Origin of the sequence: Pseudomonas sp. HR96, from assembly GCF_034059295.1 — a bacterium.
In the GTDB taxonomy this organism is placed as follows: domain Bacteria; phylum Pseudomonadota; class Gammaproteobacteria; order Pseudomonadales; family Pseudomonadaceae; genus Aquipseudomonas.
Window position 1 is genome coordinate 113,329 of the sequence record NZ_CP139142.1, and the last position, 56,779, is coordinate 170,107.

56 protein-coding genes, 3 pseudogenes and 1 riboswitch (1 of these 60 cut by a window edge) are annotated in these 56,779 nt (G+C 54.5%); of the genes and pseudogenes, 18 read left to right on the forward strand and 41 right to left on the reverse strand.

Annotated features, from left to right (window positions below; all coding sequences use genetic code 11):
* Positions 1–60, reverse strand: partial view of a hypothetical protein gene (locus tag SFA35_RS25605; RefSeq protein ID WP_320579356.1) — the 5' portion only. It extends 570 nt beyond the left edge of the window; only the first 60 of its 630 coding nucleotides appear in the window; its start codon is at positions 58–60; its stop codon lies off the left edge, out of view.
* Between the two features lie 317 nt (positions 61–377).
* Between SFA35_RS25605 and SFA35_RS25610 the strand changes: the two genes are divergently transcribed.
* From SFA35_RS25610 to SFA35_RS25620, 3 genes are all read left to right on the forward strand, one after another.
* Positions 378–1,379: a DNA-binding protein gene (locus SFA35_RS25610; protein WP_320579358.1), complete on the forward strand. Its 1,002-nt coding sequence runs from the start codon at positions 378–380 to the stop codon at positions 1,377–1,379.
* A gap of 142 nt (positions 1,380–1,521) precedes the next feature.
* Positions 1,522–1,857, forward strand: a complete 336-nt coding sequence (locus SFA35_RS25615) for a hypothetical protein (RefSeq protein WP_320579360.1) — start codon at positions 1,522–1,524, stop codon at positions 1,855–1,857.
* A gap of 184 nt (positions 1,858–2,041) precedes the next feature.
* Positions 2,042–2,359: a hypothetical protein gene (locus SFA35_RS25620; protein ID WP_320579362.1), complete on the forward strand. Its 318-nt coding sequence runs from the start codon at positions 2,042–2,044 to the stop codon at positions 2,357–2,359.
* A gap of 24 nt (positions 2,360–2,383) precedes the next feature.
* On the opposite strand, the gene SFA35_RS25625 is transcribed toward SFA35_RS25620, so the two are convergent.
* Genes SFA35_RS25625 through SFA35_RS25645 form a run of 5 tightly spaced genes read right to left on the reverse strand, consistent with a single transcriptional unit; the run spans position 2,384 to position 6,699 of the window.
* Entirely contained in the window at positions 2,384–2,695 is a 312-nt protein-coding gene (locus SFA35_RS25625; protein WP_320579364.1) for a cytochrome o ubiquinol/quinol oxidase subunit IV, read from the reverse strand.
* Positions 2,692–3,288, reverse strand: coding sequence for a cytochrome c oxidase subunit 3 (locus tag SFA35_RS25630; RefSeq protein ID WP_320579366.1), 597 nt, complete (start codon positions 3,286–3,288; stop codon positions 2,692–2,694). The genes SFA35_RS25625 and SFA35_RS25630 overlap by 4 nt, the downstream gene beginning before the upstream one ends.
* Entirely contained in the window at positions 3,285–5,348 is a 2,064-nt protein-coding gene (locus tag SFA35_RS25635; protein WP_320579368.1) for a cbb3-type cytochrome c oxidase subunit I, read from the reverse strand. The genes SFA35_RS25630 and SFA35_RS25635 overlap by 4 nt, the downstream gene beginning before the upstream one ends.
* On the reverse strand, positions 5,345–6,202 hold the full coding sequence (locus SFA35_RS25640) for a ubiquinol oxidase subunit II (RefSeq protein ID WP_320579370.1): 858 nt from the start codon (positions 6,200–6,202) through the stop codon (positions 5,345–5,347). The genes SFA35_RS25635 and SFA35_RS25640 overlap by 4 nt, the downstream gene beginning before the upstream one ends.
* Positions 6,203–6,216: 14 nt before the next feature.
* Positions 6,217–6,699, reverse strand: a complete 483-nt coding sequence (locus SFA35_RS25645) for a hypothetical protein (protein ID WP_320579372.1) — start codon at positions 6,697–6,699, stop codon at positions 6,217–6,219.
* A 104-nt stretch (positions 6,700–6,803) separates the two neighbouring features.
* Here SFA35_RS25645 and SFA35_RS25650 point away from each other — a divergent pair.
* Together SFA35_RS25650 and SFA35_RS25655 are read left to right on the forward strand one after the other, a co-directional pair.
* Positions 6,804–7,202, forward strand: a pseudogene (locus tag SFA35_RS25650) (PQQ-binding-like beta-propeller repeat protein); the annotation flags it as partial.
* A 254-nt stretch (positions 7,203–7,456) separates the two neighbouring features.
* Entirely contained in the window at positions 7,457–8,794 is a 1,338-nt protein-coding gene (locus SFA35_RS25655) for a chloride channel protein (protein ID WP_320579374.1), read from the forward strand.
* Here the strand turns inward: SFA35_RS25655 and SFA35_RS25660 are convergent.
* Positions 8,768–10,045, reverse strand: a complete 1,278-nt coding sequence (locus SFA35_RS25660; RefSeq protein WP_320579376.1) for a DUF2254 domain-containing protein — start codon at positions 10,043–10,045, stop codon at positions 8,768–8,770. The two genes, SFA35_RS25655 and SFA35_RS25660, sit on opposite strands and share 27 nt — an antisense overlap.
* A gap of 184 nt (positions 10,046–10,229) precedes the next feature.
* Here SFA35_RS25660 and nhaA point away from each other — a divergent pair, with 184 nt between their 5' ends.
* Positions 10,230–11,567, forward strand: coding sequence for a Na+/H+ antiporter NhaA (gene nhaA / locus SFA35_RS25665; RefSeq protein WP_320579378.1), 1,338 nt, complete (start codon positions 10,230–10,232; stop codon positions 11,565–11,567).
* Between the two features lie 849 nt (positions 11,568–12,416).
* On the opposite strand, the gene SFA35_RS25670 is transcribed toward nhaA, so the two are convergent.
* The 7 genes and pseudogenes from SFA35_RS25670 to SFA35_RS25700 all read right to left on the reverse strand — a co-directional run bounded on the left by SFA35_RS25670 (position 12,417) and on the right by SFA35_RS25700 (position 18,713).
* Entirely contained in the window at positions 12,417–14,852 is a 2,436-nt protein-coding gene (locus SFA35_RS25670; protein ID WP_320579379.1) for a response regulator, read from the reverse strand.
* A gap of 356 nt (positions 14,853–15,208) precedes the next feature.
* Positions 15,209–16,759 carry a sensor histidine kinase gene (locus tag SFA35_RS25675; protein ID WP_320579381.1) on the reverse strand — a complete coding sequence of 517 codons (1,551 nt, stop codon included), beginning with the start codon at positions 16,757–16,759 and terminating at the stop codon, positions 15,209–15,211.
* 133 nt (positions 16,760–16,892) lie between these two features.
* The gene (locus SFA35_RS25680) at positions 16,893–17,309 is read right to left on the reverse strand and encodes a response regulator (RefSeq protein WP_320579384.1); all 417 of its coding nucleotides are present in this window, start codon (positions 17,307–17,309) and stop codon (positions 16,893–16,895) included.
* Between the two features lie 122 nt (positions 17,310–17,431).
* Positions 17,432–17,620 (reverse strand): annotated as a pseudogene (locus SFA35_RS25685) (hypothetical protein); the annotation flags it as partial.
* The gene (locus tag SFA35_RS25690) at positions 17,617–17,910 is read right to left on the reverse strand and encodes a hypothetical protein (RefSeq protein ID WP_320579386.1); all 294 of its coding nucleotides are present in this window, start codon (positions 17,908–17,910) and stop codon (positions 17,617–17,619) included. The gene SFA35_RS25690 and the pseudogene SFA35_RS25685, both read right to left, overlap by 4 nt.
* A gap of 34 nt (positions 17,911–17,944) precedes the next feature.
* On the reverse strand, positions 17,945–18,205 hold the full coding sequence (locus tag SFA35_RS25695) for a hypothetical protein (protein WP_320579388.1): 261 nt from the start codon (positions 18,203–18,205) through the stop codon (positions 17,945–17,947).
* 139 nt (positions 18,206–18,344) lie between these two features.
* Positions 18,345–18,713, reverse strand: coding sequence for a response regulator (locus SFA35_RS25700; protein WP_320579390.1), 369 nt, complete (start codon positions 18,711–18,713; stop codon positions 18,345–18,347).
* Between the two features lie 773 nt (positions 18,714–19,486).
* On the opposite strand from SFA35_RS25700, the gene SFA35_RS25705 reads away from it, so the two are divergent.
* Positions 19,487–20,053: an isochorismatase family protein gene (locus SFA35_RS25705; protein WP_320579392.1), complete on the forward strand. Its 567-nt coding sequence runs from the start codon at positions 19,487–19,489 to the stop codon at positions 20,051–20,053.
* A 2-nt stretch (positions 20,054–20,055) separates the two neighbouring features.
* Here the strand turns inward: SFA35_RS25705 and tnpC (SFA35_RS25710) are convergent, their stop codons facing one another.
* From tnpC (SFA35_RS25710) to SFA35_RS25740, 7 genes are all read right to left on the reverse strand, one after another.
* Complete coding sequence (gene tnpC, locus SFA35_RS25710; protein ID WP_320579394.1) at positions 20,056–21,591, reverse strand: IS66 family transposase; 1,536 nt, start codon at positions 21,589–21,591, stop codon at positions 20,056–20,058.
* A 61-nt stretch (positions 21,592–21,652) separates the two neighbouring features.
* Positions 21,653–21,988: an IS66 family insertion sequence element accessory protein TnpB gene (gene tnpB / locus SFA35_RS25715; protein ID WP_320579395.1), complete on the reverse strand. Its 336-nt coding sequence runs from the start codon at positions 21,986–21,988 to the stop codon at positions 21,653–21,655.
* Positions 21,985–22,317 carry an IS66-like element accessory protein TnpA gene (gene tnpA / locus SFA35_RS25720; RefSeq protein ID WP_320579397.1) on the reverse strand — a complete coding sequence of 111 codons (333 nt, stop codon included), beginning with the start codon at positions 22,315–22,317 and terminating at the stop codon, positions 21,985–21,987. The genes tnpB (SFA35_RS25715) and tnpA (SFA35_RS25720) overlap by 4 nt, the downstream gene beginning before the upstream one ends.
* Positions 22,318–22,475: 158 nt before the next feature.
* Positions 22,476–23,660, reverse strand: a complete 1,185-nt coding sequence (locus SFA35_RS25725) for a GAF domain-containing sensor histidine kinase (protein WP_320579398.1) — start codon at positions 23,658–23,660, stop codon at positions 22,476–22,478.
* A gap of 229 nt (positions 23,661–23,889) precedes the next feature.
* Positions 23,890–24,246 carry a response regulator gene (locus tag SFA35_RS25730; protein ID WP_320579399.1) on the reverse strand — a complete coding sequence of 119 codons (357 nt, stop codon included), beginning with the start codon at positions 24,244–24,246 and terminating at the stop codon, positions 23,890–23,892.
* Position 24,247: 1 nt separating this feature from the next.
* Positions 24,248–24,832 carry a sensor histidine kinase gene (locus SFA35_RS25735; protein WP_320579400.1) on the reverse strand — a complete coding sequence of 195 codons (585 nt, stop codon included), beginning with the start codon at positions 24,830–24,832 and terminating at the stop codon, positions 24,248–24,250.
* A gap of 24 nt (positions 24,833–24,856) precedes the next feature.
* Complete coding sequence (locus SFA35_RS25740; protein WP_320579401.1) at positions 24,857–25,639, reverse strand: hypothetical protein; 783 nt, start codon at positions 25,637–25,639, stop codon at positions 24,857–24,859.
* 652 nt (positions 25,640–26,291) lie between these two features.
* On the opposite strand from SFA35_RS25740, the gene SFA35_RS25745 reads away from it, so the two are divergent.
* Complete coding sequence (locus SFA35_RS25745) at positions 26,292–27,428, forward strand: sensor histidine kinase (protein ID WP_320579402.1); 1,137 nt, start codon at positions 26,292–26,294, stop codon at positions 27,426–27,428.
* A gap of 158 nt (positions 27,429–27,586) precedes the next feature.
* On the opposite strand, the gene SFA35_RS25750 is transcribed toward SFA35_RS25745, so the two are convergent.
* The 3 genes from SFA35_RS25750 to SFA35_RS25760 form a co-directional block, all read right to left on the reverse strand.
* Entirely contained in the window at positions 27,587–27,943 is a 357-nt protein-coding gene (locus tag SFA35_RS25750; RefSeq protein ID WP_320579403.1) for a response regulator, read from the reverse strand.
* A gap of 421 nt (positions 27,944–28,364) precedes the next feature.
* Complete coding sequence (locus tag SFA35_RS25755) at positions 28,365–28,844, reverse strand: response regulator (protein WP_320579404.1); 480 nt, start codon at positions 28,842–28,844, stop codon at positions 28,365–28,367.
* 123 nt (positions 28,845–28,967) lie between these two features.
* The gene (locus SFA35_RS25760; protein WP_320579405.1) at positions 28,968–30,518 is read right to left on the reverse strand and encodes a sensor histidine kinase; all 1,551 of its coding nucleotides are present in this window, start codon (positions 30,516–30,518) and stop codon (positions 28,968–28,970) included.
* Positions 30,519–31,564: 1,046 nt separating this feature from the next.
* On the opposite strand from SFA35_RS25760, the gene SFA35_RS25765 reads away from it, so the two are divergent.
* Positions 31,565–32,545, forward strand: a complete 981-nt coding sequence (locus SFA35_RS25765) for a tyrosine-type recombinase/integrase (protein ID WP_320579406.1) — start codon at positions 31,565–31,567, stop codon at positions 32,543–32,545.
* A 40-nt stretch (positions 32,546–32,585) separates the two neighbouring features.
* On the opposite strand, the gene SFA35_RS25770 is transcribed toward SFA35_RS25765, so the two are convergent.
* The 5 genes from SFA35_RS25770 to SFA35_RS25790 all read right to left on the reverse strand — a co-directional run bounded on the left by SFA35_RS25770 (position 32,586) and on the right by SFA35_RS25790 (position 38,460).
* Positions 32,586–34,865 carry a hypothetical protein gene (locus SFA35_RS25770; protein WP_320579408.1) on the reverse strand — a complete coding sequence of 760 codons (2,280 nt, stop codon included), beginning with the start codon at positions 34,863–34,865 and terminating at the stop codon, positions 32,586–32,588.
* Entirely contained in the window at positions 34,813–35,895 is a 1,083-nt protein-coding gene (locus SFA35_RS25775) for a metallophosphoesterase (RefSeq protein ID WP_320579410.1), read from the reverse strand. Before SFA35_RS25775 ends, SFA35_RS25770 begins: the two co-directional genes overlap by 53 nt.
* Positions 35,896–36,335: 440 nt before the next feature.
* Entirely contained in the window at positions 36,336–37,616 is a 1,281-nt protein-coding gene (umuC, locus tag SFA35_RS25780; RefSeq protein WP_320579412.1) for a translesion error-prone DNA polymerase V subunit UmuC, read from the reverse strand.
* Positions 37,603–38,034, reverse strand: coding sequence for a translesion error-prone DNA polymerase V autoproteolytic subunit (locus SFA35_RS25785; protein WP_320579414.1), 432 nt, complete (start codon positions 38,032–38,034; stop codon positions 37,603–37,605). The genes umuC and SFA35_RS25785 overlap by 14 nt, the downstream gene beginning before the upstream one ends.
* A gap of 177 nt (positions 38,035–38,211) precedes the next feature.
* Complete coding sequence (locus tag SFA35_RS25790) at positions 38,212–38,460, reverse strand: DUF1654 domain-containing protein (RefSeq protein ID WP_320579416.1); 249 nt, start codon at positions 38,458–38,460, stop codon at positions 38,212–38,214.
* Between the two features lie 172 nt (positions 38,461–38,632).
* On the opposite strand from SFA35_RS25790, the gene SFA35_RS25795 reads away from it, so the two are divergent.
* Entirely contained in the window at positions 38,633–40,288 is a 1,656-nt protein-coding gene (locus SFA35_RS25795; protein WP_320579418.1) for an ATP-binding protein, read from the forward strand.
* Here SFA35_RS25795 and SFA35_RS25800 read toward each other — a convergent pair whose 3' ends face one another.
* Positions 40,289–40,648 carry a response regulator gene (locus SFA35_RS25800; protein WP_320579420.1) on the reverse strand — a complete coding sequence of 120 codons (360 nt, stop codon included), beginning with the start codon at positions 40,646–40,648 and terminating at the stop codon, positions 40,289–40,291.
* A gap of 555 nt (positions 40,649–41,203) precedes the next feature.
* Here SFA35_RS25800 and SFA35_RS25805 point away from each other — a divergent pair.
* Positions 41,204–41,479 carry a hypothetical protein gene (locus SFA35_RS25805; RefSeq protein WP_320579422.1) on the forward strand — a complete coding sequence of 92 codons (276 nt, stop codon included), beginning with the start codon at positions 41,204–41,206 and terminating at the stop codon, positions 41,477–41,479.
* A gap of 222 nt (positions 41,480–41,701) precedes the next feature.
* On the opposite strand, the gene SFA35_RS25810 is transcribed toward SFA35_RS25805, so the two are convergent.
* The 9 genes from SFA35_RS25810 to SFA35_RS25850 all read right to left on the reverse strand — a co-directional run bounded on the left by SFA35_RS25810 (position 41,702) and on the right by SFA35_RS25850 (position 48,453).
* Positions 41,702–42,064: a histone-like nucleoid-structuring protein, MvaT/MvaU family gene (locus tag SFA35_RS25810; RefSeq protein WP_320579424.1), complete on the reverse strand. Its 363-nt coding sequence runs from the start codon at positions 42,062–42,064 to the stop codon at positions 41,702–41,704.
* 96 nt (positions 42,065–42,160) lie between these two features.
* The gene (locus tag SFA35_RS25815) at positions 42,161–42,583 is read right to left on the reverse strand and encodes a type II toxin-antitoxin system HicB family antitoxin (protein WP_320579426.1); all 423 of its coding nucleotides are present in this window, start codon (positions 42,581–42,583) and stop codon (positions 42,161–42,163) included.
* A gap of 32 nt (positions 42,584–42,615) precedes the next feature.
* Entirely contained in the window at positions 42,616–42,798 is a 183-nt protein-coding gene (locus tag SFA35_RS25820; protein WP_320579427.1) for a type II toxin-antitoxin system HicA family toxin, read from the reverse strand.
* Positions 42,799–42,938: 140 nt separating this feature from the next.
* Positions 42,939–43,268, reverse strand: a complete 330-nt coding sequence (locus SFA35_RS25825) for a hypothetical protein (protein ID WP_320579429.1) — start codon at positions 43,266–43,268, stop codon at positions 42,939–42,941.
* A gap of 13 nt (positions 43,269–43,281) precedes the next feature.
* Complete coding sequence (locus tag SFA35_RS25830) at positions 43,282–43,647, reverse strand: hypothetical protein (RefSeq protein WP_320579431.1); 366 nt, start codon at positions 43,645–43,647, stop codon at positions 43,282–43,284.
* A 93-nt stretch (positions 43,648–43,740) separates the two neighbouring features.
* Positions 43,741–43,965 (reverse strand): hypothetical protein, encoded by a 225-nt coding sequence (locus tag SFA35_RS25835; RefSeq protein WP_320579433.1) that lies wholly within the window; start codon positions 43,963–43,965, stop codon positions 43,741–43,743.
* A gap of 181 nt (positions 43,966–44,146) precedes the next feature.
* Entirely contained in the window at positions 44,147–44,506 is a 360-nt protein-coding gene (locus SFA35_RS25840; protein ID WP_320579435.1) for a hypothetical protein, read from the reverse strand.
* Positions 44,507–45,099: 593 nt separating this feature from the next.
* A complete protein-coding gene (locus SFA35_RS25845) occupies positions 45,100–46,221 on the reverse strand; it encodes an IS481 family transposase (RefSeq protein WP_320579437.1) in 1,122 nt (373 codons plus the stop codon).
* Between the two features lie 57 nt (positions 46,222–46,278).
* Positions 46,279–48,453, reverse strand: coding sequence for a PAS domain-containing protein (locus SFA35_RS25850; RefSeq protein ID WP_320579439.1), 2,175 nt, complete (start codon positions 48,451–48,453; stop codon positions 46,279–46,281).
* Positions 48,454–48,788: 335 nt separating this feature from the next.
* On the opposite strand from SFA35_RS25850, the gene SFA35_RS25855 reads away from it, so the two are divergent.
* On the forward strand, positions 48,789–49,013 hold the full coding sequence (locus SFA35_RS25855) for a DUF6555 family protein (protein WP_320579440.1): 225 nt from the start codon (positions 48,789–48,791) through the stop codon (positions 49,011–49,013).
* 410 nt (positions 49,014–49,423) lie between these two features.
* On the opposite strand, the gene crcB is transcribed toward SFA35_RS25855, so the two are convergent.
* On the reverse strand, positions 49,424–49,807 hold the full coding sequence (crcB, locus tag SFA35_RS25860; RefSeq protein WP_320579442.1) for a fluoride efflux transporter CrcB: 384 nt from the start codon (positions 49,805–49,807) through the stop codon (positions 49,424–49,426).
* 141 nt (positions 49,808–49,948) lie between these two features.
* A riboswitch (Fluoride riboswitch) is annotated at positions 49,949–50,010 on the reverse strand.
* 85 nt (positions 50,011–50,095) lie between these two features.
* On the opposite strand from crcB, the gene SFA35_RS25865 reads away from it, so the two are divergent.
* The gene (locus tag SFA35_RS25865; RefSeq protein WP_320579444.1) at positions 50,096–50,656 is read left to right on the forward strand and encodes a uracil-DNA glycosylase; all 561 of its coding nucleotides are present in this window, start codon (positions 50,096–50,098) and stop codon (positions 50,654–50,656) included.
* 3 nt (positions 50,657–50,659) lie between these two features.
* On the opposite strand, the gene SFA35_RS25870 is transcribed toward SFA35_RS25865, so the two are convergent.
* Positions 50,660–51,805, reverse strand: a complete 1,146-nt coding sequence (locus SFA35_RS25870; RefSeq protein WP_414058575.1) for a TDT family transporter — start codon at positions 51,803–51,805, stop codon at positions 50,660–50,662.
* Positions 51,806–51,940: 135 nt separating this feature from the next.
* Between SFA35_RS25870 and SFA35_RS25875 the strand changes: the two genes are divergently transcribed.
* From SFA35_RS25875 to tnpC (SFA35_RS25895), 5 genes and pseudogenes are all read left to right on the forward strand, one after another.
* Complete coding sequence (locus tag SFA35_RS25875) at positions 51,941–52,834, forward strand: LysR family transcriptional regulator (RefSeq protein WP_320579448.1); 894 nt, start codon at positions 51,941–51,943, stop codon at positions 52,832–52,834.
* A 179-nt stretch (positions 52,835–53,013) separates the two neighbouring features.
* Entirely contained in the window at positions 53,014–53,238 is a 225-nt protein-coding gene (locus SFA35_RS25880) for a hypothetical protein (protein ID WP_320579450.1), read from the forward strand.
* Positions 53,239–53,329: 91 nt separating this feature from the next.
* Positions 53,330–53,698 (forward strand): IS66-like element accessory protein TnpA, encoded by a 369-nt coding sequence (tnpA, locus tag SFA35_RS25885; protein WP_320579451.1) that lies wholly within the window; start codon positions 53,330–53,332, stop codon positions 53,696–53,698.
* The gene (gene tnpB / locus SFA35_RS25890; RefSeq protein WP_320579453.1) at positions 53,671–54,030 is read left to right on the forward strand and encodes an IS66 family insertion sequence element accessory protein TnpB; all 360 of its coding nucleotides are present in this window, start codon (positions 53,671–53,673) and stop codon (positions 54,028–54,030) included. The genes tnpA (SFA35_RS25885) and tnpB (SFA35_RS25890) overlap by 28 nt, the downstream gene beginning before the upstream one ends.
* Before the next feature lie 49 nt (positions 54,031–54,079).
* A pseudogene (tnpC, locus tag SFA35_RS25895) lies at positions 54,080–55,606 on the forward strand (IS66 family transposase).
* Positions 55,607–56,779: the final 1,173 nt, after the last annotated feature.

The following is a 56,779-nucleotide window of genomic DNA, read 5'->3' on the forward strand; positions in this document are numbered from 1 at the left end:
TTCCGCCGGCGTAAGGGTGGGAGGGCGAAGGAGCTTCAGGCCGATATTGACTTGATCCATGGCGCATGTTTTACCCATTCAATCGCTTGATCTCCATGATTTCATGTTCCTCGATCTTCAGCAACGCTGGGGGTGAGGTGAGGATAGAGTCGCCCAAAAAATCCAACGCAGCAAAAAAACTCGTGATAATAGGACGTAATCACGAATTTTCTGGCGTATGAATATGATACGTATCGTTTGCGGTATTTAGCATACTAATAAAGATTGGTGCAAAATAGACCTTTTTGGGCCGCCTGGCCCTGCAACCGCAGGGGTTTAAGCGGCCTTTTCGCACCGCCACCCCAGCGCTCTTCACTTCAAAAAAAGGAAAAAAGCCTGTGACCTTGACCTTGCCCTCCAGCGGCCTGCCCAAAACCCGCGACCTGGTGCGCCATTACGCCGCGCAGCTGCTCGAAGCGGGCGGGGAGGTGTCGATCAGCGCGATCCGCGGGCGGATCCTGGAAGAGCATGGGGTGAATGCCTCGCCCAATGTGGTGGGGGACGAGGTCAAACAGTTCTGGGCGCGCACCGGGCCCTTGCTCAGTGCCCGGCTCAAGCGCCCCGGCATCCCGGAGGCGGTGTGCCAGGCCCTGGACAGCGTGTGGGAGGTGGCGCTGAACGAGGCCACCGCGGCGTACGCGATCGAGCGCGCGGCGCATGTGCAGCAGGCGGATCAGGCCACGGCGCGCGCCGCGGCCGCACTGGAACGGGCGGAGCACGCCGAGGGACGGTTCGTCGATCAGGAACGGCAGATCGCGCTGCTGAGCGAGCAGGTGCAGCGGTTGAGCGCGCAGCTGGACAAGGCCCAGGCGCAGCACGAAGAAGTCCGCAGCGAGCTGCGCGAGGTGATGACGCAGCATCAGCAGCAGGCGCAGCGGCAGGCCACCGAGCTTGCGCGTCTGCAGACGTCGCACCAGGAGGAGATGGGGCGTTTTGCGCAGACCCATGCGGCGGAGCTTGCGCGCCTGCAGGCGGTGCACCAGGAGGAGAACGGCGCGCTGCGCGCCGAGGTCAGCCGCCAGGCGGACATCTTCGAGAGCACCACCAACCATCTGATGATGGAGACCAGCCGGGTGCGCGATGCGGCGAAGCTTGAGACCGAACGGCTGACCCGGGAGCTGGCGCACAGCCGCGAGCTCGTCGACCAGCTGCGCGTGCAGCGCTCGAACGCCCGCGAGGAAAGCGCCGGGCTGCGCGCCCAGGTCGAGAGTGCGGGGCTGCAGCTGCGGCAGCTGCACATCGCGTATGACAAGCTGCAAGCGCAGTGGGCGACCCGGGGGGCGAGCGGGGAGGGCGGACACGGTGAAGACGTTGCGGAAAGGGGGGAAAGTGGGGAATAGGGGCTTTTCGACGGCGTCGGGCGAGAGGATGATGAAGCCATTCCCTCTCACACCGGTTGTCACCGCGCCCCCTGCCTGCCGCCGGGCGGACGATCGACTTTTATTGAATCACTGACATCACTGACATCACCCGAGACATGGCATGACCGTTGAACTGACCGAAGAAGACATGCGCCAGGCGTTGTTTGGGGCGGCGCACGCCCCTGCGCCGCAGGTGACAATCCACGATCCCATGGCGCATATCCCCGACGTGGTGATCGTGCCGGCGGTGACGCCCCGGAAAAAGAAACCGAGCAAGGCCCTCACGCCGCGGGTGCGGGTGACCCTGCAGGTGGGCAATGAGTTTGAAGGCGCGACGCAGGTCTATGTGCACGAGGCCGACACGATCAGCAGCCTGCTGGCCGAGCAGGAAGCGGTCAAAGTGGCCAGGAAGAAATATCGGTACGTCGAGGTGGTGTCGGTTAAGGCCATCGGGTGAAAGCGGCGGGGCAGTGGCCGCTCCAATAGCCTGACGAGACACAGTCTGCGCAGACCAGTGAGGCCAAGCTCCCAAGCTTGCAGGTCGCGTACCATGAAGAGAGCAGCGCGCTGCGCGCCGCGGTCAGCCGCCAAGCAGCGTCCTGGAAAGCAAATCACCTGATGATGGAAATCAGTCATAAGTAATGACTATTCATAAACATCGAGCCAAAGCTCTCGCCCTGCTTCCAATTCTGCTGTCTGGCTGCGGCGATGACTCCAATAAAATGCACTGCCCGGAAAAGGGTGATGATTTCTTCCAGGCTTCTGTGGCGGATTATTTCAGGCGTCATCCTCCCAAAACGGGTATGGGCAGTGTTCATATTGCTAAAGGGTCGCAGTATGACGACCACACCAACTGGTGGTGGGTGCCCATTGACGTTGGACCAGACAAATACACCGCGTTGCTCAGCTGCGACGGCAAGCTGGAGCTTGAAGGGAGGCTCAACCAAGGAAGCCGCTAGTCTGGAATGAAACTGAATTCAGGGCTACATTCGGTGCATTTGGTCGTAATAGACGAGAAGTGTACCGCCCACCATCAACGCTACGATCAGCACGGAAAACAGCAGCATCGGCCATTTGTCCTGTTCCGAACGCTCAGCCCCCACCTGCAGAAAGCAGTAGAAATGCACCAGAATCTGTACCACTGCGAGCAGCAAAATGGCCGCCAATGTGGTGTCAAATGACAGGGCGGCCCATTTGACCAGTGCTGTGGGCAAAGCGGTCAGAGTGATAGCCAGTACCAGGCCGGCCCGGTAGCGCCGAAGTTGTCGCTGGTAACCCTCGAGGTCTTTAATCATACCGCCGCCTGCAAATAAACCACCGCGTAAATGGCCACCCAGATCACATCGAGAAAATGCCAGAACAAGGCCAACACGCCGAGCCGGAACCGGACCGTCTCATCAAGCCCGAATCGCTTGATCTGGAGCAGCATGACGGTTAGCCATAGGCAGCCTGCGGCTACGTGCAGACCGTGGGTGGCCACTAGGGCGTAGAACGCAGACAGATAAGCACTGCGTTGCGCAGTGGCCCCTTGGTGGACCATGCCGACGAAGTCGCTGATCTCAAGTGTGAGAAAAGTCAGGCCCAGGACCAGCGTCAACGATAGCCAGCTGACCAAATAAAGGCGCCGTTCAGGACGAAATTGCAGGTTGAGCACTGCCATGCCCACAGTAAAGCTGCTGACGAGCAGCACCAGGGTCTCGATCAGTGCAGACTTCAGTTCCAGCACCTCCTTGCCGCCGGGGCTGCCATCAGTGGCATGAAGCAGAGTGGCATAGACGGCGAACAGTAAGGCAAAGACCAGACCGTCGCTCATCATGAACAACCAGAAGCCATAGACGCGCGATGAGTTATCTGGAGCGAAGGGCGCCGTCGCACGAACGTTGGTCATGGCTGCACCTGCGCAAGGCCGAGATTCAGTCGACTGATTTCATCATCCCGGCTAACAGCAACCGACTGCTTAGCCAGGCGAGCGCCCTCTTCATATTCAAGGCGCAGCGCCTGAGCTTTGATGACGCGATGGGTCTCTCTGACGAAGCTGCGCAGGATCACTGCGGCCAAAATTCCCAACAGACCTGCAGACGCTGCCCACCCGATATGCCAGACCAACCCGAAGCAGCAGAGAAACGAAGCGGCGCCAACGATGATCGGCGTGGCACTGTTTTTCGGCAGAAGAATGTCGGTGAAGGTGTTCACGCCGGGCCAAGTCAAATGATGCTCCTTGAGCCAAGTAAAAGGGTCGCGGTCGTGTATCGCCGGTAGCACCGCATAGTTGTATTCCGGCGGTGGTGATCGGGTAGACCACTCCAGTGTGCGCCCATCCCAGGGATCGCCCAATTGCACATCCGTACTGTGACGGTCGCGAATGCTGACGTAGAGCTGCAAGTACAGGCACACCAGCCCCAGGGTCATCAACAATGCACCCAATTCCGCCGTCCACAGCAAGGGGCTGAACTCGGGATTGAACGTGGCTTGAGAACGGCGCGGCATCCCGGCAGTGCCGAGCACGTAAAGCGGCATGAATGCGAACAGAAAGCCAATACCAAGGCAGCCCGCGGCTACCCGGCCCCAGCGCTCCGCCAGACGAAAACCGAATGCCTTGGGAAACCAGTAGCTGTAGCCTGCCAACAGACCGAACAGCGTTCCCGGGATCAACATGTTGTGAAAATGCGCAACCAGGTACACGGTGTTGTGCACCTGATAATCCACCGGCGGGGCCGAAAGCGTTATGCCGGTCAGACCACCAATCACGAACAGCATCAGGAACATCACGCTGTAGAGCATCGGCACCGTCAAGCGGATGCGGCCTTGGTACAGGGTCAGCATCCAGTCGTAGATCTTCACCCCTGTGGGGATGCCGATGAGCATGGTGGCGATGCCGAAAGCCGCGTTGACGCGGGCGCTCTGGCCCATGGTGAAAAAGTGGTGCAGCCACACCGTGAATGACAGCAGTGTGATTGCCAGTGATGCCCAGACAAGAGAGCGATAGCCGTACAGACGCTTGCCGCTGAAGGTGGCAAAGACTTCCGAGAAAATGCCGAAGGACGGCAGGATCAGGATGTACACCTCGGGGTGCCCGAACAGCCAGAATAGATTGACAAAATTCATCAGGTTGCCGCCATAGCCGTTGCTGAAGAAGTGGAAATCCAGGTAACGATCCAATGCGAGCAACAGCGTCGCGACGGTCAGCGGCGGCATGGCGAAAATCATTAGGATGCTGGTGCACAGCGCCGTCCAGGAAAACAGCGGCAGCCTGAACCAAGTCATGTCGGGGCAGCGGTCGCGGTAGAGCGTTACAGCGAAGTTCAGACCGGTCAGGGTGCTGCCGATGGAGCTAAGGGTCAGGGCCCAGATCCAGTAGTCGGGCCCGACACCCGGTTGGTAAGTCACTTCGGTGTACGGTGGATAGCCGCTCCACCCTCCAGTGGAGAAGCGGCCCAACACTAACGAGGCCATCACGAGCATCGCGCCGGCGACTGTTAGCCACAGGCTGACGGCGTTGAGCATCGGAAAGCGCACATCACGTGCGCCGATTTGAAGTGGCATGGCAAAATTGATCAAGCCAGTCAAAAACGGCATGGCCATGAAAAAGATCATGATGGTGCCGTGGGTGCTGAACAGCTGACTGAAGTGCTCGGGTGGCAGAAAACCGGACGCATTGACGGCCAGAGCCTGCTGGGTGCGCATCATCAACGCTTCGATGACACCGCGCACCAGCATGACCAATGCCAGCACCACGTACATGATGCCGATGCGCTTGTGGTCCAGACTGGTAAACCACTCCTTCCATAAGTATGACCACCAGCCTTTGACTGTAATCAAGCCCAGGACAGCCACAGCGGCTAGCACGACCAGCGCTGCTGCCGCGGTTGCGACGCCGCTGTAGAACGGCAGAGCGTTGAAATCCAGCCTGCCCAGAAGGGAGTACCAGGCGTTTCCCTGATCAGTCATTGGGAGGGTCCATGGAGGTCGGAGCATGAGGGCAAGGCGTTTTTTTGCGAAGCCGCTATCACTGAGGCGAACAGTCCGGCGGGCGCGTCGCGGTACAGCGACGGGCCTTCGGTAGATTGGCGTCGAGCGAGTTCACGATAGCGGTCGCAATCGAGTGATAACGGCGAGCGGCGGGCGCTGGCGAGCCAGCCTTCAAAGGCTTGGGGTGTAAGTGATCTGACTTCGAAAGCCTGTTTCTGGAAACCGGCGCCATTAAATTGGGTGTTACGGCCAGTGAAGGTGCCCACCGCGTCAGCTTGCAGGTACTGCTGGGTGTGCATTCCGGCCATGGCGTAGATCTGCCCCGAAAGCCGGGGTATCAGCAGTGACTGCATCACGCTGGCACTGGTCAGACTCAGGTGCACCGACCGACCTTTGGGGATCGCTAATTGGTTCAGCGTGGCGACACCCTGATCGGGATAGATGAACAGCCATCTCCAGTCCATTGCGATCACCTGAATTTCAAGCGGCGGTGTGTTACCCGTGAGGGGATGATACGGGTCAAGTTGATGGGTGCGTTGCCAGGTCAGCACACCCAATACAACCACCACCAGCACGGGTACACCCCAGGTGAGGATTTCCATGGGCAGCGAGTATTCCCAGCGCGGCCGATAGGGTGCGGTGTCTTGCCCATAGCGGTAGCGCCAGAGCAGCCAGGGCGTGATGATCAGTACGGGCAGTACGACCACCAAGGCCAACCCAACGATCCAGAAGAACAGCACACGTTGGCCACTGGCAGTCGGTCCGGCCGGATCGAGAAAGCCTAGGCTGATCGGGGTGCAGCCGCCGAGGCAGGCGGCGAGCACAATGAACATCGCCCGAGAGCAGTTCATGAGCGCTGGCCACGTGGTAGCAAATAGGCCACCAGTGCTTTGGTACGGGCATTGATGGCCCGCGGTAGCATCACTTCGAAGCCATGAGTGTTTTCGGTGGGGATGGCGAGGATGGCGCTTGGGTCAGAGGTGAAGTTAATCAGCAATGCAACTTGAGCCGGCGCTCCCACAACGCCGCGAGCTGCAATCAGGGCATCAGTGACGCTGCGGGTGTAGTGACCTTTCTCATCGCCCGCCACCAGGATCGGTTCGGAACCAAAACAGGTTTGATACTCTTCGGCAATCGGTCCCACTTTTACGGCGATGGCGGTGGTCCCCGGTAACTGCCGGGCTGCAAACCGGACGCCGGCGTTATCGGTCCACATCTCGTCGCAATGTTTGACCTGTTCGGTCTGGCAGATGGCCTGGACCTTGTTTTCGTCACTGCCAGGGCCACATGCATTGAGGAGTAGGGTCAGCAGATTCGTTGAATCTTCCACGGATTCTCCAAGCGCGATGCCTTGTTTTAGCGTGATTTTCCTTGAATGGGAGGAGGTACTGCGGTAAATGTTCAGTCTTTATTCCATATCGCGCCATGTAAGCACCACCATGGGGGCAATTGGCGGCCGTCGATCTGCGCACCCGTTCGCTGGTCTGGAAGCATGATGTGGGTACCACCCGTGACATGGGCACGCTGGGCCTGCACTACAACCTGCCGCTGCCCACCGGCATCCTCAATATTGGCGGCAACATCACCACCCGCTCCGGACTGATCTTCATGGGCGCTACCGCCGATGACTATCTGCGCGCGTTTGATGCCAGCAATGGCAAGGAGATCTGGCGCACTCGGCTTCCAGCGGGTGGCCAGGCTACGCCCATGACATATTTGGGCAAAGATGGTCGTCAATATGTGGTGATAGTCGCCGGCGGTCATGGTGGTTTGCAAACGCGGTCGGGCGACTACGTCGAAGCTTTCGCTTTGCCCTCCGATCATGCTCGATGAGTGACAAAACTTCGGAGATAGAGAGGTAAGGGGGAGCATATGAATAATGCAGATGCAGTGCACAGGCCGACGAGATCGTGATGTTGTTTGCTGACTGGATGACCGGCTCATACAGGTATCGTCGCCGTACCGCAGGATTCTAATATTCACCTTCAGCGACCTGCTGTGGACCGCTTGAGGTTATCTTAAATCCTCACTGATTTGGTTAGTCTGCTTGTCTGAATCGTGTCGAACGTCATTAGGAATCGCCTTAGGTGATCAAACCGATAACATTGCTACGCCGTCGTTTAGCGTCCATGCGCTGGCGCACTCGCGTCACTCTTTGGGCCGCTGCCACTGTTGCTGGGCTGATGGTGGTGATGTTCGCCCGACTGGCCGACATCGCCTTGGCGCAATTCGCTGAACAGACCGCCGAGCGACCTTGGTTGCCATTCATCTATACCCCTCTGGTGGGGATGCTGGTGGTGTGGCTGACTACGCGCTTCTTCATCGGTGCTCAGGGCAGCGGAATTCCGCAAGTAATCGCGGCAACGCGCTTGGTTCATCAAGGTAAGCCTATCGAAAAACTGGTTTCAGTGCGTATTGCTTTCGCCAAGATCAGCCTTGGCACACTGGCGCTGACCGGCGGCTTTTCAGCAGGCCGTGAGGGGCCTTCGGTGCAGGTTGCAGCGTCCATCATGCATTACTTCCATCGCTTTCTTCCCAACGCGCGCATCGTGCGAGTCGAGGATCTGATTCTGGCCGGCGGCGCGGCCGGCATTGCCGCTGCGTTCAACACGCCGCTGGCAGGCATAGCCTTCGCGGTGGAGGAACTGGGCCGCAAACTGGAAACCCGCACCAGCGGTGTGCTGCTCAGCACCATCATTCTCTCGGGGATGGTCGCCATTGCCTTGCAGGGTAATTACAACTACTTCGGCCATTTCGATGTTCAGTACGTCAGTCTCGATATCATTGCCCCTGCTTTGGCGATCGGGATCGGCTGTGGCCTGCTGGGCGGACTATTCAGCCGAATGCTGTTATGGCCGCAGCGACATAGCCGGTTCGTTTTATGGGAATGGCGCCGCCTGCATCCAGTGTGGTTCGCAGGCATCTGCGGGTTGATCGTGGCAATCCTGGGCTGGCTCAGCGGCGGGATGTCATTCGGCAGTGGCTACGGCATTACTTCCCAAGTGATCGCCTCCGATATGGGTCTGCCGTGGCACGCGCCAATCACGCGTTTTGTAGCAACGGTCGTGACTTATTTTTCAGGCATTCCGGGCGGTATCTTCGCGCCGTCACTGGCGGTAGGGGCTGCTGTGGGCAGTAACGTTGCTGACCTTTTCCATATGGCGGCGCAGCCCATTATCGCCCTGTGCATGGTTGGTTTTCTTGCCGCGGTCACACAGTCGCCTATCACCTCGGCGATCATCGTCATGGAGATGATCGATAGTCATGGCTTGGTGATCAGCCTTATGGCCGTAGCCCTCATTGCCAAAGCCGTCAGCTCAAGAATGGGGCCAGAGCTATACCAGCAGCTGGCGCGCAGCTTTCAAGAATCTGCCCCGCAGATTTCAGATCGTCAGGCTTTACAGGGTCAGCGTCCTGACCAGTGAGGAGAGCTGGTCTCTCTCATATTGCAGTAGTAACGTGGCATTCGCACGGTTGAGTAGCAGGTCCGCGTGCTTGATGCAGACCTGTCGGAAAAGCATCGGGTTTATCTGGGAAAGACTGATAAGAGCCTTGAGAAGACGGACATTGACTTCCAGCAAGCTGGCACCGTCTCTGCTGATCGGCGAAAAAAAATCATTAAACAGATCTTCGACCGTCAAGCCTCGCAGATAGACCAAATCACATCCTGGATCGGGCTTGGATGAGGAGATCTGCGGTTTACCCCAGCAGGTCAATGTTCTGACTCCTCGTCCTATGACATCGATAGCCGTCCCCGGGTCATTGACTGCCGGGGACAAGGCGCGAGACGCAATTTCCGAAAGAACAGAGAGTCCAAACCGTGGGTCGTGCTCAAACGTCCTCCTGACATCGATAGTTAGCGCTGCCAGGATCTTATCTGCGGCCAAGATCCCTTCATCGATTCTCTCCCGGTCTAGCGCTACGATATGGGCCAAAGGCATCCCCACATGGACAAAACTCCCCGGAAGAATCTCCAGATAAAGTCGGACATGGTGCTCCTTGGCGACAAGGCCTAATGCCTTTACATCGATATGCTGAACATACCCCGTTTGCCCACTGGTTAACCTTTGTGAAGACGGGGGAAGTACAAGATCCGGCGGGTAACCTGCGCCGCCCAGATAAGGCCACTTCACTCGCTGACTGACAGCCGCCATCGTGGCTTTTTCTACTCGGTCAATGGTCTCGCCTACCCTGCCGAGTTTGGATAAGTGATCGATCCAACGCAGCAAGGTATAAACGATGAGGATTACCACCGCGATAATTACCGCGAACAGCAGCACTCGACCCTGGGTTCCGTAAGCCCCTGTGCTCAAAGCAATAATGCCCACCAGACTAAACAGAAATGAGCCGATGAACGTGGCGAGTGCATTTTGCGTAGTGGTGTCCTCCATGACCAGGGTAGTCGCACGAGGAGTCACCGCGCTGCTGGCAGCACTGTACGCGCTGACCATGGTGCTCAAAGAAAACGTGGTCACCGCGAGCATGCTCGATGCAATGATCCCAAGAATTTTGTCAACCGCGTCAGCGCCGATACGGGCCGGCAAGGATTCAGGGATGAAGTCCTTGAAGACCACCGCAAGCAATGCCGTGGCAACCCCAAGCAGCGAGAATAGGGACGCTCTGAACCACAGCCGCTTAGAGAGTTGATTCGTGACCCAACGCCAACGCGCAATCATGTGAGTACCTTAGGTGGCTACCGCAGATTGAGTGGTTGATGAGGTAGAAGTTTCCCCATGCGATGGAGATGACAGTTTGCATCTTCAATGCCAGGTGCCTATCATCGCCGCGGGTGCGCTGCTGCATTCAGCACAGGGCAGGTTAAAGCTGATACGTTGGTCGGGCCGCTAACGGAGAGCACCCGTGTCCGATAATAAAACGGCGTCCACTTCTATTCCCCGCCCTCAAATTCTCACCGAACGTGCGCTGTCGGCACTGGAGCGGTTCTCGCACATCGAAGCCGTCAGCGGCATTGTCCTACTGCTGGCCGCAATGACTGCACTGATATGGGCGAACAGCCCTGTCGCCGAATCTTACGAGCATTTTTGGAATACCCAAGTCACGCTAGGACTGGGCGATTTCACGGTTTCTCGTTCTTTGCATTTTCTGGTTAACGACGGATTGATGACCATTTTCTTCCTTGTCGTTGGTGCGGAAATACGTCAGGAAATCAAAGACGGTGCGCTAGCCAACATGAAGCTGGCCACCCTGCCGCTTGGTGCCGCACTGGGCGGCGTAATGGTACCGGCCATTATCTACACGCTGCTCAACCACGGTACTCAAGCCAGTACGGGTTGGGCTGTCCCCACCGCTACAGACATTGCATTCGCGGTCGGCGTACTCGCCTTGCTGGGTAAATCCATTCCAGCAGGCGTGCGGATTTTGCTTTTGGCGTTGGCAATCATTGATGACATTGTCGCCATCCTCATCATTGCAATGTTCTATACGGCCAGCCTGGATTACCTCGGCCTAGTCATAGCCGCAGGCGGACTTTTGCTTGTGCTGCTGTTTCAACGGATGGGCATCGGTAAGGCCTACGCCTACCTATTGCCCGGAGCAATCATCTGGTTTGGCCTGTTGAAAACGGGAGTGCACCCCACCCTGGCTGGCGTCATTCTTGGGCTAATGGCGCCGGTAAACTCCAAGCCTTCCCATGAGCGCCCACTGGACACTATCGGGCGTACTTTCCATGAACTCATGGACCGCTTTCATCAAGCGGGAGACAACCCGGAGGCTGTCACCAAACCTTTAAAGCAGCTACGTCACGCCCAACGGGAGGTATTGCCACCGGTGCAGCGTATACAAGTGGGCCTGCACCCTTGGGTGGCGTATGGTGTCATGCCGCTGTTTGCCTTGGCGAATGCAGGGGTAGGCCTTGCGGGTGCCGATCTGGATAAAGCTTTGTCGCACAGCGTCTTCGTGGGAGTAATGCTGGCGTTGGTGCTGGGTAAGCCGCTCGGAGTCATCTTGGCCAGCATGGCGTTGGTCAAGCTCAATATCTGTGAGTTACCGGATGGTGTGACCTGGAAGGGCGTGGGATTGGTGGGGCTGTTAGCAGGGATCGGGTTCACGATGTCCATATTCATCGCTTCGCTCGCGTTTTCCGACCCAGCCCTGCTGTCATCCGCTAAACTCAGTGTTCTTGCCGCCTCCTCAGTCGCAGCTGTAATTGGCTTGCTCTGGGGAAAGATTAAGTTTTGAGTCGTGATGACAGCGTACGACCATCGCTCTTTGGTAGCCGGCCTCCGCTTTTTGGATGTTGATCCCATAGCAATGGCTGATCATGTTGGACATTGCTGAAATTTGAAAGTAAAGCCTGTTCGAACTCCGTTAGGCACCACCGGATAGCGAATGAATTTCGGTATTTTGTATCGGAGTTCAATCCACGCTGAAACCATCCAAGCGACGTGCGTATTGCCTCGTAGATAATTGATCCAAACTTTGGACTGTCGATAATCTGCAAATGGAATTGCTATTACTGTTTTTCGATAAGCGCTTTGGCATTCTGTCCGAGAGGCGGCGGGCTGAACAGAAATCCTCGGACATAGGGGTAACCAAGGGGTTTTAATCGATGCAACTGCCTCTAGGTTTCCACCCCTTGGGCTACAATGGCAAGGTCCAACGCCTAGCCGAGCGAGAAAATGCTTTTCACGATCGCACCGGTTCGCTCATGACTTCGGAGCATGTTAGCCAAGAAAGCAAGTGACAAACGCTCCCCAAAGGAATCCGTGTTGAACAGGTTTTTTAGGTCAGGAGCGATTGGAAAATCTTTCCTGAATTTCTGAGTGTCGGTCACCGTCCACACCTTGTTGCCAGACGACGCCCCCATGCAGTGTACTTCGGCAAAGAGGCCGCTACGCGTAGCGGAGGGTAGTGGTATGGCGGTCGGGGCCGCCCCGGGGGGGAGCTGATTTACCATAACACCCGTTATTTGCACGTGGTTTTGCGCGCGGATGCAATTCTCCATCAGAGCAAACTGAGTGAGCAGATCCGGCGCAAGGTAACGATGAGCAGTGCTACACTTCGGCTTTGGCCATGCGCAGCACCGTATTAGCTTACGATTGGTGTTGCCATGAGCCTGCGAGCCCTGGCAATGGCATCATCGATGTCTTGTAGACTGTAGGGTTTTCGAAGCATGACGCTACGATCCAGGCCTTCTTCTTGGTCTGCGCCCGACGCAAAAACAATCGCAAGCTGCCCAAATCGACCGCGTGCCTTGTCTGCTAAAGTTTCCCCTGACATTTCTCCCAGCTTGATATCGGTCACCAAAACGTCGGTATTCGCCGTGATCAAACGTAGCGCCTCTTCAGCGCTTTCAGCCAAGACAACCTGGTGGCCTAGCCTCTGGATAAGCTGGAATGTAACTTCTGCAATGACCGGGTCGTCCTCGACAAAGACCACATTCAGCGGGCATGGGCTGACCGAAAGTTTCTCCGGCTCGCAGGCTTGCATAGGAACTGCTTCTAGAGCTGGCGCTACGTCAATTCGGCGCTGCTGTTGATTGGCTAGGACATGGCGGATTCGACGGGCCAGCGCCTCGCGTGTGTAGGGTTTTCCCAATAGCTCGACCCCCCTGTCGAGCCTTCCGCCATGCACAATGGCATTTTCGGTATAACCAGACGTATAGAGTACGGCCAAATTGGGGTGAAGCTTTTGGGCTATTTTGGCCAGCTCTGGACTTTTGAGGGGACCGGGCATGATGACGTCGGTGAAAAGCAGGTCGATGGGAAGCCCACTTTCGACAATCGGCAATGCGCTGTTCGCATCATTTGCCTTTAGCACTCGATATCCTAGTTCTTTGAGCGTATCCACCACCGTGGCTTGTACAGCGAGGTCGTCCTCAACAACCAGAATGGTTTCCGTCCCTCCGACGATGGGCTGCGGGCTGGATGGCTGAGTAGTTTCCTCGATGTCCAAGGACCGAGGTAGATAGACCTTGACCGTGGTACCGTGGCCCACCTCGCTATAAATCTTGATGTGTCCGCCTGACTGTTTGACAAACCCAAACACCATCGAAAGACCGAGCCCCGTTCCCTTGCCTACTGGTTTTGTTGTAAAAAAAGGCTCAAAAGCTTTCGTCATGATTTCCGGGGTCATTCCGCACCCGGTATCACTCACAGCAAGCATCACGTATTCGCCTGCTGTTACCTCTTGGTGGCCATCGGCATACGCCTGATCCAGAGATGTGTTGGCAACCTCAATGGTAAGTTTGCCGCTTCCGTCCATGGCGTCTCGCGCATTGATACACAGGTTGAGCAACGCATTTTCGACCTGTGCTGTATCGACAAATGTGCGCCACAGCCTTGAGCCGACGGTCACCTCAATATCGAACTCCTCCCCCAGAGTCCTCCTCAGCATGTCGTCCATGCCGATGATTGCTTTACCAATATTGACGACTCGTGGCTCAAGCGTCTGCTTACGACTGAACGCGAGCAGATAGCTTGCCAGCTTGGCTCCGCGCTCCACACCGGCCAACGCATTGGCCAACCTTTTTTCACCGCGCTCATTGCCCCTCAGATCGCTGGTCAGAAGTTGCAGGTTGCCAGCAATAACCTGAAGGAGATTGTTGAAGTCATGTGCGACACCGCCGGTTAACCGGCCTACTGCCTCCATCTTCTGAGCTTGCTGCAACGCCAATTCGGTTTTTTTGAGCTCAGCTTCGATTGCACGATCCGCTGTCATGTCGCGCCCAACCAGCAGCATGCTTCCCTCGTGCAAGCTTCCGTTCCAGGATAAGCAAACAAATTGACCATTTTTGCAAAGCGCCTGCGCTTCGATGGTAAAGCTCGAGCGGGCATCTAGGCTTGCAGACCACTTTCCCAGGAACGCCTCTTTATCCTGGGCCACTATAAAATCGCTCAACTGACGGGTGATCAGCTCGGTGTCGCTCCAACCAAGGGTCTTCCTCAGCGCCGGATTGACTGCCGAAATTCGCCCGGTTTCATCAGTGACTACCATGGATTCTACTGACAGGTTCCACATCCGGTCGCGATCGGCCGTCCGATCCTGTACCTCAGTGGCAAGCGCCTTGGCGAAGTCCTCCAGCCGTCTTTCTGTCAAAACCTTCGCAGTGGTTTCAACCACGGTATCCAACAGCCCAATGACCTTGCCCTCTCCATCGAATACCGGGCTATAGCAAAAAGTGAAGAAAGCCGTTTCCGTAAAGCCATGGCGTGAAACTTCGAGCTCGAAGTCCTCTATAAATGTAGGCACTCCAGCAAGCGCTTGGTCAGCTATAGGACCAATGCTGTCCCAGGCTTCACTCCAGACTTCGGAAAATGAACGCCCTAGCGCAGGGGGTTTGGAGCCCAGAATAGGGAGAAATGCATCGTTGAAGATCATGATCAAACCGGTACCCAAGGCCAAACAGGCCGGAAAACTGGAAGTCAAAATCATATTGACAGCTACGCACTGCGCCGGCCCCCAATCAGCGATCGGTCCAAGGCTGGATTCCGACCATGAATAGGCGCGGACCTGGTCAGCCATAGGCCCACGCGCAGCTATAAAATTTGTGAGGTTGGTAGGCATATTCGTCCCCAGGCCGCTATAGCGCCTGTACTGCTTGCACGGTGATATTCTGCCTAGAATTTCATTAAAAACGTGTGAGGGCAAATGAGAAGTGGCTCTGCCCGCGATGGTGAATCACGGGCGGGGCATGGCATCTAGTACCCCTGTCTGGGCGAAAAGCGGTGTCGGACCTGACCCAAGGACGCACAGTATCGCGCGCTAGAACCGTCTCTCGGTTCCCGCAGCCTCTGCAGCCTTAGGGGCCGGCAGATACCGCTTAGACGCCTAGAGTCATGTGCATCCACATGCCTTTCATAAGTATTTGCAGGGCGGCTTTAGAGCTTAAACTCAACTGCAATGGTGCTCGTCTTGGCCAACCGGTCCACGCTGATCGCCTTGGCTCCGTAACCGGAATAGCTCTTGATCAGTCTCAGTCCCAAACCGGTTCCGTTTGGTTCGGGATACGTGTCTGGAAAGCCATCCCCTTCGTCGCTGACGGTGATGATAGCTTTTTCGGCTATTTTACTCAGGGTGACCGAAATGGTGCCCTTTCCGTATTTCAAGGCGTTGATAACAAGCTCGGATATAACCAAACCTAGAGGCGCCATTCGTTCCTCTGGTAGAGGAAAAGGGTCGGCCTCCAGATTTATATCTCGATCGCCAAACGCGTTGCTGATGTCCTTGAGCAACGCACTCAAGTACTCTTTAGCATTCACTCCGTCGGAGTCCGCATTCTGATAGAGCCGCTCATGCACCGACGCAATCGTCATGATTCGATTGGCGGCCGTCTGCAGTTGCAACTTGACCGAATCCTCGACTGCTACATTGGCCTGAAGCAGCAAGAGGGTATTGACAAGTTGAAGGCTGTTTTTGACGCGATGGTGTATCTCCTCCAACTGGAGAACACTCTGGGACAGCTTCGTATTTTGTGAGTCAATCAGTAACGCCAGCTTGTCTTCATGGTCGTGACGCTCAGTAATGTCTCGAGAAACCGCTATGATATTTTCGAGCATGCCTTGTTTATCAAAGATCGGCGCTACGGTCACATCCCACCAGCGCGGTTCGCCTTTGACTGTTGGGCAAAATGACTCGAAGCGGACTGATTCACCCCTCGCCACCCTACCTACAGCATCTGAAATTGTCGTTTTGGAGGCTTCAGGCCACAGATCTATCCAGGGCTGCCCGGCAATCTCATCCAGCGAATCAATCTGCATCCGGCAAAGGCCAGCCTCATTGAAGAACTCGATTTCACCTGCCGGAGAGAGAATCTTGACGCAGTCTGGACTGGCATTCAAAACGATTTCGGAATACCGGTGGGGACCGTCCTGGGCTTCCTCGGCCGCGACTCGCTCCACAGCCATCGAGATCACATTGGCTAGCCCCTCGAGAAAAACCAGATCGCTTTCAATGAAATCCTCCCCGTCCTGGCTATCAACCTCCAACACACCAAAAGTGGAAGAGATACCTCTTACCGGTACATTGATGGCCCGCTTGATACCGTATTTTTTTAATAGTGAGGGAGTCCGGAATCGGTTTTCCGAGCCAAGATGATTGGAGATGACGGGGCGCTCAGTTTTGAATGCGTAACCTGCGGGACTAGCATCGTCTGCACCTACCAACGCCACGCCAATATCCGTAGGATCCCAACCTACACCATACGCAAGCAAAAATTGCTGTTCATCAGGGAGCAGTTTGAGCACCTTGGCAAACCGCGTCTGCATGCCGACAGCTGCAACGCGACAGGCATGGTTGAGCAGTTCATCCATATCGGACGCCCGAAGCGACCGCACACCAAATTCGACAACAATCTCGTGCTGCTTGCGTAGCCGAGCGTGGGAAATCTGCAAAGCTGCGCGCACAGTTTCGTCGGGCGATGTAGCTGACATAAAAGGTCCGGATGGGGTAGGTGGAAGACTGCTCGACCATTTCTTGTTTCAACTGAAAATCCGAAGCGTATGACTACGCGACGTATCAGCTTATTGGGGTAGGTGAAGAAAGTGTTAGGCGCCTTGGCGTTTTTCAACCCGCGGGCTTTCTGGACAAATGCATCATTTCTCTAGCCATCTCCGCGATCTGCTCCAGGCTCCACGGCTTTCGTAAAAATGCTACACCTCTGGGCAGATCGTTTCCCACTTCGGATCCGTAGCCTGTGGTGACGATTACGGGCACGTGAGGCCATCGCTGGTGCACCATCAGAGCCAGCTCTCGGCCGTCGAGTTGGCCTGGAAGCGTGAAATCTGTGACCAATAATGCACAGGGTGATTTGACCTGCATCATATGAATGAGCGCATCATCCGCGGAAAAAAAAGACGCACAATCGGCCCCAAGATCCGTGAAAATATCCACCATCAACCGGTGCATCAGCTCGTCGTCCTCAACGATGACAATGTTGCCGGTGAGGGGGACGTCGCTGGAAGAGAGGGTCGTGATGGGCATGCTGGCTGTCTTTAGCTCAAACCTGCAAATCATGCAAAAGGTTAGTCTCTGGCGCAAGAGATTCCAGATAGGGTGTATAGGCGCCAGGAGCGGGGCTCATTGACAGCACACCTTCTGACGATCTATCTGGCCAGCAGCTCCCGAATCCTGGCCACCATCGTATCGACGGCGAAGGGCTTGGTCATCACGGCCATCCCAGGCTCGAGATGGCCGTCCCCCAGCAAGGCATTTTCGGCATAACCGGTGATAAACAACATCTTGAGATCAGGACGCAACACTCGCGCGGCCTCCGCCATCTGCCGGCCGTTCAGAGTGTGAGCTTGGAGATGGATTCCGAAAAGCGCGTCACCTGGGCCGCAGACAAGCAGCCCAAATACCCGAAGTGCTGCAGGTGCTTGATCAACACTTCACGACTCTCCGGCTGTCCCGCCGCCACTCGTCGACACGCCTGCTCAAGGATCAACCGCGCCAATTGCGGATTGTCGGTTTTCGAGGCATCAAACGCCAAGGCCACAGCGCTGACGAGCTCGCCAAGAGCAGGGTGGCTCTGGTGCAAGGCGCGCAACGTGCTCAATTGCCGAGCGGTAAGGGGTAGGGACACGCGCGCTCCTGAAGCATCGAATCACGATGGTGGTCTACGGGAGAATATCAAGCAATTCGACCCAGGTATCCTGGAGAAAAACCTTGAGAAAGCGGCTGTAGCGTTCGTCAATCACCCGGGCGTCGTCCAGCGCCTGCACGTATCCGCAGCAGAACTGATAATGCTGTTCTGCCTGGGTTAGCTTCTTGCTTGTTCTTAGCTCATCGACACAGGCGACCCAGGTGGCGTAGACAAAGTCGGGCAATTCGACCGGCAGCCCGGTGTGATCAAAAGGTGGAGGAATTCTGGAGGGCACGATCGTGATTCTGGGTCAGGACAAGGTAAGCCGAGCTTAATCGGCCGACCTACGATACATCAGAATTACGGGAGGAAAAAAGTGCCCAAATGGGGCTGCCGCTTCCCGTCTCAGCGCTACGAGGCCAGGTCAGAGAATTTCACGAGTGGAAGCGTGAGCTGAGCAGCGGCTCGACATGCGCAAAAAGGACATCCAGCGTCCATGGCTTGGCCATGAAGACAGCGTGCTCAGGCAGGACGTCGCTTGGCAGCCGGTTGCCTGACATGACGATAATGGGCAGTTGAGGCCAGCGCTCCGCGACGATGTGCGCAAACTGGATGCCATCCAGATATCCAGGCATGCGAATGTCTGTCAGCACCAGGTTGACCGCAGCGCACCGCTCAAGCTCTAGCAATGCCAGATCTGCGTTAGGGCAGGCAATCACTCGCGCATCAAGCATCGAAAGTGCGTCGGCCACCACCTCACGCAAGGTGATGTCGTCTTCGACAAGTAGAATAGTAGAGGGCATTAGCCCGTCCTCGTTTAATGCGTCATGACTGGTGGAGCCATGAACCTGAGGTTTGTTTCATTTTCATTGAAGACTCGCCGATGAGGCGTGAATTTACTGCCGCGCCGCATATGACCTGGGCGACTACGGTCCAGCAAAATCCAATCGTACAGGGCGCAACGACGACAAATGTACAGAAGCCAGGACCTCTAAACGGTACAGGCCATGGGTCGAGAGCGTTTAAGGCTGATTGGAGTGTCATTTGCTAGAAGTTGCTGCGCCCGTCTGGTGCGGCTATTCGCCACAGTCGTTCAAAGGCTCGATTGCCTGTTCACATCCTTTCCACTCATGTCAGCGTTCTACCAAGTACTGGAGCGCAATCAGCGCTGCGGATCCTGGCAGAGGCCACCCTGCTGGTGGTTAATAGGTCGCTCATGGCAAGCCCAGCTGAACCAAGGCCTGCTTGAACAGGTGCAAATCACGCAGTGGGTACTGAGTGGTGAATGTATGGCTTGCACATCCTGGGTAGTGCATGAATGGTTGACGAATTTGCCATTCACCCAGCAACGCGCCGCATCTCTTGCAACGCAAGAACCCATTTTCGACAATCCACAGCCGTCGCCATCGTTCAAGAGTAAGCGTCTGCCGAAGTCACCTTGCATAAGCTAGAGGGTCATTACGAAGAGCTTCACGGATAGCAGTTCCCAGGCAAGTTTCGCCTGCAATCAGTTGCTGGTAGAGGCTCGTTGCAGCACACTCTGTCTACTTGCCCCACCTAAAGGAGACGAAATTATATGAAGGATCAATCCAGCCCTATTCCCCTTGTTATCCTTGACGTTCAGGATGCCATTGATCGCCCGAATTGGGATGGCAAAAATAATCCTGAGTATGTGGTGGTGATCCAACGCCTTCTCGATCACTGGCGATCAAACGGCTGGCCAGTTCTTTACGTGAAGCACGATGAACAGACTCCTACATCCAGCTATTACGTCCATGGCCCCTGGAATGGTATCAAGAAAGACGTTGCCCCGATAAAGGGAGAAACCGTCATCATCAAACAGGAAAATTGCGCCTTCATTGGCACCGAACTGGATGCCATTCTTAAAGGGATGCAGGTAAAGCGTTTGGTGCTGACGGGCGTTGTCATTCACAACAGCATGGACGCTACAGTCCGTGCGGGAAAAGCACTCGGATACAGCATCATCCTTCCCTCAGACGCCACGACAGCCGTGCCCGTCGTCGGGGCGCATGGAAAGTCCTGGGACGCCACAACCGTCCATGAACTGACCTTGGCAATACTCGGTGATGAGTATACCGATGTTATGTCATCGGACGAAGTGCTCGCACAGCTCACCCTATGAAGTTATGTAGGCACCCACTGACGCGGTAGCAAGTGACCTATTTCACTCGCCCGTTGCATCGGCAGGCGCGTGAGGACGTCCTTCAAATAAGCATACGGATCATGCCCGTTGAGCCGCGCCGACTGGATCAAACTCATGATCGCCGCCGCGCGTTTACCGCTGCGCAGTGATCCAGCAAACAACCAGTTTGAGCGTCCAAGTGCCCACGGCCGGATCTGGTTCTCGACCTGGTTGTTGTCAATGGGCACAGACCCGTCGTCCAGGTAACGCGTCAGCGCTACCCAGCGTTTAAGGCTGTAATCCAGGGCTTTGGCTGTTGCCGATCCGTTGGGCACCAGATCACGCTGGGCCAGCATCCAGTCATGCAGCGTTTTGATGATCGGGGCTGCCTTTTCCTGGCGTATTCGCCAACGATCCTCATCGCTCATGTCCCGAGCTTGACGTTCAACTTCGTACAAGCCGCCAATCGAGTACAGCGCTTGTTCAGCCAGCTGGCTTTTGTTCGCCACGTGCAGATCGAAAAACTTGCGACGGGCGTGGGCCATGCAGCCAATTTCGATGATGCCTTTCTCGAAACCGGCTTTGTAGCCAGCGAAATCGTCGCATACCAGCTTGCCGTTCCACTTCCCAAGGAAGTTGCGCGCATGCTCGCCTGCACGACTGGGACTGAAGTCATAAACCACAGCCTTGAGCGCTGAAAACGGCGTGGTGCTGTAGGCCCAGACGTAAGCGCGGTGAGTTTTCTTCTCGCCGGGCGCGAGCATCTGAACCGGAGTCTCATCGGCGTGGATCACACCCTGGGCCAACACTTGTTCAAGCAGCGCATCGACCAGAGGCTGGAGTTGTACGCCGGTCTGTCCGACCCACTGCGCCAATGTCGAGCGAGCAATCGCAAGCCCGGCCCGAGCAAAAATCTTCTCCTGCCGGTACAGCGGTAAATGGTCGGCGAACTTCGCCACCATCACATGAGCCAACAGGCCTGCGGTCGGGATGCCCTTGTCGATCACTTGGGCCGGTACAGGCGCCTGGATCAGTGTTTCGCACTGGCGGCAGGCCCATTTTCCACGTACATGCTGCTCGACGGTGAACACGCCGGGTGTGTAATCGAGCTTCTCGCTGACGTCTTCGCCAATGCGCTGAAGTTGGCAGCCGCAGACACACTGGGTGTTTTCTGGCTCGTGACGGATCACTGTACGTGGGAACTGCGGTGGCAGAGGCGCCCGTTTGGGTTTCTGACGTAGCTCGTCCGGTGCAGGTGGCGGATTGACCGCCTTCAGCTCGGCCTCGATGGCCGCGATATCAGTGTCGAGCAGGTCGTCGAGCAAGCTACCTTGGTCAGGGCTTAGCTGTTCGCTGCGCTTGGCGAACTTGTGTCGTTTGAGGATGGCGATCTCATGAGCGAGTTGCTCGTTGACCGTTTCAAGGCGGTGGATTTTCTGGCCCATCGAGTCGACCTGGGACAGCAACTGCAAGGCCTGTTCGGCCAAGGCACGGAGCTGTTCCGGTGTCATTTGATCGAGATTGAGCGAGGAAGTCATGCCGCTGATTGTGCCAGAGCCGAAAGTCAGCAGCGATAAACCGATGGGCTAATGGCAGGCGTTACAGCACTGTGATCAAGCCGCCTGCACCAACCCATTGCCATGGCAAGCCCAGTACCAAAGCCTGAAGTTGCTCGTTATCGAGTTCGACCTCCGATCCGTGCCGAATGCCGGGCCAGTAAAACTTGCCTTCATTCAATCGTCGCGCCGCCAGCCAGATACCCACGCCGTCATGCACCAGAACTTTCATCCGATTGGCGCGGCGATTGGCGAACAGATAAGCGCAGTGCGGCTTCGCCGCACCGAACACGGCAATGACCCGGGCTAACGCCGTTTCGGTGCCGGCGCGCATATCCATCGGTTCGGTGGCGAGCCAGATCGCATCGATTCGAATCACCGCAACAGGTCTCGCAGAAAGGAGGCACAGACGGCAGCGCTTTCGGTCGGCCAGTTCACTTTGACGGTGCCACGCGAGTGCTGGATTTCAACGCAGATGCTCGATGACGGAGCCTGGGAATGCCCTCCGGCGAGCTGCAAAGGTAGCGGAATGAAAGCAGGTTGCAGCTCCATGGCTTTGTTCGTTTGTACCCGAATCCATTTATGGACGAGGTTCGCGTTAAGGCTGTGGCACTGCGCGACGGTGGCAATCGACGCGCCGGGCTGAGCGCACTCTTGGACTACCTGGGCCTTGAAGGATTTGGAATAGGATCGGCGTTGTGGCTGCATGGAAAGACCCGCTTAAAAGGCTAGAAATGGTGTCCACCTAATTAGGTGGACACCATCGCCTTTGGCGTCGGTGTAAGGAAGGTGAGTTGGCCGGACGGTTGCGGTGAGCCCAGCGAAGAAGCGGCGCGGAGCTAGGCAATCAATGATCGTCTGTGGATTTATGAGATCGGGAATCTTGCCACAAAGCAGGTACCTGTCTCAGGCGTCGAAGTAACGCTGAGTGTCCCTCTATGCCCTTTTACAATCTCAGATGCGATATACAAGCCAAGGCCCAAGCCTTCCCCACGTCCGGCCTCGGACGAGCGGGTAAACGGTTCGAAAAGTAGAGGCAACAAGCTTTCCGGTATGCATGGGCCCTGGTTGGTCACCGACAGAATGAGGTGGTCCTCTTCTGTCATCGCCATTACCTGTATCGGATGATCGCGGGCTCCGTGTGTGACCGCATTACCTAACAGATTCGAGAGCAACTGCCCCATTCTGCTGCCGTCGCAAAAAACTCTAGACGAGATAGAGACAATTTGATTAATCACGATGCCGGGATGGCTTGCAGTGATCTCATTTATTACCGCTATGAAAATGCTATCCAAATCGTCATGCAAGGCCAATTTGACCGGAATGCCGCCGCCCAATTTTCCGCGAGAAAAATCAAGGACATCTTCAATCAAGGCACTCATGCGCTGCGAGCTTTTTCTGATCGCCGATGTAAGCGTACGCTCACGATGATCTGTCAGCTTGGCCTCGAGCAAGTCAGCGCTCATGCGAATCGCACTCAGGGGCGAGCGCAAATCGTGCCCTAGCACGGCTATGAATTGCTCACGAAGGCTGCCAGTCTCAATAGCATTAAGCAAAGCCATCTCCTTGCTCATGAAAGCATCCTGGACGTCGAGCTGAACGGCAATCAGTTGTGCAAAAAGCGCTAGGGTTTGTGAGACTGAAATTTCGTCAAATAGGGCTGGAACTACGTCGATAGCGCAGAGTGTGCCAAAAAAATCTTCATTTGACCTGATGATTGGAATGGACACATAGCTTTCCAAGGCATATTTTTTTGCGGTGGGGTGACGCGAATAAAACGGATGCTCACTGGCATGTGTAAAAATAACTGGCTGCCGATGCTGCCGAATTTCATGACAAATTGTCGTTTGCAGTACTAATTCCCCACCTGGTTTTAGCCCAAAATTTATCGAATCATCAACTGCACAAGCGACCCATCTAGTATCAGTGACGCGTGCGACGGCCGCAAATCTCATTCCGGTGATGTGTTTCACCATTTTGAGAATAAGGGGTACGGCATCGATATTGGCGATGGTGTTGATATCCCGCGAGAAATCGCAAGCATTAGGCATGAGTTCGCCGTCTGAATATGGAGGTGGTGGATTTGCCTAGATCGCGCAGTAGCTGAATCGGTGACTATACAGCGACATGGTTGGCTTCCTCTACCCTTAGGCCTGCACGCAGCCTGCTACGGTTGGCTACCTGTGTGCCCGCGAGCTAGGAGGTTATGAACAATACTGTCACCTTCAAACTGTGCCAAAAAGCCGGGTATCCAGTTTTTTCAATGCAGATATAGTCAGTCTAGACCCCGGATGCCGTCAGGCGCTGACGGATGACTTGGTCAAGTTGGGCCATCGAAAAAGGCTTGCTGAGGACGGGTACGGTACATAACGATTCTTCCAGACCCGCAGCGCCGTAACCGCTGGCAAACAGAAACGGAATACCGCGTTTGGCAAGCGCATGGGCAATAGGAAATGAGACCTGGCCGTTTAGGTTGATGTCCAAAATAGCTAGGTCAAAGCTGACAGACTCGGCTGCTGCAAGCCCTACCTCAAGTCGCGCGCCAATCCCCACAACTTCATGCCCTAGCTCGGTGACCATGTCCTCAAGCAGCATAGCTACCAACGCCTCGTCCTCAACGATGTAGACGCGACTCATGCTAACTTGCCATTGTCAGCGGTGCATTGATGACACATCTGACTCCTTCGCTTGCAAAAAACAATGAAGCCTCTCCTTCAAGTTCTGCTGGAAGCCCGCGCTGAATCAATCGACTCCCGAAGCCGCTACGGATTGGCGCAACGACTTGCGGACCACCTCTTTCCCACCATGAAAGCTCCATCCACATAGGTGCTTCACCATAGACGCGCCAGCTTATGTTGATAGACCCCGATGACGTCGATAATGCTCCATATTTGATAGCATTGGAGAGCAGCTCATGGGTCCCCATCGCGATCGATAACGCCTGCTTAGGGTCCAAGCGGAGCTCTGGCCCGTCAAGATGGATTCTATCAACCATATCCAGCGCCTGCGCTTGAATCGCTTGCAATAGGACTCCATTCAATGAAGCACCAGCCCACTTCTCTCCGTTGAGAAGATCATGCGCCTCGGCCAGTGCCACCAGCCGCCCCGTGAATGCCTCTCGGACAGATACCGGTACATCGGCGCCACGCAGCGTCTGATAAGCTAGTGATTGCACGATCGATAGCGTGTTTTTTACGCGATGATTCAACTCGTTGATCAACATTTGCTGGTGGCGGCGGGCTGTTTCCTAGCCTGCCAAAGCCTCGCGCAATAATTGCCGGTCGTCATGCTCCTGGCGTAGCAAAAGCAATTCACGATGCAGTTGAGTCGGTAACTGCGCGTGGGCAGCATCGGAGACGTCAAGCAGAAGTTTCGCCAAATGCTCATGCGCAACGAGCATGGCTGCCATATCCGCCTCGAAGGTCAGTTCCTGGTGGGTCAACGTCCAATAGTGCGCAGTGCGAATGAACGCTAGGAAGGCGGTCAAAATTTCAAAATTCGTCCCTCCGATTGCCGTACGAACTGCTTTTGCCGCTTGCTGGGAGCAACCGGGCTGCACAAACATCACACTGGCAGCCGCAAAAATATCCTTTTCTTCTCGGGTTTCCATGGCAGGCATCTGGGTGAACCTGGTGAGGTTCAATCGTGCATAAACCTCGTCCAGCTCCTCAGCCGGAAGCATCGCTGGCTGGTTCAACAACCTGACGGCTTGCTCGATGGTGTGTGGTATCGCGGCAGGGTCTCCAGCAGGGTTGCCTTGGCCAATCAAGAACCCTACATGCCGCACTATGCAGTACCGAACCTCACAAAATCGCGACAGGTGTACGAACAGGCGTTCTTTGAACACGGACGGCAGAGGGTTATCCAGGTAGCCAGACCTTGCGAAGCTCCATAGCTCCTGGATCAACCCTGGCGCATCCTTGGCTGTCTGAAAGAAATTGGGCAGTAGTCCGAATCGACTCACCACTTCCGCTTTGAAGGATTCATCATTCAACTGTGGGGGAGATGTGACAGCCGTAACCTCAGACATTAACTGTTCTCACCGTTGCTCAAAGGCCAGAGCATGGCACGCGACCGAAGTGATAGCGCTCAGAGAATTTACCGAGTGAGTAGATAGAGATCAATCCAATGCATAGCAATATGCGTATACGCCTTGCAAGGAGGTGTCGATAGGGCGGCTCACTGCGCATGATCCATGCTTTCAACGGTTACCCTATCTGAAAGCACGCATAACGTGAAACACGAAAAATTCAATGAGCAGGAAACTCGAGCTCATCGCCTAACCTCAGCTAGCCACGAAGGACATAACGAGAGCTATTGCGGGGATTGGGCCGCTACGACACCGTGGGCCAGGCAGGCGTTCTGGATGCCGAACTGCAAGCCCAAGCGGCCCTTCGCAAGCGCGTCCTTTATGAAGTGGTTGTGCCATCAGGAATGTGTGAAACAAGCAGATCGCTCTCAGCGCAGTGACCAACGCCTTGCATCAGCAAGGGCTGGTCGAGCATAGGGTGCATTTTAGTCATGGTCTGAATGATCGATTTTCTGATTGAGGTGAGGATACCGATCAATTAACAGTATCTACCCCGAAGACATTCATGATTTCCCAACTCCATTTTTAATGTTTTACTGGGAGATCAACGTGCCAGTCTGGGTGCTTGGCCTAATTTTCCAGGAGAGCAGCCATGCGCTTGTCTCGTTTCTTGATCGAAAATATCGAAGCCATTGTTCATGAATGGGAAGATTTCGCACGAACCATGCCCACCCTCGGAACACCTCTCGATGCTGAAGCACTGCGTGATCACGCAGCCACAATGATCCGAACGATCGCCACCGATCTGAGCACAGAGCAATCTGCTCAACAGCAAATCGAAAAGTCACACGGACACCGTCCTTCTCTCTTTGAAACGCCGGCTAAATCCCACGCCGTCAGTCGCTTGATGATGGGATTTTCGATTAACCAGGTTGTAGCTGAATTCAGAGCCTTGCGTGCAAGTGTATTGCGTCACTGGATGAAACAGGTCAAGCATGATGAACCGTCTGAGGTAAACGACCTCGTCCGTTTCAACGAAGCGATCGATCAGGCTCTAGTTGAATCCGTTGCTAGCTACAGCGAAGCGGTCAAAGCCTCCCATGACATTTTCCTAGGGGTGCTGGGCCACGACTTGCGGACCCCCTTGAGTGCAATTATGTTGAGCGCCGACGGATTGTTGCGAACCGATGCGTTGGGCGCAAAGGTCGCTAAAGCGGCTGAGCGCATCTGTACGAGCGTAGAACGTGCCTCTGCTATTGTTGGCGACCTTCTGGACTTCACGCGTGCACAGCTGGGCCCGGGAATACCCGTACATCGAACATTGATCAACATCGCGCCAGTGTGTGAACGGATCGTCGACGAATGTCGAGCGGTGCACCCTGGTGCGCATTTGATATTGAACTCAGTTGAGAATGTTGAAGGAAAATTTGATGGAGCACGGCTTGAGCAGATATTTTCGAATTTGATAGGCAACGCACTGCAGCATGGTAAAGCAAAATCACCTGTAACGATCACGCTCCGGGGCATAAATGATGTCCTAGAGTTTCGTGTTCATAACAGTGGTGACCCTATTCCTAGCGGGCGCATCTTAGGTCTCTTCAACCCAATGGGGCAATATCATCCGCAAGTTCCCCTTAACCATGGCCCACAAGCAAGCATAGGGCTAGGCTTATACATCGCGGCTCAGATCGTGGCAGCCCATGATGGCATCATCAATGTGACTTCAGACGAAGATCACGGAACCGAGTTCGTTGTGAAGATTCCTCTGGCTGGGAATGACCCTGCCTGATCCAATTTAAATAAGTTTATGACTAGCATCTGGTTTTCTTTTTATTCAGTTAAGCAGCTGACTGCTTTATACAGATTTAAACTTGCCATCATAGAGGAGAACCCGAGAATGTAAAAGATATAACGTCATAGAACCTCCTTAATCCAAAGTGCAAAAAATTATGGCAAACGCTTTGTCACAGTTTCAAACAGGATGTCCAAACTCCATGGTTTGGCTATAAAGGTTGAACAACTGGGAAGTTGCTCAGACTTTAATACACAATGTCCTGAGGTTAAAATTACAGGCAAATCGGGCCATCGTGCCCAGATCAGATTTGCCAGTTCCAACCCATCTAAGTGACCGGGCATCCGAATGTCAGTCAAAACCAGATTTATCAAACTGGTCCCCTCTAATACAATCAAGGCATCGTCGGCACAATCGCATTCAACCACCTTGACCGGAATCATTGACAACGCGTCAGCAATCAGCATTCTCAGCGTAGCGTCGTCTTCGACTAAAAGCAAAGTAGAGCTCACAGCCCTTACCTCAGTATTAATTCATATACTGCTATGAAATAATACTCATAGAAACGTTCAAAAACGTCTGTAAAAAGCCGATGTATGGTAAAAAAACTAACTTAGCCGCAGCTCCATGGTTAGAGAAATGACTACCATAGTCCAAATTTTTAGCACCACGCATATTTTTTTGAAACACTGGATTATGACTGAAAAATATAAATATTCCACAAGGATTTGTTTGAACTGGATATTACTAAATTCATTATATGCCAAGTCAACAGGCCTGAAAAAATGAAAATGCAAACTGTATTGACGTCAGAAATAGTAGGCGTTTATTTAAAATAATACCTATGAAGTCAATCCCACACGACTGATTGGCCAACCACCAGAAAATTACCAGCTTTGAAAAGCTCCTCCAAACCGAAAGCAACACGACAAGTCATATACATATTATATTTTTATAGATCGTCAACGTTATTTTTTCCATCACTGAAGCTCGCAGGAAATTCGTTATTAATTGCCCAAAAAAACCAAGCACACGAATTGCGCGCACAAAATCGCCAAACGACATCGGCTTCACCACGTATGCATTCACACCCAGTTGATAGGCATTTCTTACGTCTGGTTCCTCGGTCGAAGTGGTCAGCATCACAGTGGGGATATATTTAAGGTTATCCGATTTCTGCATCTGTTCGAGGACCTCAAGCCCATTGACCTTGGGCAATTGTAAGTCCAGTACGACTACGGCAGGATTGCCTGGGAGTCGAGAAGCGAAAATGCCACGGCGGTGCAGGTAATCCAACGCCTCGGCACCATCTCTCACAATGATCACCTGGTTGGCTAACTGGCAGCGCTCCAGCGCAATCATCATAAACTCGAGATCCCGATGATCATCTTCTACCAGTAAAATCGGCTTCATCCCAGGAAGCTCCGACACAATCCTCTAACCTCCGAAAATTTTCACAGCCTAAACGCAAACGCCCTGATTAAACAGTAAAAACAAGCAGGGCGAATACCATCCCCACGAACTAGATTCAAGGCTTTAGAGCTTGAACCGAACGCGAATGGTGCTGGTCTTGGCGGTACGATCCACCATGATCCCCTGAGCTCCGTACCCGGAATAGCTTTTGATCAGCCTCATCCCCAGCCCGCTACCGTTCGGCTCGGGATAGCTTTCCGGAAAGCCGCTGCCCTCATCAGTGACAGTGATAACAGCTTGCTCACCTTCTTTTCGGAGGCTGACACCTATCGTACCCTTGCCATACTTTAAAGCATTCACTACAAGCTCGGAAATGACGAGGCCTATAGGAGCTATCCGCTCCTCGGGCAGAGGAAAAGGGTCGGCGTCCAATTCAATCTTGCGGTCGCCAAATGCTGCGCCCATATCCAGAAGCAAGGCATGGAGGTAATCCTTCGCGAGTACGCCATCCTTATCCGCATTTTGATACAGCCGCTCATGAACGGCCGCAATGGTCAGGATGCGGTTCGCCGCCGTCTGCAGCTGCAATTTGACCGATTCTTCTACCGCTACGTTGGCTTGAAGCAGCAGCAGAGTGTTGACCAGTTGCAGGCTATTTTTTACACGATGATGAATTTCTTCGAGATGCAGCTCACTTTGAGAGAGCTTCGTGTTCTGCACGTCAATCAATGAAGCCAGTCGAGCCTCATGCTCATGACGCTCAGTGATGTCCCGAGAGACGGCAATGATGTTCTCAAGCTGACCCTGCTTGTCCAGAATTGGCGATACGGTGACATCCCACCAACGGGGTTCACCTTTAGCTGTGGGGCAGAACGACTCGAAGCGCACGGACTCCCGATTGCCTGCACGGTGTATGGCATCGGCAATCGTCGGCTTTGAATCTTCGGGCCAGAGTTCTATCCAGGGCTGTCCTGCAATCTCATCCAAGGAGTCGATTTGCATCCGGCAGAGACCTGCCTCATTGAAAAATTCGACTTTTCCCGCCGAAGAGAGAATTTTGACGCAATCGGGACTGGCGTTTAAGACGCTTTCAGAATAGCGATTCGTCTCGGTTTTCTCGCGATTTACCGCAACGCGCTCAACTGCCATGGATATGACGTTGGCCAGTCCCTCGAGAAAGACCAGGTCGCTTTCGATGAAATCCTCTCCGTCCTGGCTGTCCACTTCCAAAACGCCGTAAGGGGCGGACATGCCGCGTACCGGAACATTAATAGCACGCTTAATGCCATATTTCTCCAGCAGTGAAGGCGTACGAAAGCGATGCTCTTGGCCCAAGTGGTTGGAGATGACTGGACGATCAGTCTTGAATGCATAACCTGCCGGGCTGGCGTCATCTGCACCGACCAAAGCCGTCCCTATATCACCCGCATCCCACCCTACCCCATAAGCGAGCAGGAAATGGTCTTGCTCAGGTACCAGCCTGAGCAGCTTCGCGAATCGGCTGTTCATACCGGATGCCGCGGCCTGACACGCTTGGGTGAGCAGCCCATCCAAATCGGGCATGCGAAGTGACTTGACCCCAAAATCGACCACAATCTCGTGTTGCTTACGAAGGCGGGCGTGAGAAATCTGCAGAGCTGCGCGAACGGTATCTTCGGGCGAGGTGACTGACATACGGAGTCCGAGTGGGCTGACCAAGATAACTGCTGGTGCATAGCGAGCACAGGCTGATGCAATTCATAGATTCATGCCTTAGCGAAACCTATGTGCGTCAGCGAATGTGATGCAAAAGCAGGGTGGGTTGTTCTACTATTTTTTGGACGTTGTGAAGCTTCTGCTCGCGACTCCTGTTCTGGCCGTGGGCAGGGCTCAATGCCAGGGCAATTCAGGCAGACAAACGCTGCACATTCGGCCTCTGGCTGGCGAGAAACCTCGACCATCGTGCGGACAGGCGACCATCATCCTCGACCATCAAAACGGACAAGGGGGTCCTTCTGCGCGGTAAACAAATGATTAGGATCGGTACGTTTGGAGCTTCGAACCCAAATCCGCAGATGATGCGAAAACTCAAGCCTGGGCACAAGTCGTTCCAGACGAATCGGACGCGCGGACGGCTCGGGCACTCCTTTGGCCGAGCCGACCGGACCGCCCTGATTCTAATCTGGAAGACGTATCAACGGTGCGTGCGAACCTTTGCTGCGTAACTCGTTGACCGCATACAGGACGATAAGCCTAAATTGCACAGAATTGTCCAGCTCGTGTTGAGAGAGGTTTCGCTCAACCTCCGCTGGTACCGACACATCTATAAGGCGCAGTGAAAATTTTCCCTCGTTGTCGTGAAGTTCATATTTGATCGGGGGGTCCAGACTTTCAAGGACATGCTCAATGGAACTCATCACTCGCCTCTCACGCTGTAGTTTTTGTACACAGTGAGAATAGCCAACGTCTGGCGTGACCTGGTTTGCCGCGACACGTGGCAGTTTGCTGGCTTGGTCTCAACACACGCTGATTACTCCAAATGCACGTGCATCTTGCTGTTGAGAGCTGCAGCGGCTGAGCTAATTCGTAGTGATTTAGATATCCATCAGTCATAGAAAAACTGAAAGACGAGGGGCCTGTGGGTCCACTGAATTACTGGAGATAAAAACCGCTATCACCAGTAACTCGCGAGTCAGGTTTTGTGGCAGGCTGGACGGACATTTGGCGCAGGGGAGGGGAGCATGACGGAGGAAACGAACGCTCAAGCGGTGAGCATGGTCTTGGAGGGTGACGCGCGTCGGTTGACGGCCATCGAGTTTCAGCAGCTGGCCCGCGTGCCGGCGGCGACCGAGTGGTTTGCCAACATCGACAACCCGCGCACCCGGCGCGCCTACCAGAATGACCTGACCGATTTCTCTTCCTTTATAGGGCTCACGCAGGCAAACGAGTTTCGCGGGGTCAACCGGGCGCACGTGCTCGCCTGGCGCGCCGATCTGGAACGCCGGGGCCTGGCCGGGGCCACCATCCGCCGCAAGCTCGCCGCCCTGGCCAGTCTCTTTGATCACCTGCTCGAATCCAACGCCATGGCCGGCGGCAACCCCGTGCACGGGGTCAAGCGTCCGCGCATCGAATCGGGCGAAGGCAAGACCCCGGCGCTGGGCGATCACCAGGCGAAAAGGCTGCTCGATGCGCCCGACCCAACGACCCTCAAAGGCCTGCGCGATCGGGCGATTCTGGCGGTGCTGCTGTACCACGGGCTGCGCCGCGAGGAAGCCGCGCAGTTGATGGTCCACCACCTGGTGGAGCGCCGGGGCATCCGGCATCTAATGGTGCATGGCAAGGGCGGCAAGGTGCGCTATCTCCCGGTGCATCCGGTGGCCGCGGACCGTATTCATGCCTACCTGGAGCGTTCAGGGTACCACTTGGTGGACCCCAAGGCGCCGCTGTTCGTACCGTTGCGGCACTGGAGCAAGGGGGAGGGCGTCACGGCCAACGGCATCTACACCCTCGTCGAGGCCTACGCGAAGCAGGCCGGTATCCAGGTCGAAGGGCTGGGGGTGCATGGGCTGCGCGCAACAGCCGCCACCAATGCCCTGGAACATGAGGCGGACATTGCCAAGGTGCAGGTCTGGCTCGGGCATGCCAATATCAGCACGACGCGGATCTATGATCGCGGACAGAACCGGCCGGAGGACTCTCCTACCTACAAAGTGAAATACTGAAAGTTGTATCATCATAACTCAGCAGAGGCCTGAACATTCGTTAGGCCAGCTTCGGATTTTGCAAAAAGAAGGTAGTGGCGTTTTCGATTAGCACGCTGGATAAATTCTCATCAGCAATCAGATTTAGCTCAACCGCTCGATGAGCAACATAAATAAACCTTGTATCACTGCGTGTGTCTAGATTTGCGGGAATGCATGCTAGCAGCCTCACGAGGTAGTATTTTTCACTTCTATCGAAATTCATAATTTGTCCCAAAGCAGATGATCTAATGTATAGCTCCAGCAACCGATTAAAATCGCCTGATAACTCGCTAGCTTCCCAAAGCAAAGCGTGAATTCGCTCAAACAGAAATTTTGATCTCTGAATGTGTGCAAAGTGGTAACAGTCAATAAGGCTATTGATGTCAGTATTGCTGAGGGTTTGTCCAGATTCGACAATCATCTCTGCCATATCTACAGTATTTCTTATAAAATTCAGTGAGTCTCCATCATTTTGAGCCACCGCGGACGCATTTCTTAATAGGGTAATTTTTTGATCTTTGTCTCCTACTATTCTGATCAAGCAAGACTTAACATGATTAGCTAGCAAATAAACTTTCCGGGCTCTAGCATCGCGGGCGAGCTTTTCCAATTTTAGCACTTTTTTGTCATTATCACTTGCCAGTATTGAAATAAATCTACCGTGTAGTTTGCTATCATCACTGCAGTTAGCATTTTTAATCATATTTGAAATGATCATAGCCTCAGACTTACGACCAAGAAATATTTCGCAATAAGCCAATTCAATTGAAATTCTATGAGTTAGTGAAGGAGATTGAATTTCACCGACTTTTTTATACTGTATAATCGCATCGTGGTTGAATCCCTGCATTCTAAATGCATACATGTAGCACCGGCGAATCTCCTGAACGGGAGCTAGATGACCATGCTTGTCAAGCAGTGCGGATATGTCACCTAGTAGGTCAGTGACATGTCGGAAATTTAGTGTAGATGTCAATTTTGCGACGTAAAAAAATATTAGATCGAATACTTTATTTACCTGATCTGTGTTTTCAATATTTTCATCGGCTCGGACTATCAGCATTGTAAGAAGAAAACGAGCATTGCCCGCCATGACAGACCCAAGCCTGAGCTTATCTGATAGGAAATTCCCAGATAGCTTGTATTTTCTGGCCTCCCAATCAACTCCAAAATACAAGGCGGCTGATCTTAACAAATATCCCTCATAAGTAGATTTTTCCAGTTTTGGAAAAATACAATCACACATATATTCTCTAATCAACCGGACAACCGAAACAATTTTATATGGTTCTGGAGCGTATAAAGCTTCGCTAGCCAACGATTTCGCCACGACCAAACCCAGCTCTTCTAACCTGATTGCACATCTACCATTTAACTTTCTTTTCGGGTGGAAATACCTAATGTTATGAATGCTCTCTCCCATTGGGAAAAGTGAAAGCACAGTTAAAAGTTCAAAAGCGTCACTATCCTCTTCAAACAATTCATCTAACACATTTTTTAAATATTGAGGATAATAATCTCTTATCCTAGAGGCGCGTAATCTTGAAAGGTAGATTTCTGGCAGATCCTCATGCTGCCTAAGTTTAAGAAATTTATCGATCGCAACCGGAAGTCCTTCTGTATATAAAAATACGCTACCTGATACTATCTCATGATCAGAGACAAATTGGCCTAAACTATGCTTTTTTATGTAGCTTATACATTGCCCTTCGGTCAATGGTGGCAACGTTATCAAATGTGGACATATGAGTAGCGGCGTCTGGTAAGAAACGAGAATAACGATAGCACTTATGCATTTTTTTTGAATAAATTCAGCAATTGCAAAAGCTTCACTATGGAAGTCACAGTCCGTGCTGACTTCCATATTTTTTATTATGACTACTTTGATTCGAGATCTATTTATTCGGTTGCAGAACACATCAAGGTTTTCTCCAAATACAGAAACTCCGTCAACCAGCGGACTACCTTTCGCAACATAAACTGAAAAATCTGCTTCATAGACCGTTGCCTTCTCTAGCGCAAGATTACCCAAAGCTACTGTTATAAAATCAAGCCAAGCGGTTTCATAGGATGCTACCAACCATAGCAGTCGACTTTTTTTCAATATAATTGCTGCGAGATTTATTAAGGCGCCCCTACATCTCATATGTGGCAGGATTGGAGGTAACAAGCTAGCGGTAGGCTGAGCTTCATCTTCTACCCACGACAGCTCAACCGTTGGAGGATTAGATGACTCTGTGCTCAAATCATTTTTTTTTTGAGCTTCCGTTAATCGAGTAGTTAAACGGATACTCAACAAACAGCCCGTCTCCAGGAATTCTTCTAGTGTCTGGGCTTACCTTCCAGCCGCGCCCAGGGAGCGACTCTACTTTCCTTGGCCATATTCTAAGTAGTTGGCTTTCATCAATAATCTGACCAAAAATATAGCCGTGGTTTCGCTGTAACTCGCCATTCGCTCGATCCATGCCGAATAATGATGCAGCTTGTACTGATCTACGGATGTGTCCGTCACCATGGTCGATAGCTACTGTACTAATTTCATGCATATGCCCGTACAGATGTAGAGCAAAATACTTAGAAATAAAAATCTGATTATCAAACTCGACTTTGGACTTTGAAGACAACCAATTCGCAGGATGGTGGGTTACTAAAATATTGAAATCATGCGCAGCGGCCCATTCTCCAGGATTGTTTCCGGTAAGCTCGGTAAACTGCTCGGTAAAAATTTCTATTTTCCCTTTATAGTTTCCTCCTTGTACCTGCGACCAGGTAGAATTTAGACCTATCAGTCCTATCTTTAGTCCATTGACGTCAAGAGTTCCAGCGATTTCGCCTGGCATTACTCCTACCACTGTCGATTCAAGCAGCGGAATATTGTCTTGGCGAAGACTGTTAACAAAAGCTGTGTAGTTCTTAAATGCTTTTCTAATTAGTTTTTGATTATCAGAGCTAGCATTGAGAAAGGTCTTCTTGTACATTTCTACCCTTTCCCCGGCTTTTTCAATAGCCAGCGGCAATGATGATCCATCTTCAACTCGTTTTAAGTCGTGGTTACCTGGAACTATAAAAAATTTAGGATTGCTGCCCACACTATTAAGAGCTTCAAATATATTTCGGATTTCAAGCTTAGCTTTTTCGTATTCGGCTTTCTCCCCTTGCTGTACTAAGTCTCCGGAAAAAATTACAATGTCTACCGAATTTCCACTCAATACATGATTCTTTACATCATTCAAAATCTCTTCTCTCACCTGCGGCCACAAATGTTTTGTACCATTTGCGCCAATATGGTGATCGCTGATGTGTAGCCACCCAAATTTTCTATCAATCATTAACTACAGTCCCTTGTTTTAATTTCTAAACTAATTTATATTCTAAATATACTACTAAACCGTGGAGGGCAGCAACTGTTGCTTTAAGGAAGTCATTGCTGACCCTAATATGCACCCATATTCTGCAATCCGGTATTGTTTGCGACCCATTGAGATACTCCGTTGGTGTCTGTTCAAACTACACGTAGCGGCCAATTACAAGCCGATGCGACACTCGAGTCGTCAGCAAGCCATCGCGACGACAGGTTGAGTGGTTATTTTTTGGTTTATGAACGGGTAATGTCGGATGTTTTTTCTCGTTCGGTGGGTTCACGTGATGCCTCCTGTCGTCCTTACCGTCTTCTCGCTTGGGTTTTGGTCCAGGATTTATATCCAAAATCATACTTGCTCCTATGAGCCTACCATTGGATCCAGTAAAATAGCATATGGCCATACCTGTGTCAGTTGGCCCTAACGGTCCACAGCTGGTCGAGCCGGGTCGTGTAGCTCTGACTCATCAGCTCGCGGCGCATGGCCCAGTCCGGATTCACCGGTACGCTCGCCGTGCGTAACGTGCCCCGTCCCCAGCGCCCGTTTATCTCGTCCAGGACGCCCATCAGCTTGTTGGTGGTCACCGGCTGTTGTACGGCAAACAGATCGTCCGTGAACTCACCCGGCTGCCGCAGATCGAGCAGCAACACCTCGGCCTTGCTGTACCGAAAGCCCGGCCTAAACAGGTAGTCGATCGCCTGCACGGCGGCCTTGGTGATCAGCCTGACGTCATTGGTAGGGTAGGGCAGCTCGACCATCACGCCATTGGCATAATGGGTCTCGTCCGGATTGAACATGCCTGTGCGCACGCTCACGCGGATCTTCTTGCACAGCGAGTTCTGCGCGCGCAGCTTCTCGGTGGCGCGTTGCACGTAGGTGGCCACCGCCTCCTTGATCGGCTCGATCTCGGTCAACCGCTTGCCGAACATGCGGCTGCAGCAGATTTCCTGCTTGGGCGGATCCGGGTCATCGAGCTCCAGGCAGGACGTGCCGGCGAGCTCGCGCGCCGTCTTCTCCAGCACCACGCTGAATTTCATCCGCAGCGTGCGGGCATCGGCCCTGGCCAGGTCCATGGCCGTCTGAATGCCCATCGCCTGCAGGTGAGCCTTCAGACGCTTTCCCACCCCCCACACCTCCTCCACGGCGGTGTTGCGCAGCACCCAGTCGCGCTTGAACGGGTCGCAGATGTCGACCACCCCACCGGTCTGCTGCTGCAGGCGCTTGGCCGTGTAGTTGGCCAGCTTGGCCAGGGTCTTGGTGCTGGCAATGCTCACCCCCACCGGAATACCCGTGCACTTGAAGATGCGGCCTCGCAGCGTACGGCCAAAGGCGTCCAGACTACCCTGCATGCCCGTCAGCAAGGCAAAGGCCTCGTCGATCGAGTACACCTCAAGGGCCGGCACCATCGATTCGATGATGGCCATCACCCGCTCGCTGATCTGTCCATACAGGGCGTAGTTGCTGCTGAAGGCCACGATGCCTTGCTTGCGCAGCTGGTCCTTGATCTGGAAATAGGGCGCGCCCATCTTCACGAACGGCTTGGCGTCGTAGCTGCGGGCAATCACACAGCCGTCGTTGTTCGACAGCACCACGATCGGCACCCTGGCCAGGTCAGGGCGAAACACCCGCTCGCACGAGGCGTAGAAGCTGTTGCAGTCGATCAGGGCAAAGACCGGCTCAGGCGTAGGCATGATCGCGCACGCTGTAGCGAACCACGCCCCAGATGGCCAGCTCGTCGCCTTCCAGGATGTGCCGGGGCGGGTAGCCCTTGTGTTCCGACAGCAGGATCAGCTGGCCAGCGCATTGGTGCAGGCGCTTGCACAGCGGTTCGGTGTTCAGCGCGGCAATCACGATGTCGCCGTGCTGCGCTTCGCGGCTGCGATCGACGATGACCAGGTCACCCGAGTAGATGCCGGCGCCGATCATGCTCTCGCCTTCGATCTTGACCAGGTACACATGCGGTGCGCGGATCTCGAACAGCTCGTCCAGGGAGATGTGCTTTTCCAGATGATCGGCCGCCGGCGACGGAAAGCCCGCCGGAACCTGGTGCGAATAGAGTGGCAGAGCCACCCCCTGTTCCTGCAGGGGGCCAAGGATCGAGTACGACATGGGTGTCACCGTAGATGTCGCGTATGTGAAGGGTTGATATGCAGTAAAGTGCTGGGCAACCCTGCTGCGGTCGTGGCAGCAGGGCCAGGCGAGCCGGAGAAACCATCCCTCCCCCTGAAGGATCCGGCTCGCCGCCTCAATTTCAAGGCTTGAGCAAAAAGCCCATTGCCTCGGTATTCAGTCGTCATCAGGCACCGTCCAGAAGATCTGCAGATGTCCATCATCGCGGTGCGCCACCGTGACGTTGTCGGTCTCCCCCAGTTGCTCCAGCACCTCGTTCCAATCCTCGTCCAGATCACCCGGCAGGCACTCCAGCAGAGCCGCTTTGCTGCGCTGCGCGCCAGGGCTGTTGATGGCTCGCTGCAGGCGCATGCCCAACAGGGCGTAGCTTGTTAAAGGAGGTGGCGAGGTGGGCTTCTTTGCCATAAACGATTGCTCTATACTGTTTATACAGCCAGTACTTTAGCGGAAGCATTGGTGGCTGGCATTCAGTTTTCGAAGCCTGGCTGCCGAACGGCTCTGCTGCGCAGTCTCCCGAACCACCCGAATGCCCGCCATGCAGGCCGTGGCCTTGCCGGACCGTACCGGGGTGGCCCAGATGAACCTCACTGAGGAAGTTATTATCGAAACCGAACCGGCCCAAACCCATAAGAGCGGAAGGCTTTTCGCTCCTCAGGATCGAGCAGGAAAAAGGCGGTTGCTAGCGCCGAATGTGCAGCAAATGCTAGACTTGGCCCCTACCCCAGCTCCAGCAGAGGTCGTCATGCCAGCTCAATCTGCTCCCGCCCAGCTGGAGTCGGTCTTCGCCTGTTCGGTCACCACGCCGGATACATCATCCGATATCACCTTGCTCCACGCGATCAGCGTTGAGTTGATCGGCGAACAACACCGAGAGGCCCTCTACGGCAAGATCGTAGACGCGGCAGTGTCCATCACCGGTGCCCAGTTCGGTACAATGCAACTGCTCTGCCCTGAAGGACACCCATCAGGACACGGCGGCAAGCTTCAGCTTCTGTGCTCGCATGGATTGTCCCCGGAGGCAATCGACTTCTGGCAGTGGGTCAGCCCAACGGCCCATAGCAGTTGTACTAAGGCGCTCAAGTCGGGCAAGCGGGCCATCATTCCCGATTTCGAGGAATGGGCAGAGATCGCCGGGACCGAAGACCTGTTGGCTTTTCGCAGCACAGGTATACGATCGGCGCAGACCACACCACTGCGCTCACGCTCTGGCCTGTTGTTAGGGATGCTCTCGACTCACTGGCGCGATGCGCATCATCCTTCCGAGCGGGACCTGAGGCTGCTGGATATCCTGGCGCGACAGGCAGCTGACCTGCTCGATCGTACAAGTGCTGAAGAAGCATTGCGCGCACGCGAGCAGGAACTTGAACGTACCTGTGCCACACTGCGTGAAACTGAAGCGCAGTTGCGGCTGCTCAATGAAACACTCGAGCAGCAGGTGACGAGTCGTACGAACCTGCTTATGGAGTCGGAGGAGAGGCTGCGCCAGTCACAAAAAATGGAAGCAGTGGGTCAGTTAACCGGGGGGCTGGCTCACGACTTCAATAACTTGCTCACAGGCATTTCAGGCTCTCTGGATTTGCTCAAAGTGCGCGTAGGCCAGGGCCGAGTGCTGGAGATCGACAAGTACGTGGCTATAGCACAGGGCTGCACCCGGCGCGCAGCGGCGCTAACGCAACGGCTGCTTGCGTTTTCGCGTCGTCAAACCCTGGAGCCGCTGCCCACCGACGTCAATACATTGATGTATGACATGGTCGATTTCGCTCGGCGTACGATAGGGCCTGGTATCCGGATCGATGCTCATGGCGATTCGGACCTATGGCAGGCTTATGTCGATGCCAGCCAGCTTGAAAATGCACTGTTAAATCTCTGTATCAATGCCCGGGATGCCATGCCGGATGGCGGTCGTATCACGCTCCACACAGCCAACAAGCAGATAGATGAACATGCGGCGCTGAGTGAAGACCTCGTCGAAGGCGAGTATCTGTGCATTTGTGTGAAGGACACCGGCGCGGGCATGACACCTGAAACCCTCGCTCACGTATTTGAGCCATTCTTTACGACCAAGCCGATTGGTCAGGGCACGGGACTTGGTCTTTCCATGGTCTATGGCTTTGCCAAGCAATCAGGCGGTCAGGTTCGCATCTGGTCGAGCGTGGGTGAAGGTACGACGGTCTGTATTTACCTGCCGCGGTATCAGGGGGAGATTGCCGAGTCTCTGGGTCAATCCAGCTGATCAATGTGAGGTCAGCTTTTGGCAGATCGCTTGCAGTTGATCCAAGCTGAACGGTTTGTTCAACCAATGCACGTGATGGTCATCCAACCTTTCGGCAGCAGCATGAAAGCCCGAGGCGACAACCACAGGGATCTGAGGTAGCAGATCGTGCAGCCTGTGGACCAGCTGAAGCCCGTCGATACTGCCAGGCATCCTCAAATCGGTAATCAGCAGATCCGCGTCAAAACCATTATGCTGAATATGATTCCAGGCAGAGTCCGCCTCACAGAATGCCTTGACCTTGTGGCCGTCCATCTCCAGGACTTCGACCATGATGGTCATTATGTCCTGCTCATCCTCGACAAGAATGATTGTGCTCATGAGGTAATTCCTGTCGCGATGGTCAGACGTGCTTGAGGATGTCTGAGCGTTTGGGTGCATGTAACTTAACAGACATGTGAAGATGAAATTCTAGCGATCGGTCCGATGAGCGGGGGAGGATAACTTGCTGTTTCCGAAAGGGACAGATGCGGCATCAGCGCATAGGGCGAGTGATACAACCCGGCATCCTGGGGAGCCTCCGCGCCCTGGTTACGTGCCGGTTTGAAAAAACCACCGTTTTGCCGAACCCGAATCAGTCGGGGGTTTGAGCCTGCTGCATGTGTGTTTGCGCTGATACCGAAATGACCCAGTGGCCGGTGCCAAGCTGACCCAGCATTAATCGGTAAATATCCAGCATTGATAATGGCGCGCTGGATGGAAGCCTGGGTCAGAAAAATTTCGAAAACTGGGTCAATTCTGCGCTGGCATTAACAATTCACGAAACGATTTGTGAACCGTTGAGACGATAAATGGGGCTGCAATCCGTCGTTTAGGGCAAGGCATATCCCCCCAGCAAGGGCATAATGCCATCACTCGACCGGCGAACCTATCCTAATGAACACCTATGACGCTAGACATTTGCGCGTGATGAGCCTGATCAAGGCCCAGCGATGGGTCGACATCGATGAGGGAGATATTCAAGAGCTACGCGTATTGATCGCGTGCAAGTACGTCGTTGTGACCAAGCGGACGGGGCAGATCCCCATGATCGAGGTTACCCCTGATGGACAGCACTATCATGCTCGTCTCGCTGAGCTTGAGTTGCGAAAAGCTGGACTGGAACCTTCCTTGATTGGCATCACGCCGCCTTCACATCAAGTGTCGGTGTAAGCCAATCCCGAAACGCCTGCCTCACGACGCCCTCTAGACGCGATGGTTGATAGAAGGGGTTGGACCCGGTAGATTTCGCTGTGGCGCGACGGTCATCTCGTGTAGCAGCTCGTGACAGCTTGCTCACGGCTTCACCTGGTCGCCCTCCGAAGCGTCACGGTTTCGGATGTAAAGCCCCGGTTTACCGGGGCTTTTTTGTGCCCAAGCGGCTGGAAAAATCGATCACTGCAACCAGGACTCTACTTCGTCATGGCCGTGTTCAGCTTTCCACTGTTTCAGGACAGTGTGATTGCCACCCTTGGTCTCTACAGTTTCACCGCTATGCGGGTTCTTGTAGACCTTCACCTGGCGAGGCCGGCGCGTACCTTTGGGCTGCGGCTGCAGTGCACCTCGGTTCAAGGACTGAGGGTCAAGCGCCGCAATGATGTTTTTGAGGCTGAAATTGTATTCAGCCAGCAAGTCGCGCAGTTTGGTTTCGAACTCGACCTCGCGCTTGAGGCCTTCATCGTTCTTCATGTTCTCCAGCTCTGCCATTTGGCGAGCCAGTTCTTGTTCCAGGTGGCGGAATTCAGCAAGACGGGACATAAGACACCTCAGATAATAGAAAGCGTATTATAAGCGCGACTCGGCTGGATGGTGGTACAGCCTAATTGCCTCAGCTTTGCGCCGTAGACCTTTAGGTCAAGCCGCCCGAATTGATACCTCCACACTGAACCCTAAATTGTGGAGAGCGCTTTCTAGTGCATCCATTTTCGAGTGGTGCAAAAAGTCGAAAAGACGATCTACCTGCGGTCGAGCCACGCCCAGTCGGCGTGCAAGCTCGGCTTTACTAAGGCCGGACGCCAAGAAAGCGTTCCAAACCGCAACCTTCATTGATACTTCGACGGGCAGCCGTATGAACGGTTGACCTGGAGCTGGGCGGCTCGCCGCAGGAATAGGTTGGTTCTCGTCTACGTACAACGAAAACACGCTCTCCAGCCCGTCCCGCAATGAAACCATCGCTTCTGCCATGTTCTCGCCTGCTCCATAGGTACGTGGTGTATCAGGGCAGGTCAGCCAGAGGCCGTCAGAGTCATCGTGTACCTGGATCGGGTAGTCGTACATGGGTCCTCACTTGAGCGAAGGTTAGTAGAGCCTCAATCCTTGAGGCCCAGGTCTTTCAATATTTGTTTCCGCGTTCCTTCGGCTATTTCCTTGCCCCCGTGGTCAGCGAAAATTGAGGATCTTCCATTCAATGAAACCTTGAAATGGCTGCCTTTGGCGTTCCTGAATGTTACGCCTTGGGCCCTCAACCAACGTCGAAACTCGCTACATTTCATTGGTTTCCCTTAGAGCGTTTCGACGAAGCTATTATGCATCAGATCTGATGCAGATGCAACAGATGTGATGCGGAAATAAAATTATTTTAAGGATTTCGGACGTCTTTCGTAGGGTCGACAAGACGATTCAAAGGAAAGGACTACGCTTTCCTCAAACTGAGGAAATAAACGACCAACAAGATCGGCGCCATAACCAAAGCCACGGTAAAGATGATCGTGGTCCAGATAGAAAAAACGGTTAACGGCGAGCAATTTGGGCAGGCGCCTACAGGGTAGCCACCGATGACTGTCCAGGCGGCATAAAGAGCAGGAATCAGCACCAGGAATACCAGTGCACCGGCCTGTGCGATGAATACGCTAATTTGCTTGGCTTGGGCTAGAGGCAGGCGAGAACACCGATAGCCCAGCCATACTGCCGCTGCAACTGATACCCAATCGACAATCGCGAACACTGCAAGCGACGTCTGCATAAGGCCCCTCCGGTCACAAGACTTCAGCGACGATGAATTGGGATTGGGTCTCGAAAAGCCCCACAACAATTTCGCTATCGACGCGAGCCAGTTCGTAAGCATCAATGAAATGCTCGAACAGACGAGCTAGACCTGGATTTTTGGTCCAGGACCTGGATGTCGCGAAGGCTGTACTCTTGAACTCTGCCAAAAACTCATCGCTCTCGACGATATGGATAATGTAGCCATGGAATTGAGCATCCTGTGGTAGGCCTAGCTCCTCGCGGAGCTCGTTCAAGTCCCGGCGTTCAAGGCCAAGCGCTTCAGCTGCCTCACGTTTTTGGTTGAGGGTCTGAGCCATACGCTCAGCACGGTTTCCTCGTTGCTTCGCTTGTCCCATTAGCTTCTCCTGGGGTTGGGGTAGCATTGGCATCCAAAACGAACATATCGCCTGATTAGTTCGGTGCTGCCATTATGGTTAGCTTTTCTTGACTTATGCTTGACGCGCGAGCTGCAAGCCTTTCGGCGTTAGCACACCTTCATAGACTTGCCTGAAACGAATGTTACCAGCTGTCATTAAAGTGATCGAGTAACAGCTCAAACCTTGATCAAACAATCGCTTCAAGCCATCAGCATTGGTTTCAACGAACGATCGTTCGAGTGTCTGATTCGCTTCATGCAGTTTCAACAGTTCAGCGAGCAAGTTATCGGTCAGCATAATAGACATCCTTCAATGGGCTGTCATGTAAAAATGCTGCGAAAGGGTCGACGAAATCAAGCGGATTCGCGTAAATATTTATCTGAGGGTCCGCGGAATTTGCAATAAACCACGCCAAGAATTCTGCTGGAATACGCAAGTTCGAAACCTGGAGTGCAAAAGCATGCGGGTGGGGAATGCGTTAGTGCCTAGACAGGCCTGCGCCGATGCGCCGCCCCTTGGGCTCGCGGGGCTTCTCACCACGATCGGCCACACAACGCTCCAGCTGGCCAAGCAGAAAATCATGGTCCGTACTGTGCAGTGCTCCAAGCTCCACCGCCTTGAGGAGCAACGCGGAAAAATGGCTGTGCCACGCCTGGTTCTGCGACAGTGCCACTTCTAGCAGATGATCCAGCCGTTTGACCAGGGCCACACGGGAGCGGCCATCCAGTCGATCTTTGCACACGTAGAAGAAATAGCGCACGCGCTGAGGGTAGAGGACATACCGGTCAGCCATCATGGCCAACATGGATTCCTGCGCGTTGCTGGTCATCGGGGTCATGTTCATCATCCTGGACTCAATGAAGATGGGAGGGCTCGACTTGCGACAGATCGCGTTCCAAAGGCGATATCTCCCGAGCTAACCACTTTCGCCAAATGGTGGAATCATACCCACCTGTTCAGCGATGTAGACACACTGCAAATCGCGATAGGCAGGATGTTATAGAGCGCATCGACCTGCATATGGATAGGAATGCGCAAAAAGGTGACCGCGATCAGTCGTTGTGCCAGCCCAGCCTGGCGCCATTTTCTAAGAGCCTTCGCAGCTCGCGATTTGGATACTGATTTTTTGGTGTCCAGGCGGGACACTGAAGGTTGTGCATGAAAGGCCGGCGCATCTGCCACTCTTCCTGGGTAGCTCCGCAGGACCTGCAGCGAATGGTGCCGTTTTCAACCGACCACAGACACTTCCACCGCTCCAGGGGAAGGTAGGGAATGCTCATTCTCTCACCTGCAGGACTTCAATGGGCAGATGGCCATTCTGCTCCTCGACTCTCAAGCCCGTAAACAGGGTCCAAAACGCATGCCTTCACCGAAGGCTGTACGGACCGGACACATCGTGGACACCTGTGCGGAGACATGGTTGACGCATTATCAAGTGTAGTCGGGCTGGTCGATATCGATTGTCCGCAGCAGGTGATGACAGAAATACACGTCAAACATGCTCTCGCCCCTCACGCTGGGGCGTATGGCCACATGCTTGCCCAGCAACCCTTTGGCGATGCTGAAGTAACGCTTCCTGAATCGGAATCGGCTGCTATAAACCTTCGCCAGGACGTCGTCTTGCCCGTACTCGAATTCCGCTAAAACCTTCGGATATGCCCAAGGGCTGGTTCGATACCGCTGCATGGGGACTTTGTTTTCCAGCGCCTGATGCGGCCGCTGAAGGTTATAAACATCGCGCCAGCGATCAAATGCCGATTGCGCTTCCTTAAACGTCGAGAACAGGTGCCCATCCAATACTTCCGCCTTGAACGAGCGGTGAAATCGCTCGATCTTGCCGTTGGTTTGAGGATGATAAGGGCGACTGAAGCTGATGCGAATTCCTAGTTGAATCAACCAGATACTTAATTCTGTTATCTCTCCGGGATTTCGCGGCGAGCCCCATGGCGCACCGTTATCGACGTTGATTCGAGCTGGCAGACCATAACGTTCGAACACCTCGATCATCTTCTCTTTGACGGTGGGTCCTCGCTCGTTGTCGCAAGCTTGAATGGCCAGGTTGAAACGAGAATGATCATCCAGCATGGTCAGTGGATGGCAACGACCTTGTTGCGTTGCAAAGTGCCCTTTGAAGTCCATCTGCCAAAGATCATTCGGCGCATCGTGCTCGAAGCGCAGTTTGGCTTCGTGTTCCTTCGCAGCAGGCTCGATCAGTCCATGGCGATGCAGGACGCTGGTTACAGTGCTGGGGGCGATCTGTTTGTTCAGGACATTGCTGATGGTGCGTCCACCCCAGGCGGGATGTGCTTTGCGCAGAGCAATCACTTGAGCTTGCAGTTGGGTATCGGTCAGCTTCGGGCTGGTCGCAGGCTTGCGAGACCTCTCCTCAAGCCCTGCCTGGCCTAGCGCTTCGTAGCGCCCTAGCCATTTATAGGCCGTCTGCGGACTGATCCCGAATCGTCGACACAGCTCTCTTTTATTACTGCCGGGTAGCCGCGCCAAGGCTATGAACTCTTCTTTCAGACTCATGGCATCTCTCGTGTTCCAGGTCATGGTGGGATTCCGGCGAAGTGGCTCGCTGGAAGTGTCCACCATGTCCCCGCACACCCGTCAACCATGTGTCCGGTCCGTACAATTGTGCAAAATACGCTGCCTGCGCTGCCACACGCCAACTTTTCGTAGCAATCTTGAGAGCTGCTCGATGGAATAAGGCTTGTGCAGCAATTCGAAGCCATAGGTCCCATTCTGCGCCAACACGTGGCTGTAACCCGAGGCCAACAACACGGGCAGATCGTGGTAAAGACGGCGAATTTCATGGCCCAGCTCAATGCCGTTCATACCTGGCATGACAACGTCGGAAAACACCACATCGAAGCGACTGGCGTCCAAGGCCAATTCGGCTAGCGCTTCCTGTGCATTATTGGCCAGAACAGGGCAGTAACCCAAGTCGGTCAATGTTTGGACGGCAAAGGTCCCCACGTCCAAATTATCCTCAACCACGAGCACGCCCGTGCCATGACCATCGATCAACGGTTCCGGCTCCTCCTCATGGGGTTTCTCGGCCGGCTTTGGCACTTCGGGCAAGTAAAGCGTGAACGTACTGCCTTTGCCCACTTCACTGGTAACGGTAATGTCACCGCCCGATTGTTTGGCAAAGCCAAAGACTTGCGACAAGCCCAGCCCGGTGCCTTGCCCCACCCCTTTGGTAGTGAAAAACGGTTCGAAAATCTGTTCCAACTGCTCAGACGAGATACCACTGCCCGTGTCAGTGAGCGCCACGGCGACGTAATCCCCCTCAATGACCGAATGAGTACGCACGGCGGGCACCTGTTTAGCCTTATAAACCCGGACGGAAAGACGTCCTTGGTTTTGCATGGCGTCGCGCGCATTGACGGCCATATTCACAAGCGCCGTATCGAACTGGTTCAAATCGGCTTTTATATAATGGGCTTGCTCAGGCAGCTCTATGGCTACTTTTACTTGAGAGCCTACAAGCGTGTCTAACATGCCAGCCAGAGAGCGTACGCTGTCACAAGCTGCAAACACTTCCGGGGTAAGCGCCTGCCGCCGGGCAAAGGCCAGCAGCTGCGAGGTCACCTTGGACGCGCGATCCACAGTATCTGAGATGGCTTTCACATACCGCACGCGTCGCTCAACCGGAAGATCTGATCTTTTGAGTAGATCCGACGAGGATTTGATGACGGTCAATAGGTTGTTAAAATCATGCGCTACGCCTCCTGTAAGCTGACCAATCGCCTCCAACTTTTGGGATTGACGCAGTCGCTCCTCGGCTTGTAAAAGCGCTGCAGAGCGTTCGGCAATGTGGTGCTCCAGGGTTTCATTCAGGCTACGCAACTCGAACAGGGCATAATCGCGCTGTGCTTCAACAGCACGGCGGCCTTCAATGTCGATAAGAACACCTGGAAAGCTTAGGGGCGTACCGTCTGGTGCGTAATCGACGCGGCCGCTGGCCTCTAACCAATAGTACTTTCCGTCCGTGCGCTGCACCCGATACTGATGGGTATATATGCACCCCTGAGCGATGGTTTTATTGATCGCCTCAATCAACCCCGCTTGGTCGTCGGGGTGCACGGTCGCGACGATTTGCGCAAGCGGTAGACCTTCGCGGCCAAGGGCCGGATCAAGCCCAAACGCGGTAGCAAATGCTTGGTCGACCGTGAAACAATCCGTGGGCAGATCCCAATGCCAGGTACCTATGATAGCGCCTGCGGCGAGTGCCAACTGCACCCGTTCCACGCTCTGCCGCGTCAGCGCTTCGCTGATACGAAGGCGCTCCTCGGAGGCCCGTCGCTCGGTGATATCAATCACAAACCCTGGAAAGCTGACAGGCTCGCCGTGTTCATCAGACTCCACACGTCCTGTAGCCTGCAGCCAATAATAGTTTCCGTCCGCGCGCTTGACCCGATATTGGTGGGCATAGCCACCGCGTCGGGCAACAGCCTCAATGATGGCGGCATCCAACCCCGGCCGGTCCTCGGGGTGCACATTGTCCAGCACCTGAGCGAGCGGCACCTCACGGTGTATGTAACTCTCGTCGATGCCGAAGGCGAGAGTAAATCCTCGATCGACGGTAAAACTGTCTCGAGTAGGGTGCCAGTTCCAGGTGCCAATGACTCCACCCGCCGCTAGGGCAGTTCGGATGTGCTCATTGTCACGCCGGGCCTGAGACTCAGTCGCATAGAGTCGCTTGGCTTCGGCCAATTCAGAGCGCAGTGCCTCATTCTCGACCCGGAGTGCAGAGATTTCGTCCAGTAACTGGTTCATGAATGTTCACTGCGCCGAGCACGGCCCTGAAGGGGGTTTCCTATGGATAAGCTCGTGGAGTGGCCCTCAGACGATACATCGGGGGGAAGCTATCGGATAGGGGGTGCACTGACTCACAGCCATGATTTTCACGCCTAGTCGGCATGGTACACGGCCTTTGAAAGGCTGTCGCTGATGATCAAGCACAGGCGCGAGGCGAAAAGACCCGATAAAACCGAGCGTAATTGCACATCCGGCGTAGGGAACCTGTACAGGTGGGATAGGCCTATACAGATACTGTACAAGAACATAAATTCGTACAACCTTTGATAGTGGACACATCAGGAAGCCCGACCATGAGCAAAAAGCTGTACATTATTTCGTATCACTTGCACGGCCAACCCAAACAGTTTCCCATTCATACCGATCAACCCCTGACCGAGTCCGAAGCATGGCACTGGGCGGCCTGTGACGTAGGCGTTGCACGGATCCCGAAATCAACACGCGATAAATTCGAAAAAATGACCAAACAGACTGCCGGCAGGTTTGGCATTACTGATGTTGGCTACCAAGTACGCTGAAGGGCGCGCAGCCCCTTAGGCCATAGGCTTTCAGTGGGTATTAGTCGTTCTCGACATCTCCTCTACGCTTGCAGCGATCCATTAGCCAAGGCCTTTCCGCCTGACGGGACCGAAACGATGAACTCCAGCGGAGATGTCCCTCCTGTAAGCGACGCTGAAGATTTGAGGTATGCGCAGGACTATCGACCTCATGAAAACCGCGACCGGCCGCAATGCGCTCCACTAGTCTCTGCTGGGCGCTTTGGACTATTCCCAGACACTGCTGAATTGCCGCTTGATTTAGGAGTAAAGCTGTCACCGTGTGCATCAATAGGCGATGGCAAAGCCGAGGAGCATCAAGCCAGGTTTCGTCGTAACGACGGTTTTGTTGGGTGAAGAAAACGACCATATAGCCTTTCATTTTGATCTCCTCAGCGAGTACCAATAATTTGGTAGGACAATAGTCCGGCAGCAGTCATCGCTAACGAACCTACGACGTGCAATGAAATTGAGCCGAGCGCCCACAGCAATCTTCCTTCTTGGATGAGGGCAACTGTTTCGGCTGAAAAGGTGGAAAAGGTGGTAAGTCCCCCACAAAAGCCCGTGATTATCAGCAAGCGCCATTCTGGACTTAAGGAGGGAGATGCGGCCAAGAGCGCGATGGCTAGGCCAATGATGTATCCCCCGACCATGTTCGCCACTACAGTGCCTGGGGGAATAGTCGGGAACAGAGCGTTGAGCTTCATACCCAAGAGCCAGCGCAACCAGGCGCCAAGTGATGCGCCGATGGCGATGACAAAGAGTGATTTCAGCATGACTGCAAATCTCCTCGAAGCTGGTAGGGCCGAGGAGGTGCTGATAACCGCAGATTGCGATAGAGAGTTAATACGGAATTTTGAGTCAATTTCCTGTCCTAGATTCGCGGACAGGGGGCACACCTACGCACCCTGTCCAGGGTTCACGTAGGCATCATCAGCACGGGGCGGTTGTGAGGAGGAATGCCATCTCCTTGGAAGCAACATATCACTCGCGCGATTGTCACGTAAATAGTGCTTTGCAATCGTTGACGCGAGCACGGTTTCCCCTCGACGCCTAGAGACTAGATGAATATTCAAGATACCCGCAGACATCGTCTGTACTCCCAGCCTGCTGGTATTCTGAACAAGTGGGTAGACGCCCGGAGCCTGGGAGCTAGACGACTGCCGTACTTTGATCCGCTGGATGGTGGGGTCGATGCGCCTGTTCTGATATTGCTGGAATCTCCGGCCAGGGATTGCTCGTGGCCACGCTTCGTTTCCCGCGACAACACAGGGCCTTCCCAGCGCAACCTAAAGCGCTGTCTCGTGCGTGAGCAAACCATCTTGTGGAATCTGTATCCATGGCTGCCGGATCTCGACAGCCCTGCCGAAGCGATCACCCGCTCGAAGATCGTAGAGGGCATCACACTGCTGAAAGAGGTTATGGATCTGCTCCCACGCCTGCGCGTCTTGATCTTGGCCGGGAGCGTGGCGCAGAGAGCGGCACCAGAAATCAAGCAGCATGGCCCCGAACTCAACCTGCTCGTGATGCCTCACCCGAGTCCGCTTTCGGTATGTCAGCACCCTGATGTCGCTACAAACATCGTCACCACGCTCACCCGAGCGGCGAGCGTGGCCAATGCCTAATCGTTAGCGACTGGCGCGCTTGGCGTTCAGCGATGCAATACAGGGCGATACGAACAGGTTGCCACGGTATGCACCGGCGGCGGTTTTGGTCGCAACCACCAGCCACATGATGGCCAACATCATCACTAGGATAACGCCCAGCACATCAAAAAAGGCCAAGTTCAGCGTCGCGCCGAGCTTCAGGGTTGTCACCGCATATACCCCCAGCGGGAAGGTGAAGCCCCACCAGCCAAGATTGAAGGGTATGCCGCCCTTGGCATAACGCGCGGTGATCAACAGCGCCAACAGCATCCACCACAAGCCCAACCCCCAGAACAGGACGCCCGATACCACCCCTATACCCCCGGCCACCACGCCGATGCCTGGCATGGCGTGGGCGGCGAAGATTGCTGGTGCATCGCTGCCAATGACCAACATGCCCAGAGCGCCCGTGCCAATCGGCCCCAGCGACAACCAAGACGACGCGGCCATGCTCTCATGGGGCAACTTATGAAGTGCCAGACGAAGTACCAGGATAACCAAAATGCTTAAGGCCACCGGAACCGAGTAGGCCCACAAGACGTAGCTGGTGATCAGCATCGTGAACTGAGCACTGGTATCAGCCAGATGCGGTGCGATGGTACCGCCGCTCGCCGCTGCCACTTCCGCCGCTACCACAGGAAGCAGCCATACAGCAGTCATCTGATCGATGCTGTGCTCCTGCCGGGTAAACATCATGAACGGGATCAGCACCCCACACGCCAGTGCCATGGCGACGTCCAGCCACCAGAGCGCATGGGCCAAGGGGATCGCACCGTCTCCCCAGTTCGGCAGGCCGTACTGAACCAGGCCGTTGATAATCGTTGCCAGGCCCATCGGTATCGTGCCAAAAAACATCGAAACCGTGGAATGCCCAAAGATCTGTTTAGCTTCATCGAAGAAGAACACCCAGCGGGCAGCGTACATCAAGGTGAAGACAGTGAACAGCAAGGTATTGAACAGCCAAAGGGCCTCCCCAATACCTGTAATCAGCACACTGTGACCCGGCAACTGCCCCAGGGCCAAGGCCAGAATGCCGGTGCCCATCGTTGCGGCAAACCAGTTAGGCGTGAACTGTCGAATCGCTTCCTTGGGATTGGAAAGCGCCGAGAGCGGCTGGCCGCCCTGCATGACCTTGATAAGGCTGATCTCGCGCATAAAACCTCCGAATGATTGCGATGCGGCAACAGGTTCAGAATAGCGGCATGCATCTATCTGGAAAAACGGATATTTTGAATATGGCATACCTATTTTCAAGGTAAGAAAGTGAAGCTCACACTTCGGCAACTCCACATCTTCCGCGCTATCGCCCAGCTGGGTTCAACCACCCAAGCCAGCGCAACCCTCGCTCTTTCGCAGTCAGCCACCAGCGCAGCACTCCAGGAACTCGAAGGCGCATTGGATATTCGACTCTTCGACCGCGTCGGCAAACGCCTGGTGCTCAACGAAAACGGCCAGGCACTATTGCCCAAGGCTATCCGCCTGCTGGAGGCTGCACTGGAGATCGAGGGTGGTTTTCGGACAGACGTGGTCGCGCGGCTGCGAATAGGTTGCAGCACGACGATTGGCAACTACATTATGCCGCTGCTGGTGCAACACATGGCCGAACGTGCCGGCGGGACACAGATCGATGTCATCCTGGGCAACAGTGCAGAGATCGCCCGGCAGGCGGCACAACTGTCAATTGACGTTGGCCTGGTCGAAGGGCCCAGCCACCAGCCCACTCTGGCCGTGCAGCCTTGGTGTGAAGACGAGTTGATCATTGTCGCAGCGGCAGATGACCCTTTGGCACATAAAGGGCAGCTTTCTGCAAGTGAGCTACGTGAGGCATGCTGGCTCGTGCGCGAAGAGGGATCGGGCACGGCTGAAGAGGTACAGCAGTGGCTTTTACCGCATCTTGGTTCTTTGAGCAATGCTCGGCAGATTGGCAGTTCTGAAGCCATAAAGCGGATGGTAGCGGCGGGTATCGGAATCAGCTGCCTTTCCTATTGGGTGGTCGGAGACCTCATCGCCGAGGGCAGCCTGATCTCGTTGAACCACGTGATTCCTGAGCACAAACGGCAGCTGCACGCGGTTTATCACAGAGACAAGTTTATCTCCCGCTCCCTTGAAACCTTTTTCAGTGTGATCAAGGATTTCGCGTCGGCCAATGCGAGATGACGGTCAGGCCACGCGATACCCTCATCAAACTAGAAGGCGTGTTCACCAGTCGCTTACGTTGTATTCAGCCAGGAGGTTGTGCAGCTTGGTTTCGAATTCGACCTCGCGCTTCCGGCCTCTGGTGCTCCGGATTTGACGGCGTTGGAAAATAGGCTTTTAAAAGAAACAAGGAGATGCTCATGGTTTTACGTGGTATGGCGCAAATGCACGTCGACGATCTGGCGGAGCGATTTAGAGCCTTGATCGGCGGGCAACCTTCAGCGCCGGACATTCAGTTCGCGTGGGTTGTATTTTACCAAGGGCGGATATTTGGAGCTTATTCCTCAGCTGACGCGGCCCTCAAAAAAATTACCGAAATTGAGCATTGCCTCAGCGAGGATGAGATACCCATTCCGCAGGCGTGATGAGACCATCATTTTCCAAGCATCAGCATCCGCTGCAGCAATGTAAGCGCCCGGTGAACACACCTACCGAACTCCAGCATTAAGGACGATGGTGTCCGTCTATTTTTTAGCGGACGCGATCACCCTTATCGCCAAGATTCCCATGCGCCAACGAAGCTCTTACCCGAAGCCCTTCAAAGCCCAGGTCGTGCAGGAATGCCTGCAACCCGGAGCCTCAGTTTCCAGTTTCGCCATCAGCCATGGCATCACCGCCAACGTTATCCGCAAGTGGCTGCCGATATACCGCGACAAGGCGGTTGCGCCGCTTCCGGCATTCGTACCACTGCAAACCATGCCCAAGCGGCATGCTGACGAGGCGGTGGTGATCGCATTGCCGCTGGGCGCTCAAACCATCACGGTCAAATGGCCCGTCTCCGACCCGGATGGCTGCGCATGCTTCATCCGCAGCCTTTCGCGATGATCCGCATCGACGCCATCTGGCTTGCCACCGAGCCAATGGACATGCGCGCCGGCACAGACACAGCGCTGGCCCGCGTGGTCGCGGTGTTCGGTGCGGCGAAGCCGCACTGCGCTTATCTGTTCGCCAATCGCCGCGCCAATCGGATGAAAGTACTGGTGCACGATGGCGTGGGTATCTGGCTGGCAGCGCGCCGCCTGAACCAAGGTAAGTTTCATTGGCCCGCCACGCATCGAGGCCACGAAGTTGAAATCGACGCAGAGCAACTTCAGGCGCTGTTGCTGGGCCTGCCTTGGCAGCGGGTCGGTGCTAACGGCGTAATTACGTTGCTCTGAATCGGGTCTTTTAGCTGTGTCGGGTGGGCGGCTTTGGGAAAACCACGGCATGACCTCCTCGTCCAATCTCGACCAAATGACGTCCGATCAACTGCGCGCACTCGCTGCGCAGTTGTTGTCGAAGGTCGACACCATGGGCCGAGAGAGCCGCCGCGACAAGACCGTCATCGAGCATCTCTCTCACGAGATCGCCATCCTTAAACGCCACAAGTTTGCCAAGCGCAGTGAGCAGATCAGCCCGGCGCAAGGCAGTTTGCTGGATGACTTGCTCAGCACTGATCTCGAAGCCATTGATGCCGAGTTGAAAGCACTTCGTCACGCCCCGGCACTGGACGAGCCACGTCAACAACCCAAGCGTGCAGCGTTGCCACCGCAGTTTCCTCGTACCGTGATTCATCACGAGCCAGAGAGCACTCAGTGCTCCTGCGGCTGCCAACTTCAGCGCATCGGCGAAGACGTCAGTGAGAAGCTGGATTACACGCCGGGCGTGTTCACTGTTGAGCAACATGTACGTGGCAAATGGGCCTGCCGTCAGTGCGAAACACTGACTCAAGCGCCGGTACCGGCAAAGGTGATCGACAAGGGCATCCCCACTGCCGGCTTGTTGGCCCACGTGATGGTGGCCAAGTTCGCCGACCATCTTCCGCTGTACCGGCAGGAAAAGATCTTCGGCCGTGCCGGCCTGGCGATTCCGCGTTCGACGCTGGCGCAGTGGGTCGGCCAAACCGGCGTACAACTGCAACCGCTGGTCGATGCACTGCGCGAAGCCGTGTTGGCACAGCGAGTCGTCCATGCCGATGAAACACCGGTGCAGATGTTGGCACCGGGCGAAAAGAAAACACACCGCGCGTATGTCTGGGCCTACCGCACCACAACGTTCTCAGCACTGAAAGCGGTGGTCTACGACTTCAGCCCCAGCCGTGCTGGCGAACATGCACGCAACTTCCTGGGCACCTGGAACGGCAAGCTGGTGTGCGATGACTTCTCAGGCTACAAAGCTAGTTTCGAGCAGGGCATCATCGAAATCGGCTGCATGGCCCATGCTCGGCGCAAGTTTTTCGAACTGCATGTGGCGAACAAAAGCCAACTGGCGGAACAGGCGCTGCACTCCATTGGCGGCTTGTACGAAGTCGAACGGCAGGCCAAGGACATGAGCGATGAAGATCGCTGGCGATTACGCCAGGAAATGGCGGTGCCCATCGCGGAAAAGTTGCATGAGTGAATGATCGCTCAACGCGCGCTTGTACCCGAGGGATCGGCCACGGCCAAGGCACTGGATTACAGCTTGAAACGCTGGGTAGCGCTGACCCGCTACCTGGATGATGGTGCTGTGCCCATCGATAACAATGCCGTGGAGAACCAGATCAGGCCGTGGGCACTCGGCAGGTCGAACTGGCTCTTCGCTGGATCGCTACGCAGCGGTAAACGGGCTGCGGCGATCATGACCCTGATCCAGTCGGCGCGCATGAACGGGCATGATCCGTATGCGTATCTCAAGGATGTGCTGATGCGGTTGCCGACGCAGAGGGCCAGCGAGATCGAGCAACTGCTGCCGCCTCAGTGGATGCTTAGCTGACCTACGCAAGGCGTATTCCCAGTACGCTTAAGGAGCAATTTGCCGACTGGAGATCGGACATGCTCACCGTGAAGCCAAATCCTAACCAGGACAGCTTAGTCGACCTGGTGGTTGATGGCGCAAATCCAAGTAATCTGGAGCAGGTGTGATCGGGGTTTACCATAACACCCGTCACCTGCACGTCGATTTTTTCACGTGCGCTTGATCGGGCACACGCACAGAACGAGAAGATACGCCGCAAGGTGCGTGAGCTGGTGATCAGCAGGAGGGGGTGCGGCATATCACCACGTTGGCGCTGGACTGGTCATAAGTGCATTGATCGCTTGACCAACTCTTACGTGCAGACTCAGGTATCCAACTGATACCCACTGCTTCGCTTCGGCCCAACAACACCTAAATCCCCAGATTGGCAATAGCGATTAAGTTGGTAGGCTGCGATTTCCAGGTCGTGCCAAGGCGCTGAGGACTGCGGGCATCTGCATCTGTCTGCATGCACAAATTGCTGGTTTCTAGCATCCTCAGCCTGGGTGGCCCCGCAATGGCGACAATGCACAATTGTACCCACCACTCGCCAACGCTCGTTCCAGGCGAAAATATTGTGAATGCCAAACATGTTGAATTCCAGGTTCTGTTTTCCCTGAGAGGCGCCAAAGAAATCTTAAGTTGCTCTGGACGGAATCCGCCGGACGGCACCTGATCAGCTCTAGCTCCTCGAAGTCTGATAAACGTATCGCCGGGGTTGAACGTAGCTGAGTCCGACCTGGTTCTTTAAGGGGAGCCGATCAGATCTTGCTGACGGGAGCAGCGAAATATCAATCCAGGGTAGAGCGGAAAACTCGGCCACCAGCTCGTTGATCACATCCAGCACGATGGTCCAAAGCTGCCCTGGATCTTGATAATCCTGCAGGCTGAGGACGAACCGCCTGAATGTCCAGGTGGCTGTCGCTTAACACAAGGGTAAGCTGGTCGCCGTCCTGATAAAGCTGATAGTGGATCGACTCTGAAGACGACTGGGCAGAAAAAAGCCCCTGGGGAAGCAGAGGCTGGGGTCAGGTTAATCATGGGCAGGGTGCTGCAGCTCGTCCGCAGCCGAGTAGAGCCTGCAGTGATCGGAGCCCGACCATTGGAAAGCGGTTGTGATCCCAAGCCCAGCGGCAGGATCTGCTGCTTTTC

Excerpts from the sequence above, each read along its gene's own strand:
- SFA35_RS25765 (WP_320579406.1), top strand. The coding sequence starts at position 31,565 with ATGACGGAGGAAACGAACGCTCAAGCGGTGAGCATGGTCTTGGAGGGT.
- SFA35_RS25670 (WP_320579379.1), bottom strand. The coding sequence starts at position 14,852 with ATGGCTGACCAGGTCCGCGCCTATTCATGGTCGGAATCCAGCCTTGGA.
- SFA35_RS25755 (WP_320579404.1), bottom strand. The coding sequence starts at position 28,844 with ATGAAGCCGATTTTACTGGTAGAAGATGATCATCGGGATCTCGAGTTT.
- SFA35_RS25845 (WP_320579437.1), bottom strand. The coding sequence starts at position 46,221 with ATGACCTGGAACACGAGAGATGCCATGAGTCTGAAAGAAGAGTTCATA.
- SFA35_RS25725 (WP_320579398.1), bottom strand. The coding sequence starts at position 23,660 with ATGCCTAATGCTTGCGATTTCTCGCGGGATATCAACACCATCGCCAAT.
- SFA35_RS25775 (WP_320579410.1), bottom strand. The coding sequence starts at position 35,895 with ATGATTGATAGAAAATTTGGGTGGCTACACATCAGCGATCACCATATT.
- SFA35_RS25630 (WP_320579366.1), bottom strand. The coding sequence starts at position 3,288 with ATGACCAACGTTCGTGCGACGGCGCCCTTCGCTCCAGATAACTCATCG.
- SFA35_RS25675 (WP_320579381.1), bottom strand. The coding sequence starts at position 16,759 with ATGTCAGCTACATCGCCCGACGAAACTGTGCGCGCAGCTTTGCAGATT.
- SFA35_RS25740 (WP_320579401.1), bottom strand. The coding sequence starts at position 25,639 with ATGTCTGAGGTTACGGCTGTCACATCTCCCCCACAGTTGAATGATGAA.
- SFA35_RS25810 (WP_320579424.1), bottom strand. The coding sequence starts at position 42,064 with ATGTCCCGTCTTGCTGAATTCCGCCACCTGGAACAAGAACTGGCTCGC.
- tnpA (WP_320579397.1), bottom strand. The coding sequence starts at position 22,317 with ATGCAGCCACAACGCCGATCCTATTCCAAATCCTTCAAGGCCCAGGTA.
- SFA35_RS25790 (WP_320579416.1), bottom strand. The coding sequence starts at position 38,460 with ATGGCAAAGAAGCCCACCTCGCCACCTCCTTTAACAAGCTACGCCCTG.
- SFA35_RS25735 (WP_320579400.1), bottom strand. The coding sequence starts at position 24,832 with ATGTTGATCAACGAGTTGAATCATCGCGTAAAAAACACGCTATCGATC.
- SFA35_RS25680 (WP_320579384.1), bottom strand. The coding sequence starts at position 17,309 with ATGCCCATCACGACCCTCTCTTCCAGCGACGTCCCCCTCACCGGCAAC.
- SFA35_RS25870 (WP_414058575.1), bottom strand. The coding sequence starts at position 51,805 with ATGCAGGGCGGCCAGCCGCTCTCGGCGCTTTCCAATCCCAAGGAAGCG.
- SFA35_RS25855 (WP_320579440.1), top strand. The coding sequence starts at position 48,789 with ATGAGCAAAAAGCTGTACATTATTTCGTATCACTTGCACGGCCAACCC.
- SFA35_RS25805 (WP_320579422.1), top strand. The coding sequence starts at position 41,204 with ATGAACACCTATGACGCTAGACATTTGCGCGTGATGAGCCTGATCAAG.
- SFA35_RS25820 (WP_320579427.1), bottom strand. The coding sequence starts at position 42,798 with ATGAAATGTAGCGAGTTTCGACGTTGGTTGAGGGCCCAAGGCGTAACA.
- tnpB (WP_320579453.1), top strand. The coding sequence starts at position 53,671 with ATGCTTCATCCGCAGCCTTTCGCGATGATCCGCATCGACGCCATCTGG.
- SFA35_RS25840 (WP_320579435.1), bottom strand. The coding sequence starts at position 44,506 with ATGACCCCGATGACCAGCAACGCGCAGGAATCCATGTTGGCCATGATG.
- SFA35_RS25700 (WP_320579390.1), bottom strand. The coding sequence starts at position 18,713 with ATGCCCTCTACTATTCTACTTGTCGAAGACGACATCACCTTGCGTGAG.
- SFA35_RS25815 (WP_320579426.1), bottom strand. The coding sequence starts at position 42,583 with ATGTACGACTACCCGATCCAGGTACACGATGACTCTGACGGCCTCTGG.
- SFA35_RS25835 (WP_320579433.1), bottom strand. The coding sequence starts at position 43,965 with ATGCTGACCGATAACTTGCTCGCTGAACTGTTGAAACTGCATGAAGCG.
- SFA35_RS25760 (WP_320579405.1), bottom strand. The coding sequence starts at position 30,518 with ATGTCAGTCACCTCGCCCGAAGATACCGTTCGCGCAGCTCTGCAGATT.
- crcB (WP_320579442.1), bottom strand. The coding sequence starts at position 49,807 with ATGCTGAAATCACTCTTTGTCATCGCCATCGGCGCATCACTTGGCGCC.
- SFA35_RS25615 (WP_320579360.1), top strand. The coding sequence starts at position 1,522 with ATGACCGTTGAACTGACCGAAGAAGACATGCGCCAGGCGTTGTTTGGG.
- SFA35_RS25625 (WP_320579364.1), bottom strand. The coding sequence starts at position 2,695 with ATGATTAAAGACCTCGAGGGTTACCAGCGACAACTTCGGCGCTACCGG.
- SFA35_RS25640 (WP_320579370.1), bottom strand. The coding sequence starts at position 6,202 with ATGTTCATTGTGCTCGCCGCCTGCCTCGGCGGCTGCACCCCGATCAGC.
- SFA35_RS25825 (WP_320579429.1), bottom strand. The coding sequence starts at position 43,268 with ATGCAGACGTCGCTTGCAGTGTTCGCGATTGTCGATTGGGTATCAGTT.
- SFA35_RS25660 (WP_320579376.1), bottom strand. The coding sequence starts at position 10,045 with ATGATTGCGCGTTGGCGTTGGGTCACGAATCAACTCTCTAAGCGGCTG.
- SFA35_RS25745 (WP_320579402.1), top strand. The coding sequence starts at position 26,292 with ATGCGCTTGTCTCGTTTCTTGATCGAAAATATCGAAGCCATTGTTCAT.
- umuC (WP_320579412.1), bottom strand. The coding sequence starts at position 37,616 with ATGCCTACGCCTGAGCCGGTCTTTGCCCTGATCGACTGCAACAGCTTC.
- SFA35_RS25705 (WP_320579392.1), top strand. The coding sequence starts at position 19,487 with ATGAAGGATCAATCCAGCCCTATTCCCCTTGTTATCCTTGACGTTCAG.
- SFA35_RS25865 (WP_320579444.1), top strand. The coding sequence starts at position 50,096 with ATGAATATTCAAGATACCCGCAGACATCGTCTGTACTCCCAGCCTGCT.
- SFA35_RS25795 (WP_320579418.1), top strand. The coding sequence starts at position 38,633 with ATGAACCTCACTGAGGAAGTTATTATCGAAACCGAACCGGCCCAAACC.
- SFA35_RS25850 (WP_320579439.1), bottom strand. The coding sequence starts at position 48,453 with ATGAACCAGTTACTGGACGAAATCTCTGCACTCCGGGTCGAGAATGAG.
- SFA35_RS25880 (WP_320579450.1), top strand. The coding sequence starts at position 53,014 with ATGGTTTTACGTGGTATGGCGCAAATGCACGTCGACGATCTGGCGGAG.
- SFA35_RS25830 (WP_320579431.1), bottom strand. The coding sequence starts at position 43,647 with ATGGGACAAGCGAAGCAACGAGGAAACCGTGCTGAGCGTATGGCTCAG.
- SFA35_RS25620 (WP_320579362.1), top strand. The coding sequence starts at position 2,042 with ATGACTATTCATAAACATCGAGCCAAAGCTCTCGCCCTGCTTCCAATT.
- tnpC (WP_320579394.1), bottom strand. The coding sequence starts at position 21,591 with ATGACTTCCTCGCTCAATCTCGATCAAATGACACCGGAACAGCTCCGT.
- SFA35_RS25730 (WP_320579399.1), bottom strand. The coding sequence starts at position 24,246 with ATGAGTCGCGTCTACATCGTTGAGGACGAGGCGTTGGTAGCTATGCTG.
- SFA35_RS25785 (WP_320579414.1), bottom strand. The coding sequence starts at position 38,034 with ATGTCGTACTCGATCCTTGGCCCCCTGCAGGAACAGGGGGTGGCTCTG.
- SFA35_RS25800 (WP_320579420.1), bottom strand. The coding sequence starts at position 40,648 with ATGAGCACAATCATTCTTGTCGAGGATGAGCAGGACATAATGACCATC.
- SFA35_RS25635 (WP_320579368.1), bottom strand. The coding sequence starts at position 5,348 with ATGACTGATCAGGGAAACGCCTGGTACTCCCTTCTGGGCAGGCTGGAT.